Below are 57,671 nucleotides of genomic sequence, written 5' to 3' on the forward strand. Positions count from 1 at the left end.
TGGGATTGCCCTGATTTTTCGGACAGTGAATTGGGGATCAATTCTTTTGGTTTAGTTGGGATTCAAAGACAATGGGACTGCGGTAAGCAAGACTGGAGTGGAGGCGAACGCGGTTATAAAAGGTCTCGATGTAGTTGAAGATGGCAAGGCGCGCCTCGGCCAGGGTGGCGAAGCGCTGATGATAGACGACTTCGTATTTGAGGCTGCTCCAGAAGCTTTCGATGAAGGCGTTGTCGTAACAGTTGCCCTTGCGACTCATAGAAGCGACCAGACCGTGCTCGGCGAGGACCTGGCGGTAAGCGGCGCTGGCAAATTGCATTCCGCGGTCTGAGTGGACGATGAGGGCGCTGGTGGGGCGGCGCTGGAGCAGCGCCATGCGCAGGGCGGCAATAACCAGGTGGGCATCGAGGCGTTGATGCATGGCCCAGCCAACGACGCGCCGGGTGCAGACATCGAGGACGGCGACCAGATAGAGCCAGCCTTGGGCGGTCAGGATGCAAGTGGCATCGGTAACCCAGACGTGATCGGGACGGCGCACGGTAAGGTTTTGCAAACGGTTGGGAGCGATCGGACCGCCGTGCTGGCTGTCGGTTGTCCGCGGCCGATACTTGGAGCGTTGCCGGGCGAAGAGCCGTTCTGCGCGCATGAGACGGGCGATGCGATTGCGCCGACCGGGACAGCCCAGCGCCTGGGCCAGCCGAGGACTGCCATAGGTCTGGCGACTGCGCGCAAACTCGTGTCGAATGCGCGCGCGCAAAGCAATGGTTTCCACTGCGCGTGGACCCGGCTGGCGCCGGCGCTCAACCCAGTGGTAATAGCCACTGCGCGAGACCAGGAGCGCTTCACAGAGCCACGCTACCTTGTATTGGCCGCTCATCTGCTCGATCCGGGCATACCTCTGGGCGGCACTTCGGAGAGGATGCCCAGCGATTTTTTTAACACTTCACGCTGCTCTAAAAGTTTGGCGTTCTCCTCACGTAAGCGCCGGATCTCCGCCTCCAATTGCTCGACGCTGCGGAGACGCTTTTGTCCTGCCGACGAGGCGTTGGCTGGGGCGCGTTCGGTTCGGGCCCAGCGGTAGAGCAGTGGAGGGCGAATGCCCAGCTCGGCTGCCACTTTGGCCGCACTTCGGCCACTGGCACGCCATAATTCCAGTGCGTCCTGCTTATATTGCTCGGTATATCTCGCCGGCCTGCGAGTTGGCTTCGATAACTGTGTTTTCATGTGGGCTCCTTTGGGTTTTGACCCTCAGCCCACTGTCCGTCAAATTAATGCAACCCCACTCTGACCCCTCTCGCTCTACTACATCTCACGAATAGCCTCCTCTTCCCTCCGATGCCTCAGCCTCTCGAAATCGGGAGTCTCGTTGCCGGCGTGCTTCGGCGACGGAAGGCACGCCGTGTCCACCCGAAGCGCAATAATCACATCCTTCCTGCATGAAGACGTAAAGAGTCCGGTGACAAATACAACATGGCTCGTAATACATTAGCTCTGAGTGTTGTTGCGGCGTCAAATCCTGTAGCGGTAAGCGATATGCTTTGAGAACGTCCCCTGGGACGAGATCAATCGCATCGTGCGCAAGGCAAACGTTACTGCGTGAGCGCACTGCCCCTGTCTCGGGATTAGCCAGCGTGAGTTTCTTTGTCATTTAGCGTTTCGCCCGAGCCATATTCATCCCAATTCCAAATTCCAAATCGTGAATTCGCGCTTCGTTGATCGACTCTCTCATCGTTGACAGCGCCCGAAGCTCCGCGACGAGGTTGTGATCTATCGTCACTTCCACTTTTAAGCGCTCACGAAGGGGCGGAGAATTCCGATCAACGGGTAGCGTCAGGTGAGTATACGGAACTCTCTCGTCGCCGTGGGATGAGCGATCCGGCCATTTCGGGCGAGCGAACAAGAATTTCGCAAAACCATCGCTAGGATCCACACAATACATGTCGATGCGTTGCTGAATCACAGTGCCATCCACCGGTAAGCTGGTGCCCGAATCAATGATCTGCAGATACGTATTGTCGGCGTGGAGCAACTCGAGGGGCTTGGCGAGCTTCAGTGGAATGTCGTCGTGTGCGATCCAGGCGGCACCCTCGGAAATTACCGTCGCCGCATTGGAAACGAGGCGAAGTCGCGCAAGGCCGAAGATCTCGCGGAGCCCCTCTTGAATTGCAGGCATTTGCACCATTCCTCCGGTTGCGAGGCAGAATTCCACCGCACCGCGGTTAACTCCTGCAAGATCGAGCAGCGACTCGATCTTCGACAAACCGCGGACGATTAAATCGCGCACAGCGTGTTCTAGCTCATCCTTCGTAATCTCTAATCTCACATCGTTTCCGGCGCCGGTACCGGTCAAAACATCGCGAACGAGAATTGCGGAGCTCGCTCGCTCGGAGAGCGCAATTTTTGCATCCTCACAGGCCTTCAGTAAGCGCGACTCCGCACTGGGTTGAATCCGCGACCAGTCGGCGTCGGGATGTTGCTGCTGGTGTCGGTCACGGACGAGCTGCCGTAGCCGACTGTCGAATTGATCGCCGCCTATGCCGGAATCGCCGGCGTTGAAAACCTGCGTCAGAACGCCATCCTTCATCTGACAGAGCGTGAGGTCGAGCGTCCCACCTCCCCAATCAAACACGAGAACGAGCCGCCGCTCGAGATTGGCAACTTCCTCGCGAAAATTCGGGTGCGGCCGGAGATAACCGTACAGCGCGGCAAGCGGTTCGTGCACGAACTGATGAATCCTTATTCCTGCCTGTTGTGCGGCCTGCCGCAATTCGATGCGGGCCTGTCCGCGCATGGTGACTGGAATGGTAAAAACCGCAGCTTCGAACGTATTGCCGCGGAATCCCCGGTTCAGCGCATCCGCGCGAAGATATTTGAGCACGTCGCTGCTAATTTCCCCGGCTTGTCGGGTTACGCCTCCGACAAAAATGCCGGTCGGCGACCCGAGAAACATTTTTGGCGACCGCACGATGTCGCCGAAAACGCCGAGTCCGAGATTGCTCAGTTGATCCATTGCGGCACGGCCGACGACTGGCTCGCTTCCGCTATACCACACGACTGACGGATGCGGCCGATCGTCGGGGCCCAAAAGGGGTCGAGGCGCCAATTGCCCGGTTTCCGGATCGATTCCGATGACCGTAGCAACACTGTTGGTTGTCCCGAAATCTAAGCCGAACGTTGCAGCCATTCCGCCTCCCGTTGAACGAACTTTAAAGATTCTTCCAATCTCTCCTCGATTGCCTGCATGAATGGCGGATCGCTTCGACTAGCATCGAGCGCGGTCTGCAGCCATCTTGTGAGTTGCCCTTCGAGAGCGCCACGAACACGAGCTCGAAGAGCATCGAGTTTGTGCTGATACCCATCTTGGAGATCAACAATCGTCTTTCCCAGCTCTTCGATTCTGTCATCGTCTTTTTTCTTCTGACGCTGAGCGGCAACTAACTGTTGTTCGGCGCTGCTGATCCTCGCCTCGAGCTCGGAAATTTCTCGAGTGAGCTTGTCGATCTCCGCAGACTGGGTTGTGATATCCCGTTCTAGTCCCTCAAACATTTGCCGTGCCGCCTTGAATTGCGCGACAAGGGGAGCGAGCACAGGACGGGACGGAGGGACGCTCGTCAATAATCCCAGCATGTCGTCCGGCAGTAAATCGTCCCCTGCGCTCTTCTTCCTCTTGGCGGGCGTAATAGCAGCCTTCGTCCAGGCGAAAGCTGTGTCAGCATCGATAAGTTGCCGCGCTCGTCCAAGGTTAATCAGCAACCAGAACTGGGTCAGCTGAGGCGCGGTTAATGGCCTCTTCACTATCCGGGCTAACCAAGCGTCAACGGCTCCAGCGAATTCCTGGCGAGAAAGAGAATCCGTTATTGGAATCAGGTCCAGACGTCGGATGGTATGCTCTGCACACTGGATAACTATTAGCCGAATAGTTTCTCGGGCAGTCGTGCTGGCTTGAAGTAAACCGATCAAGCGCGGTAGTCGCTTCGGCTTTTGCGCTATGGCTTCCGCCACGCGCGCTAGCACTTCAGCATTGGGAATAGTGATAGCGCCCTCACCCATCTTTTTGAGGAATTTGTCAGCCGATCCCTTTCCGACGATAAATGCCTCCCAAGGTGACGCCTGCGGCGCAAACGTTGTCGGCGGTTTCGGCTCACCGTCGCTCGCGCTCGTCCTAGCAGCCTGCTGTTCAGTGTCACTGTCAGACATAATCAAGATGACGTTGCGCCCACTCAGCGAAGGGCCATGAAAACTGGACAGCGTGAAGATGCGGAACGGCTAGATCCCGTCGCGATGCGCGGATGTAGCCTTCAGCACATATGACGTGCAGTTTACCGAGGTCCTGCTCGCTTATTGTTTTTTCGCGACTCAAAAGCTGCGTGAGCTGTTGTAGTTCGGGCAGTGTTAGCTGTTCCCTTGTTCGAAGCCGTTCGCAGCTTGTCAGAAGCAGATGTGTCCCTTCGTCCACGGGACAGATTGGCCTGCAAACGGCAGCCTCCGCTTTTGATTGCGCTGTTAGCGATGTCGTCTCGTTAGCGATGATCTGGTGAAAAAACATTAAGCCCCCATCGATTTCAGCTGAACCGTATGTCGCATCGGCCGAAAAATCGTTGAGATTAAATCGGATGCAGCCGGATACGGCTGCGGCCACCGGCCGCTGAAACGCGCTAAGTACAGCAAGCGCCTCCTTCATGGATTCGGCAAACCGCTCGAAGGCAACTCCTGCGTTGGACGGGGCGTAGCCCTCCTTGATCAAAATCCCAAGCACATAATTGCCCAGTGCTGCCCCGTATTCATTAGCTGCTGGCGGAAATCGCAAGCGCGCGTGGAAGGTTGCCAGATCCGCATGCCGCAAGTCGTCCACGAGTAGCGTTTCCGTAAACAACTGATCCACCTTCGCCAAGTCGTCTTCGTCTGGAATGCGGAAACGAAGTCGGTATTCTTCCTTTGTCGCTGCGTTATCAAAGGCACGCTCATGAATTAATCGAAGCTTCCACGTGGCGTCTCGCGGCTTGGTCAGTTCTTGTGCAACCTTGGCCACCGCGAGGTTAGCCCACGCACCGCCGTTAACTTGGAGCTCGCAGCGGGAGCATTGAACAATTTCCACCTCCTGCTCACGAATCGGACTTCGCAGCACAGACTCTTGCAGCAACGGCTTACGCCAAATGTACAGAGCCGGCAGTTCGAGCGGATGGCTAACGTGGAAATGCCGACGCAATTCGTCTGCTGAATCGAATTTCTTACCGCACTGAGTGCAGGGATATTTAGGCGGTGGGCTCCGAAATCCGACCGCAGTCTGCGAATGCGCCTCCCAGTATCTGTCGCTCGCACTCTCTTGTATCCAGCCGACTGTTGGCATAACTAGAAGCGCAGTTGTCGTTGACCCTCCTGCCAGTTACGAATGGCGGCCCTGCCTTCGATGGATACTGCTCCAATTTGCCAGCAGTTTGCCGAGCGCCGGTTGTTTGTCGGTTTGCTCGTTTTTCTTTTCATACTCAATCATCCCTCCGCGCGCTCAGCCCATCGAAGCCAGCTTTCCGAAGCCGGACTTGAACGCCCCCACCAGCGTGTCGATCTCCGCTTCGGTCATCGGCGTGGAGAATGTGCACGCACCCGAGCTGATGATGCTGCAACCTTCGTTGAACAGATGATCGAGCAACGCCCTGAGTCGGCGCGACTCGTCGGGCGTTGGGTACGCCTCGCGGTAATTTCGTGGCGGCGTCTGCTTCATGTGCACCAGGAACATCGAGCCCGCCCCGGTGACGCTCGCGGGCGCGCCCGTCGCGCGGATCGCGCCTTCGATGCCGTTCCTGGCCCGATCGGTCAGCGCGTTAAGGCGCGCCACCGCGGGTTTGTCGAACTTCAGCATCGCCGCCATGCCCGCGGTCATGCTGATCGGGTTGGCCGTGAATGTTCCGGAGTGCGGAAACACGTAGCGGGGCGACTGCGGGTTGAGCACATCCATGACTTCGGCGCGGCCGGCGACGGCGCCAATGGGAAATCCACCGCCGATAATCTTGCCCAGCGCGGTCAGGTCGGGCGTGACGCCGTAGCGCGCTTGCAAGCCGGCGTGCTCGGCCCTGAACGTGATGACTTCATCGAACACCAACAGCACTCCGTGGCGCGCGGACCACTCGCGGAGCGCGGTCACGAACTCGACATCCGCCGGACACAAGCCGACGCGGTGCGGCATCAGATCGATCAATACGCACGCGAGGTCGCTGGCGTGTTCGTCCAGGATCGCCAGCGTGCGCTCGGTGTCGTTGAACGGAAAGACAACGACGTCCTTGAGCGCGGACTCGGGTGTGCCGTGCACCAGCGGAACGCTGCGCGGATGGTCGATGCCGCCCCAGGTCGCCGGCGTGGAGCCCTGGCTCACCTCGGCGTAGTCGTAGACGCCGTGGTAGGCGCCCTCGGCCTTGGCGATCTTCGGCCGCCCGGTAAATGCGCGGGCCGCCTTCAGCGCGACCATGATCGCCTCCGTGCCCGAGTTCATGAAGCGCATCTTCTCGAACGAGCGGTTGCGGCTGCACAAGTGCTCGGCATAGCGCACCTCGATCTCGGTTCCCATCATGAACGCGGTGCCGCGGGTCATCTGCTCCGTCACCGCATCGACGATCTCGGGGCAGGCGTGGCCGTGGATCAGGGACGCCATGTTATTGGAGAAGTCGATGCGCGTGACGCCATCGAGGTCGGTCACGCGGCAGCCCTTGCCGTATTCAACGTAGGTCGGGTGATTCCCCCGCAGGATGGCGTTGCGGCTGACGCCGCCGGGAAGGACTTTGAGGGCCCGCTCGTAGAGGGCGGCGCTGCGCGAGAGGTCGGTTTGCGTGGTCATGTCAGCCTGCTTCGATCGGTTCTGGGTTGCGAAGCAGAGGCGCAGCGGTGCGCTCCTGCACAAAATCGAAATCGATACCGGGGCTCAGTTCGACGAGCCGAAATCCGTTCGGCGTGACTTCGATCACGGCCAGATCGGTGTAGATGCGGTTCACGACGGCGACTCCCGTCAGCGGATAGGAGCACTTTTGCACGAGTTTCGCCTCGCCTTCCCTGGTGCAATGCTGGGTTATGACGAAGATCGATTTCACGCCCGCGACCAGGTCCATGGCGCCGCCGACTGCGGGGATGGCGTCGGGCTCACCCGTGGACCAGTTGGCCAGATCGCCGTTCTGCGCGACCTGGAGCGCGCCGAGCACGCAAAGGTCCAGGTGGCCGCCGCGGATCATGGCGAAGCTGTCCGCGTGATGAAAGTAGGCGGCGCCCGGCAGCGCCGTCACTTGTTGTTTGCCCGCATTGATCAGCTCGGGATCGCCTTCGCCGGGCTTGGGCGCGGGGCCCATGCCGAGCATGCCATTTTCTGTGTGGTAGATCAGCGTGCGGCCCGCCGGCACGAACCTGGCGACCAGCTCCGGAATGCCAATGCCCAGGTTCACATACGAGCCGTTGGGAATGTCCTGCGCCAGGCGCTCCGCCATCTCCTCGCGCGTTCGCCCGATCACTGGCGGCTTCGTCATGGGTAGGATGTGAGCACTTTCATGATCGAAGCGTGCCGCAAACACCGATGCTGTTCAAGGCCATCTGCCTCGCGCGCTGGCCAGCAATTTTCAAATCTCGGTATAGCTGCCGGGGTGCGTCGCAGCCACCGCGGCTGCGATTTCGGCCGCGTGTGGCTCCAACTTCGGCCAGCTCGCGTGCGGTAGCACCACGATGGCGATTCGCCTGCCGGTCAGCTTCTGTTGATAGCGCAGTTGCTTGTCCGTTGTCAGCAACACATCAAACTGCGCTTCCGCAGCGTTGAGCAACTCGCCATTCGAAAGCTCAGCCCAACCCGCTTCGAAGGCCGTTACGACATCATGCGCTGCCAAGTGCGTGCGCAGTGGCACCGGCGTCCCTTGATCAAAAAGAACACGCACGCGAAAATCAGACTGTCGCGAGGCTCGCTTCCGCAAACTCGAGGACCGCGAGCGCCTGCGCGCGGGTGACGCCGGGAAACCATTCCAGAAACTGGTCGACCGTCGCTCCGTCCTCCAGATTCTCGAACAACGTTTTCACCGGCACACGTGTTCCCCGAAAGAGCCACGCTCCGCTCACCTTCTCAGGGGATCGTTCGACAGCCGTGCACGCCGTCCAGTCAAGCATGCTTAAAGTGTAATCGTTTGCGCTTTCTGGGCAATAGGATAGGCCAAGGGAATCGGCACGAAACTAACGCTTGGCTATCATGGCCGGGCCTCGTCATGGGTACGACGCTCCTGCCGCGACGAGTTCCGATTCGTGGGCCGGCTTGGCGATGGCCACGACGCGATCCACGAAGATGCCGGGCGTGACGATCGACTCGGGGTCCAGCTTGCCCGGCTCGACGACCTCGGCGACCTGGACGATCGTAACCTTGCCCGCCATCGCCATGGGCGGGCCGAAGTTTCGCGCTGTCTTGCTATAGAGGATGTTGCCGTGGGTGTCGGCGACCCGCCCCTTGATGAGAGAAAAGTCCGCGCGAATGCCGTGCTCAAGCACGTACTTTCTGCCGCCGAATTCCCGGCATTCCTTGCCTTCCGCCAGCGGCGTTCCCACCGCGGACGGCGTGTAGAACGCCGGGATTCCAGCTCCGCCGGCGCGGATGCGCTCCGCGAGCGTTCCCTGAGGAACCAATTCCAATTTCGTGCGCCCGCTTCGGTAGAGCTCCGGGAAGACGGTCGAGTTGGCGGTGCGCGGAAACGAACAAACGACCTTGGAAACCCGGCCCGCCTTGAGCAGCGCCGCGAGGCCGACCTGGCCGCTGCCGCAGTTGTTGCTGATCATCGTCAGATTCGTGGCGCCCTGGTCGATCAGCGCGTGGATGAGCTCGATCGGACTGCCCGCTTCGCCGAAACCACCGAACATGATCGTGGCGCCGTCGAAAATGTCCGAGACAGCCTCGGCCGCGCTCGCCACCCGCTTGTCGATCATTCGGCGGTTGCAAGAGCGGCGTGAAGAGCGCCGAGACTCGGCGCCTGTCCGGCAGCCGTGGCGCGACCCGGCGCCTGTCGAGCAGCCTTCACCCGCGCGTAGTGATACAAGCCGGCCTCGTCGAACAGAACGCGGTCCTCGTAGTCGTCGAACCAGAGCGCCTCGGGGTTGCGGCCAACAATGCAGACCTTGCCGCGATCGGGCGCGCTGCCGGCGTTCCGGAGAATCTTGAAGATCAAGACGCCATTCTCGCTGCCCGCGAGTCCCGGTATCCCCTCGTTTGTGACCGCCGCCACTTCGGTCTTGCCTTTGTAATGGGTGATGGAAAGGCGCGCGTGGGCCTCGACGCCCGACAGCCCCTTTTGCGATTCGTTGAGAATATTCCACGCGGTCTCGATCGGAACGTTGAACGCCTTGTAGGCGATGATATCGCGCCCGCAGAAGAAGTAGTGGTTCTCGCCGCCGGCGCGCTTGAACTCGCGCTGCAGAATGCGGAGGGCGTCCGGGTCATCGTTGATGCCCTTCATGATCGGCGCCTGGTTCTGCACAGTGAGCCAACCACGCGAGGCCAGGCCCCGCATCCCCACGCCTGTCGCGGGTACCCATTGCTTGAAGCCCTGCGCGTCCTCGATGTAGTTTCCTTCCGGATCCTTGGCGAGGAACTCGTCTGGGTGCTCGAAGTGCAGCATCATGTGCAGGCCGACCTCCGGGTAGGTCTCGTGGAACCGATCGAGCATAGACAGGAAGGTGCGGTCGAAGCGCTGGGGATAGAACGCCATATCCTTGGTGCCGATGCGGATCGACTCGACGCCGGCTTCGGCCAGCGCGCCAAGCCAGGCCGCGATCTTTGCATTGTTCAGCACCATCGCGTCGCCGCCCGACATCAGGATCTCGCGCAACTTCTCGCGTCCGCTTTCGGGATGCACGCCGCCGTTCTTCGCCACCGCAGCGTTGTGCTGCTTGATGTAGGGGATGATCTCGGGGATCGTCGCGAGACCTTTCTTTGCGATGGTGCCGTCCTGTCGCTTGATCTGCTTACGGGCGATCAATTCTTCGCGGTAACAGAAGCGGCAATGTGCCGAGCAGGTCGAAATGACGTACATAAGTCCCATCTCGTACTTGTGCAGCAGGCCCTCGACGGGGCTGTAGTCCATCTGGTTGCCGGGATCCTCCGAGCCCGCAAGATCCAACGTCTCGGCGGGGTCGGCCTTGACGATGCGCTGAATCGCGGCGCTGTTCCTGGCCAGCTCGTAATAATGGCGCGTGATCTTCACCGGCATCCGGGCTTCAACGTCACGATCGGTGCCCTTGAGCGCTTGCAGGCGTGTCACCTCATCCTTGGAGTAGAAGTTGAGCATGTCTTCCGGCGCTTTCTCGTGGAAGAAGGGGGCAAGGCCACTGATGATTTCCCGCTCATAGCGGCCTTCTTCGACGCCCTCGAGGAACTTCTGCTCGCGTGCGGTGGGGACGTAGGGTTGTGGCTGTGTCATCGTTCGGGCTCCATTGCGGGAAAGAGTTAATGTCTTTCGATCAGGTCCCCATTTTTACGCCAAAATCCCCATCCTACAAAGTGCATTTTGTGGCGAAGGTCGATCGTGCGTCATTTGGAGAATTTGCAGCGCCAAGGCGGCTTGGCTTCAAAGGATTCAATCTCGAAAGGAGAATCTCACGCGCGGGAAGCGCAGCTTTATTTCTTTTTGAGCCGGTATTTCGGAGGTTTTTCCGTGTTTCTTTGGATTATCTTGCGAGCTTCCAAATCGAGCTTAACCGTCTCGCCATACCAGCTGATATTTCCCGTGAACTTCCCCTTCAATCCCTTGTTGAGCTGGGTAAACAGATCGGTGTGAGTCAGCTCTTTTTTAGCGAGGGCTGCCAGGATCGCGGCCTTCACCGCGTCATACTTCTGCTTGTCGATGTTTTTCCCGCTTTTCCCCAGCGGATGTTTGGTCAGTATTTTTTCTTCTTTCATCGTTGAGCTCCTTTTTTCTTGGGACTCGCCACGGCGGAGCCCGTCCCGGGCAAAGGCGGGTTTGGATCTTGGGATTTGGGATTTCCGTCCGAGATTCCTCTCGGCGGCGGTCCGTCGTAACCGTGCTTAAAGGGATCGATCCGGCGCATCGGTTTTTCCCGAGTTTGCTCTTGGAGTACGTGAGCCACCAGTCCCGGCGTTCGGGCGATCATAAAAATGCCGTTGAACGCGGCGGCATTCATTCCCAAGTCGGCGAGGATCGCCTTGCCTTGATATTCGTGCAGTCGCGCCATGGTCGAATGCTATTTCTATGATTCTGGCCAATCCCGCAACCGCGGAACTGTTTTCGGATCAGGACCGTGATAACACCTTCAAGTCAATCGGTCGTGCGCACAAGCAGCGCGAAGAATCAGCAGCGAAGGGTTTAACCTCCTGACCAACTTCTCGAGATAGATGGAGCGGTAAAGGCGAAGGCAGAAGATTCCGTTCAAGCTGGGAGCAGCCAGCGTGAAAACCTCGTCTGCTCAATAGGTTGTGACGCGCAGAGCCGTCCCATGACCGATCCGCTGTCAGGCAAGCGGCCGGAGTCCGTTGAAGGCAGTCACTACGCGAAGGCCACGGCCATCCACGACCTCGCATGTGGATCCGCCGTCATGCGCCTGCAATTTCACCCTGGTGCCCGCTGGAAACTTTCCTTCCGGAGGGGCTGCTTGCTGCGGGCCGATGTAATAGTACGGTTGTTCCGCGATGACCTCATGGGTGAAATGAGCCGGCGCCAGCTGGAGGTTCCGCTCGGGCACCATGGCCGAGTCTGGTAATACCGTCGCTTTTGGCCGACGCACGCGATCCATTCCGCATTATCTCACCCATTCGCGCCAACCGCCAAGCTTTCGTCCGGCAAAACTTTGGGGGCCAAAATAGGAAGTGCGTGCGCGTGTTCTTCGCCAATATGGGCCATCATCAGCCCAGCCTCGGCCAGTGCCTGTAGATTCGGCAACGAGTAGGGCTCGGCTGCGTTCATATTCACCACGTAGCCGAGATCTTTAAGGCTGGCGACCGTCACTTTGCTGAGCGGGTTGTTCGGTGCGGCGATGAATCCCGACATCAATTCGTTCTTGAACAGCGATTCCCGCCAGTGACTGTCCCGGGTGCCCGGCCCGCCCGTGTTTTCAACCGGAACCGCAGTGGGACCAGTCCCCTTCAGGATTCCATATTCTTTTTTCGCATTAGTCCCATTGAATCTAGGGTTGTTCGTGCCCGCCCCCGCCAGCAATTTCTTGTGGGACCAGATTGTGCCGATTCCGAGGACATGCCCCATTTCGTGCGTGATCACATCCAGCAGGGTCTTGTTGGCTTGCATCTGAGCCAGATCGGCAGTGTCAAAGGACATGATGCCTTTCGCGGGAAGAAAGGCGTTCACTCCGGCGGATGCCGGGCGCAAGTTTGTCGGGCCGGCCTGACCGAGGATCCCGCCCGCGCCATCAATCGCCACTCCTTGTGCCTCGATCAGGAGGTCATCGATCACCTCGCCGCCAACCAGGACACTTGGCACGTCACCGACGATCACCTTGGTCCATCGATTCGCTGCCTCCTTAAAGGCGTCTTTCTGGGTCGGGGTGAGGCCGCCAAGAAACCGCACCACAATCTTGTAGGCCGACTGAACTGCTTTTGCGGGAGCCCCGGCCTTGAGGCTCGCATGGGCTATATATGATTCGACTTTTTCAGATGTCTTTTTTTTCATGATTGTTTCCTAGGGTTCGTGAACATGGATGGCAGATTGTTGGTAAATTGGATTCAGACATTGCCGCCGGCGGCAACTTCCCGGGCGGTGAAGCGGACGGCACCGGGAGGAATGCGTGCGCCGGCGACCGCAGCGATGGCAGGGCCAGCCGGCGCTTCGGCGGTACTGCGATGTGTCCAGTCGTGTAGAAAGAGTTTCGTGTAGTACTCTGTCACGCCAGCATCGCGAATGATCAGGCTGGCGTCGCGATTCTCAGTGGTGCCCTGGCCGGTCCAGTTGTGGCTGCCGACGACGGTGATCTTGTCGTCGATGAGGATGCCCTTGTTGTGGTTGCCTTTCTGGAGTTTCACGCGGGCCATCTTGAATCCAAACTTGGCCAGGTCGGAGAGTATTTTGAATGGATCAAAATCTCCACGGATGATGATGCGCACGTCGATGTTCGAATCCTTGCTCTTCTCGCGCAATGCCATCACCATCTCGGCGTAACGGGGCGACTGCGCTATCGCCGCGCTCAGGCTTTGGTTTTGGAAATAAAGTTTGCTCTTCGCTCCTTTGATCAGCGGAAGGACGTTCTCCATGTAATTATCCGGGGTGAGCAGCGGCGTGACATTCAGTTTTTTCTCGAAGACTTGCTCGGGGAAAAACTCCACGCCGCCCGCGTCCGCCAGCGATACCACGACCGCAAACTCCTGAAGCAAAGCAACGATTCCAACAGCGGGCCCCGTTGGTTTCTGGAACGGCTTGGCCTGCTTGATGTCGTGCAGGATGAAACGCTCGAACTGGGAGGCTAGCGCGGCATTCTCCACCACAACGTGCCAGTCGCGGTTCTGTTTGCGATGAAAAGCGTCCTTCTTCGCCTGGGTCGGAAAAGGATTTGTAATCGGGTCGATGAGCGGCTGGTTTGAGTCTTTCCAGTTTCCGCTGGAAAGCCAGAACACCTTGCCGTCTCGGACCGCGACCTTGATATGGTAGGCGGTCGGGAAAAAAGCCTTGATGACCTGGGGAGTGTCGGCCACGGCGGCCCACATAAAGTCCATTCGCGTCTTGAGCGATTGCTTCAGCGCGGCGCGGGCGGTTTCGTTTTCCGCATTTCCGCCGTCCATGATGAAGCGCAGTTTCCGCGAGCTGGCGAGCGACACGATCAATTTTTTCAAGATGTGCTTGGCGGTGAATTCATACATCGTCGCCGTCATCGTTTTCTCCGTCTGGCCGAAGAACTGCGAGAGCAGCCGGAAGCCGGCATCCGGGCTGGCGTGGCAGACCATTTTCATTTTCTCGTTCACGGCTGCCAGCGGAGGCTTGGACGGGACATATGGAACGCGCGGAACCCCAGCGGCCACGGCGGCCAGGGCGGCGGAAACCGCGGGTGTAGGGCTCACCAGTCCGGCAAGGTTCGGCGCGGATTTTTCGGTCAACGCCCCGCCGTGAACTAGGGCGAAACGGACGAGCTGCGCGGCGCTCGCCGGCACGACATCGACTGGAACTCCAGCGAGCGTCTTCGGCAACAACTGGGCCTTGCTCAACTTCGATGCCGGCTCTTTCGTAAGTACGCTGACAATGACAGCGGGCTTGTCTGTCAGTCGGCCTTTCCGGAATTTGAAGCCAGCCCACACCTCCACCACTCCGGGAAGACCGGCGAGGATTGGACCGTGTTCAGCTACGACCGATTCGACGCGAGCGAATGCGCCGGCAGGTTTAGATCTGGTTTTCATGCGGATGCTGATGAAGGAGCGCGTGCGCTCATACAGTGATACGGGAAAGACGGCCCCGAGTTTCTCAAGACTCTGGATTAATCTGTTGGTGCACGAGCCGTGGGGTCCCCAAAATTATCCGGCGACGGTTTGGCAAGACCTGCTGGACTAACGGAGTCTCGTTACCAAGAAGATTTACCGTCGCCGCAGCGACGGGATGACAGCGTCAATCCGCAGGCTACATTAGAACGCTATGAACGACGTCTACATTCTCGGCGGCGGCCGGACCGATTTTAAGCGCAACCTGAAGAAGGAAGGCAAAACGATCCGCGATTTGATCACGGAATCGGGCCGGAAAGCGATCGACGACGCGAAGATCGACCCGGCTGAAATTCAGGCGGCGGCGGTGGGGAATTTCAACGCGGGTCAGTTCACGAAACAGCTGCACCTCGGCGCCTTTGTTCCGGAGATCGATCCGGCGTTGCACGGAATCCCGACCATGCATACGGAAGCGGCCTGCGCGAGTGGCGCGCTTTCCGTCGTTCTTGGGGCGCAATGGATTGCGGGGGGATTTCATGATGCCGTCCTGGTGGTCGGCGCGGAACAGCAGAAGACAATGTCGTCGCTCGATGGCGGCGATGTGCTGGGCGCGGCGGCGGATTATCACCTCGAACGACCGGAATACGGCGACTTCATGTTCCCGAAGCTGTTCGGGAAAATCGCCCAGATTTACATGGAGAAATACGGGACCTCCGCCGATGCCTTCAACTGGGTAGCTTACAAAAACTACGCGCACGCCCGCTTGAATCCGCTCGCCCAAATGCGCGACGCCGATCTGACCTACGATTATGCCTCGCAGGTTTCGGAAAAGAACCCGAGCGTCGCGCCCCCGTTGAAGATAACGGATTGCTCGCAAATCACCGACGGCGGCGCCGCGCTGGTGCTGGTCTCGGAGAAATTTTTGCAGAAGCATGGCCTCGATAAAGCGAAGCTGCCGCGCTTGCTCGGTTATGGCCTCGCGACTGATTATCTCGCGCTCGCGAAGAAAGATGCGCCGACGTTTTCCACGGCGCGCAAGGCAGCCTCGAAGGCGTTTAGCATGGCCAACCTGAAACCGCGCGACCTGAACGGCGTGGAAGTGCACGACTGTTTCTCGGTCACGGAAATCTGCGCTTACGAAATTCTCGGCCTGGCCGAAAACGGCAAAGGCGCCGAACTGGCCATGAGCGGCGCGACCGCGTTACCGCAAGTGCGGAACGAAAAGGTAAGCGGCAAATTCGACTTCGAAATTCCCGTGAATGCCGGCGGCGGCTTGATCGGGGACGGTCATCCGGTCGGTGCAACCGGTGTCCGCCAGGTCGTGGAAGCTCAACAGCAACTGACGGAACAAGCCGGCGCCCGCCAAATCCCAGGCGCGAAGAAATTCCTGACCTTCAACATGGGCGGCAGCCTCACGACCAGCGTCGCCATGATCTGGGGCCGGGATTGATTTGGCGCGGTTATTCCGTGCAGAAGTCGAGCGATACCGATAGGTCGTCGTGGACCCATTCCGCGAATGGCAGGTTTGGGATCTCCTTATATATGGCGTCGTAGATCTCCCGTGGGATCGAAAGCGATCCGGAAGTCTCAAACTTGGGTCGTGTCGAACGCGCCAGAGACGCCGAGATATGTAGGTCGAAGGCCGGTGCGTCTTTGGGAATTAACGGAGTGATGAATTGCTCGATCGAATGGACGAACGCCTGCAGTCCCTCCTCGATATCCGGAGTCAGATCGGGATGCTGCTCACAGTAGGGCGAGATTGATTTCAGGATCAGGTTCGAATCTGGTGGTAGGGAAGTGAGCTGTTTGGCCAGGTCTTTCTGTCGCTGCTCCCACGCTAGCCCGGTGGCTCTGGCGATTTGATAACTCTCTTCCCGAGCAGCTTCGATTTTGTCCCGCCCGAACCGCCGGTAAATTTCCGGCTCCGAGATCGCATTGTAGCCGGCCAGGTGTCCCAGGATCGTGTTGTCGACGAGGCAACCAGCAATCGCTCGAACATCCACGTGATATCGCTCCCAAAGAGTCGGATCCCTGCCCGCGCCGAACCCGGCTGCTTCGATGACGAAAACACCGGCCGCGATATCCTTTTTCGCCTCTGCGCGACCGGTGAGATAGGCGCGGCAATAATACGACAGGCTCACCGGGTCCATGCCGACACCCAAGGGTAATCCGAAAACCTCCGGCGCTAAAAAATTGTAAAAGCGGAGACTGGGGACGAGTAAGACGAGCCCGAGCAGAACAAACAACGTCCACCGGGCTACCGATCTTCCACGATGCAGCAGTAGAACCAGTGGCCAAACGAACCAAAGAGTGACCACAACCACCCACAGCGTTCGTCGCCACGGGGCTTCGAAGCCTTTGTCTGCTAGCACGAGAAACAGGAGCCCAAAACAGAGCGCCGCGTGAGCGAGCGCAAAGTATCCCAGCCGGCGGTGAGCGCAGGCGGGCGATGAGGACCTGTCCATTGGGGCTGTACTGAAAATACAGCCCGAAAAACTGAAACGCTAGCGGCTTGTCTCGCCGAACTTAGGCCGCGTGGGCGTGGTCGCGGGTGAGCGCGTCCAGGTGCGAACGGAGCAGGGCGAGACGCACTCTGACCGCTTTGCAGCGTTGGCGCTCGCGGCCCGCCTCACTTTGCGGCAGGTGCTGGCGTTCGTAGGGATTGCGCGAGGGTTTGAGGGCGTTCTCGACGAAGTCATTCGCAATCCGGGCGCGCTCGAGATTGAGTGGGTTCGTCTCCTTTTCGGCCTCGGCTACGGCGAGGTCGCGGATAACGCTGTACGCACGAATTTCGTCGACAATGTAGGTCGACATGGCGTGACGGGTGGATGACCAGTTTTCCGCCTGAGATTTGGCCCGTTTGAACGTCGGTCTGACGATTCGGTTTCGGCTTTGAGGTGTGTGGGTTGGTTGCATGCCGCCTGAAAAAGCATCAACCGTACCGGGCAGCCCGCTTGCCAGGGCCACCCCCTCGCGGCTAAGTTGCCACACCCCAATGAGTTTGCCTGATTCCGACGCTACCATGGCGGTTTTCCTGGACCTGGAAAACATCGCCATCGGTGCGCACGAGGCCCAGTTTCCGGCCTTCGACATCCGCAAAGTCGTCGAGCGCCTCCTGCTCAAGGGCCACATCGTGGTCAAGAAGGCCTATTGCGATTTCGACCGCTACAAGGCCTTTAAGCGCGGCCTGCATGAAGCGGCCTTCGAGCTGATCGAGATTCCCCACGTGCGCCAGTCGGGCAAGAATTCGGCCGATATCCGGATGGTCGTGGACGCCCTCGATCTTTGCTACACCAAGAGCCACGTCGACACTTTCGTCATCATCAGCGGCGATTCGGACTTCTCGCCGCTCGTCAGCAAACTGCGCGAGAATGCCAAGACCGTCATCGGCGTCGGCGTTAAGAAATCGACTTCCGATCTTTTCATCAGCAACTGTGATGAGTTCATCTACTACGACGATCTGGTCCGCGTTCAGCAGGCCAAGAAGCGTTCGAGTGCGCCCGCCGCGCCGCCTGCAAAAGCTTCAGCCGGCAAAGGGCATAGCCTCTCCGTGGATCGGGCGCTCGATCTTCTCGCGAAAACCTTGGAAGCTCTCAGGGCCGAGCGCGGCGAAGACTATCCGATCCGCGGTTCCCTTGTCAAACAGGCCATCAAGCGCCAAAACCCGGGGTTCAACGAGCGCGCGCATGGTTTTCGCGCCTTCAACGAATTGCTTCTCGAAGCGCAAAAGCAGGGGCTGTTAAAACTGGAAGACGATAAACAGGCCGGGACCTACATCGTCCACCCGGTCGATTGATTGTAGGGACGCCGCGATGCGGCGTCCGTGAGCTCGAGCGCCGTCCGCGGACATCGCAGCGCGATGTCCCTACCTTATTTGCGGCGATATTTCTCCTGGTACTTGTCTCGCAACCGGGTCTGTCGATTCGATAAGTCGATCTTGCGTCCGTCGATGAAAGCCGCCTCAACCTGGGTCGGGAAATCGAGCGGATCGCCATTAGTAACAATCAGAGTCGCTGCCTTTCCGGTCTCGAGCGAGCCGAGGCGGTCGGCCACTCCGAGGATCTGTGCCGGATAAAGCGTCACAGCCTTGAGCGCCGCTTCCTTTGGCAGCCCATATCCCGCGGCGAGCCCGGCCTCGTAGCCGACATTGCGCTCGTTCGTCTCCGCGCCGCGTCCATTCGAGGCGATGCAAAACCGGACGCCGGCCTGCTGCAATTTCGCGGCACTGCTCCAGGCGCTGTCGTAATCGTCGTCCCGCCGTGGCGGCAGACTCGTGGCCGGGCCGAGGATGACGGGCACTTCGCTCTCTTTAAGTTGCGCTGCCAGTCGCCAGGCATCGTCGCCGTCCACCAGCACGATCTTCAGCTGCATCTCTTTCGCCCAGGCCAGCGCCGTCTGGATTTGCGCGAGGGTGCTGGCATGGACGAACAACGGTAACTTGCCGTCGAATACCGGCATCAACGCTTCCCACCGCAAATCTGCTTTGAAATCCGGCCCTGGGTTTTTCCGCGCCTGCCAGTAAGCCCGCGCGATTTGGAAGGCGTCGCGGATTTGCTTCTGCGCCTTCTCCATTTCCTTCTGCTGATCCTTGACCGATTTCCGCGCCCGGGGGCGGCGATCGATCGTCAGGTTCGGCCAGCGCAAATGCATCGCGGCCGGCGAAAGCACCGTCATCTCCTCCGGCGTCCATCCATCGAGCCGGAGCACGGCCGATTGCCCGGAGATGATTCCGCCTTCAGGAACCGAAAGCGCCGTTAAAACTCCGGCGGCGCGCGCCACCGGGATCAATTCGCTGTCCGGATTCACGCTCGTAATGCTGCGAACATTCGGATTGAGCCCGCCCGATTCCTCGACGTCCACCGTCGCGCGGACCGCCCCGATCTCGACCAGGCCCAGGACGGTGTTGGCGTTGATCAGTCCGGGGTAAACATGTTTGCCATTCGCCTCGATCACGTCCGCGCCCGACGGAATGGCGACATCGGCCCCGATCGCCGTGATCTTGCCGTTCTCGAAAACGATCGTGCCGGCCGGAATGTCCGGGCCGCTTATGGGATGGATCGTCGCGCCTTTGATGGCGGCTGCTTTTGTCTGCGGGGGCGCCGGAATCGTGTCCGAGGCGTTGAGCGTCCCGGTTACGCAGAGGGCCACTAACAAGAGAATTTGGGAACGGCGGCTCATTCTCGCGCGTCCTCCTGGCAGGTGTGTTTGTCGCGGCCATCTCCGTAGATTGGCGCCAGTTCGTGGTCGCGGTGACGCTGATGCGCGGAAATCTTCGGCGGTTCTTTGTCGTCCTTCTTCTCGCCGTCGCCTTTCTCGCCCGAGCCAATTTCTTTCATCCGCTCAACGAGCGCTTTCTGGACGAGCGCTTCGCGTTGCGCGGCGAAATTCTTCCGGGCTTCCGCGTCCTCTCCGCGATCAAAGTATTTCCGGCCATCGATCCAGGTCTGCTGGACTCGCGAATAATTGGAAAGCGGATTGCCGCTCCAAATGACGAAATCGGCGTCCTTGCCGTTTTCGAGCGAGCCGGTTTTTCCATCGATGCGCAATTGTTTCGCGGAATTAATCGTCACCAGCTTCAAGGCCTCTTCCGGCGAGAGGCCGCCATACTTCATCGACTTCGCTGCCTCGGTGTTGAGCCTGCGGGCGAGATCAGCGCTGTCGGAGTTGACGGAGGTCAGCACTCCGTTGTCATGCATCATGGCGGCATTGTTCGGAATGGCGTCGTAAACCTCGAACTTGTAGCCCCACCAATCCGCGAACGTCGACCCGCCGACGCCATCCTTCGCCATGACGTCGGCGACTTTGTATCCCTCGAGAATGTGCTGCAGGGTGCCCACCTTGATCTTGAACTCGCGCGCCACGCTGAGGAACGCCAGGATCTCGTCCTGGCGATACGAGTGGCAATGAATCAGCCGCTTGCCGCTGATGATTTCCGAAATGGCTTCGAGCTGGAGATCACGGCGAACCGGGAGGCCCTGTTTCTTCTTCAGCGCGGCGTCGTATTCGAGCGCGGCCCGGAAACGATCCCGCATGATCTGTTCAACGCCCATCCGCGTCTGCGGGTAGCGTGTCCTGAATTTGTCGCCCCAGTTCGATTGCTTGACGTTTTCGCCCAGGGCGAACTTCACTCCCGGCATTGCGTCCGCGAATTTCAATTCTTCGGGAAGCGCGCCCCAGCGGAACTTGATTACCTGGTTCTGGCCGCCCATCGGATTGGCGGAGCCGTGCAAAACGTTCGCGGTGGTTACGCCGCCAGCCAGCTCGCGATAAAGGCCGATATCGGTTGGGTCGAGAACGTCACCGATGCGCACTTCGCAGGTGACTGCATGGCTCGATTCATTCACGCCGCGGCTGATCGCGGTGTGAGAGTGGCAATCGATAATCCCGGGCGTGACGTGCAATTCCTTGCCGTCGATGACCGCCGCGCCACCTGGCGCCTTCAACCCGGGGCCTACGGCCGAAATTTTTCCAGCCGTCACCAGAAGATCTGCGTTTTGCAGGGTGCCTTGAGGACCCGAGGTCCAAATCGTCGCACCCTGGACCAGGACTGTCTTGGGTTGGTCCGGCAGGGCCGCGCGGCCGAAGGCACCGGCCGGAAAGGTCTCGGGAAAATCGAGGGGTTTATCGAGCGGCGATGGTTTTTCGTCCGGCTTTTTCGTGGGGGTAAACGCCGCGGTCCGTTTCGCGTTCCACCGCACCGTCGTTAGCCCGGGCGCATCGCCGGTGCCGGCAATCGTTTCGCCAGCAATCTGCCCCGTCAATCGGATCGAACCTTCGCCTTTGTCGAATAACTTCGCCGGCGCGACAACCAGAACCGTGTCCTCTTTCACCGAGACCGTCGCCTTTTCGCCGCCGACTTTCGCGTCAAGCTTCTCGACCTTGCCTTCAATCACGAGCGGCAATGTCTTGCCTTCCGCGGTCAGCTCCCACGTTCCGCGCACGTCGCGCTCACGAGCCTGATCGGTGTCGTAATATCGCCCGTCGATCCAGGTAGTGACGATCTTCGCGTCATCTCCAAAAAGATCGCCGGTCGCCACGACGAGGTTCGCGATCCTCCCCGCAGCGATAGAACCCAGCCGGTCGGCTACGCCGAACATTTCCGCCGGCGTGCTGGTCAAGGCCGCCAAGGCCGCGTCTTTGCTCAATCCGCGTCGAACGGCGAGCCGTAACCGTGACCAAAAATCCTTCTCCGGTTTTTCCAGCTTCTCAGTGGTGAAGGCAAAAGGGATGCCTGCTTCCGCGAGCCGGGCCGGATTGCTGGGCGCGCGGTCCCAGTGCTGCAAGTCGTCGAGTTCAACCTCCAGGGCTTGCTCCGGCCGTTCGATCTCAGGCGGTTTTGGAAAATCGAGCGGCAGAATAATTGCCGGCTTTTTCTCGGCGAGCGCTTTCCGAATCCGATACTCATAGCCGTTCCCAAAAAGAATCGGCTTCAATTTGAACTCCTCCGCGATCCGCATCGCCCGCAGCAGATCAAGCTCGTCTTCGGCCTCGAAGACGGCGGGATTGCGCTGCGCCTGTTCCGCCAATGCCGCCAGGCTCGCATTCGATTCCGGCCGTTCCGTCGTTGCCGGGTTTTTCCGATAAGCTTCCTGCGCCGCCTGATACCACGACGCGTCGAGCAAACTCTGCCGGATCAGCGCGATGCTGCCCATGAGCGAGTTCGGATAACCGCGGTCGCCTTCCCGATCGAATTCGAAAGCAACGTGCTGCGCGACCAGTGGCGAAACCACCATCGTATCGACGTCCGATTCCTGGAGGTTGATCAGCGCGCTCGAGCCGCGAAAAATTCCGCGCCCGGGAACGATCAGCGCGCTGGTGAACCCGAGGTCGCGCAACGCCCGGGTGCCTTTCTTGTCGAGATTAAGATAATCGGCCGCTCTTCGCTCCGGAGTGACGTGCGAATTCCAGGAATGCATCCCTTTTGCGCTTTCGCGCGGGACTTCTTTCGGCTTCGCGTTGGGATCGTCCGGGTCGACATCGTTGCGGACCGGTTCCGGCTTGAGCGTTTCCGGCAAATCGAGGCGGCTGTAAGCATCGATGAATCCGGGATAGATCGTTTTTCCAGTGAGATCCCAAACCCGCGCTTCCGCCGGAATCTTAACGTCGGGTCCCGCCTCGGCGATCAGCCCATCGCGGATGAGGACCGTGCCTTTCTCGATCGTTTTGCCAGGTGCCGCGACGATGCGCGCATTGGTGAGGGCATGAACCCGCGGGTCGTTTTCACGAATGCCCTGCCTCGGAACCGTCGTTACCTGGGCCGAACCGGAAACCGCCAGAGAGAGCGCAGCTGCAACCCAGGAAAGTCGAGACAACCTCATGACAGGAGTTGCAGGCTAGCTGGACGGAGGCCTGAAACAAGCCGCAATTACACCGGGCCGCTGGTGCTTGGGAACGAGGGAATCAAACAACGTGTCGTCGCTAAAACAAGGAGGGGCGCTTTCCAAACCGCCCTCGTTCCCAAGCTCCGGCTTGGGGGCGCAATTGTCTTCGAAGCTGCCGCTTCGCGATTCGCGCCATGTCCCATGCCGGCATCGCCCCTCGAAGCAAAGCTTCGCAGATTGACGCATTCCATGTAGGGGCAGCGCCACCTTATCCCATGTAAAACCCGCCGTTCACGTTCAAGACGTGACCGGTGATATAGGAGGCCATGGGTGAGCAAAGAAATAACGCGGCATCGACGATGTTTTCGGCGTCGCCCAGGCGGCCGAGCGGGATTTGCTTGATGAAGTTCGCCGTCACTTCGTCCGGCATTCCTTTGCTCATGCCGACATCGATGAAGCCAGGCGCAATGGCGTTCACGGTGATGTTTTGCCGGGCGAACTCGCGCGCGGAAACCTTCGTCAGCGCGACGATCGCGGCCTTGCTCGATGAATAATTGGCCTGACCGAACAGTCCCATTTGCCCGCTGACCGACGACAGGTTCACGATCCGGCCATCTTTTCGGAGAATGCCCGTGGCTTTTTGAGTGACGTTGAAAGTGCCGGCGAGATTGACGCGAACGACGCTCTCGAACTCTTCTAACGTCAGTTTCTTAATGGTGCGGTCGCGAATGATGCCGGAATTATTGATGAGGATATCGAGACCGCCAAATTTGTCCGCGATCGTTTTGATCATGGCCTCGACCTGATTTGGCTGGGTGACATCGCAGTCAATTACGAGCGGATCCTTCAGGTCCCCGGCGACCGCATCCGCGTCGGCTTTGTTCTGACCGGCGGGATCGGTGATGTAATTCAGGACGCATTGGGCGCCGCGCCGGCCGAAGGCCTTGATCATCTCCGCGCCGAGCCCGCGGGAACTCCCGGTTACGAGGACGACTTTGCCGGTGAAATCGAGTGGATCGGTCATTGGGGAAGTTGAGAGTTGGGAGTTGAGAGTTGAGAGCCGGAGAATCTGCTCACGATTAATGCAATCGGTAGTCCGATTAGCAACATGTGCACGCACACAGCGACCAAATCTCGGGATAAGGAAGGGTGTACGACCGGATAGGCGAGGGGCATGACGATCCAATACATAAAGCCGTAGACAACTACGCCGTAAAGCATCCCGGAAACGATGGGATGTTGCGTTAGGAACACACGTTTGCGGCTCGCGGCGTAGAAAACAGTCGCCACCACAAAGGCAATGAAGAAATGGATGGCGAGCCCCAACCCGGCCGTCGCCAGGCCGCCGTTGATGGCCGCTTCCCGACCAATCAAACCGGCGGCGACTCCCTGCAAAACGCGAATTGGACCGACGCCCTTGGGGTAACCAAGAATGAAGGCCGAGCTGATATCCAGAACTCCCGCCACTAATCCCGCCCACCCGATGACCGGGATAGCCTGCGATTCTTCAGTTGCCGGTGCGGAAGCATCTGTCCTCATGCGCGGACGTTAGGCGGAAAGGGCGTTGCTCGACAAGCGATTGCCGTTAAGATTTCAAACTCCATGGCCGCTCCGATTCGAGTTCTCACTGCTGTCCCGATTTGCGACGGGCATGACAGCGCGATCAACACCATCAATCTGGAATTTATCCGGCACGGCATCGAGGTGGTCTATCTCGGTTACCACCGTTACGCGGACGACATCGTGCGCGCGGCCATCCAGGAAGATGTGCGTGCGATCGGCATATCGAGCTACAACGGGGGACACATCGAATTTTTTGCGGAGGTGGTGCGGCAACTGAAGAAGCGCGGGGCCGACGATATCAAGGTCTTTGGCGGCGGTGGCGGCACCATCACTCACGACGACCAGCGCGTGATGCAAAAGCGCGGAGTGGACCAGATTTTCTTCGCCGGAACCTCGCTCACCGAGATGGTGCAATGGGTTCACAAACGCTACGGCAAGGGACATAAACACGGGGGCCGAAAAGGCGCGCCCGCTGACATGCAATTGGCGCGAAAGCTCACCGAGATCGAAGACCGCTATGCGAACGACAAACGCGCAAAGAAGAAAATTGAAAATCGAAAATCGAAATTCGAAAATACAAAGGTGATGGGGTTTACTGGGCCGGGCGGAGCAGGCAAGACGACGCTGATCGATGAGCTGGTGTTGCGGTTGTTGAATCGGGAGCCGAAGGCGCGGATCGCGATTCTTTCTCACGATCCAAGCGTTGTCGGCGAAGGGGCGTTGCTCGGCGATCGCGCCACGATGATCAACTCGCAGCACGATCGCGTTTTCATGCGCAGTATGGCGACACGCGGCCAGGCGGGGGGCCTTTCCCCCGCGACGGAAGATTGCCTCAAACTCCTGGCTCAAAGCGGGTTTCAATATGTCATTATCGAGACCGTCGGGACGGGCCAGGAAGCGATGCCGTTTCAAAACAAACTGGTCGACCAAACGGTCCTGGTGATGAATCCGGATTACGGCGCGCGCCTCCAATTGCAAAAGATCGTCATGCTCGATTTAGCCGACATCGTGGTCGTAAACAAAAGTGACCAGGAGCGGGCGAAGACGGCCATGAGCGAGATCGAGCGCCGGCTTGAAGGCAACAAGCGGAAGCAGCAATTGGTCGCGACCGTCGCAAAACGCCATCGCGATCCGGGCGTGGATAAACTTTGTGATTTATTGACGATGGAGAGGTAGGGACGGCGCGCTGCGCCGTCCGCGGTGGCCGACGATCGGACGCCGCAGCGCGGCGTCCCTACCAAAAAGGCGGAGAAAAATATTATGAGCAAGCTAGGCCGGGTAGTCGAAGCGGTGGAGAAGTACAACGCGTTCGTTGAGAGCGAAGTGAAACGCGCGCGGACCGACAAAAAGTTCGGCGACGAGATGCTGAACCGCTGGAACGAGATCAAAGCCAAAATCCCTGTCGGCACCGCGCCCACCGGTTTGAAGTTGCCGCGGCTCGCCCTGCCGGAGATCGACGAAGCCGGAGACATCACCCGCTACCTGTTAGGCGACGGTTTGCCAGGCGAATTCCCGTTTCTGAATGGCGCCTATCGCGAAATGTATCTCGAGCCGTTGCACCAGCCCGCGATGGAAACGGGCACCTACGAGAAGAACGGGCATGGCGCGAAGTCGAAACTCAATGGCAGCAAGAACGGCGCACGCAACGGGACCGTGGCCAAACCGCAGGTGGCGGAAGAGCCGACGCGTTTGTTTTCCGGCCTGATGCTGGCGGAGGACACAAACGAGCGTTTCCATTTCCTCGGACGCCATCAACGTTCCAAACGCCTGAGCACCGCTTTTGACGGCCCGACGCTTTACGGCATCGATTCCGATGCGCCAGGAATCCTGGGTAAAATCGGCGAGGGCGGGGTCGCGGTCGATACCGTGGAGGACATGGTCCGGCTTTATGACGGGTTCGATCTCGGCTCGCCGGATTTCTCCGCCTCAATGACGATCAGCGGCCCGGCGCCGATCATCATGGCGATGTATATCGCAGCCGCGAAACGCCGGTTCGGCCCCGGCGTTGTCCCGAAACTTCGCGGCACCATCCAGGCGGACATTTTCAAGGAAGTGCAGGCGCAAAACGAAACCATCTTCCCGGTCGAAGCGTCGCTCCGGTTCCTGACCGACATGATGGAATTCACTACCCGCGAGATGCCGCGCTGGTATCCGGTTTCCATCAGCGGTTATCACATCGGCGAAGCGGGCTCGACGCCGGTCCAGCAAGCGGCTTACACGCTGTCGAACGGTTTCGCTTACGCCGAAATGATGGCGGCCCGCGGAATCTCCGTCGATGACTTCGGCCCGCGGCTCTCCTTCTTCCTCGATTGCGGGTTGGACGTCGAATACATCGCGCTCACTCGCGTGTCCCGGCGGATCTGGGCGATCGGGATGCGGGACGCGTTCGGCGCCGGTCACAAGGCGCAGATGTTCAAAGTGCACACCCAGACGAGCGGCCGCTCGCTCGTGGCGGCGGAGTTCAAGAACAACCTCACCCGCACCGCCGCTGAGCTGATGCTTTCCTACATGAACGGCACAAACTCCTGCCACTCGAACAGCGCCGACGAGCCGTTCACGACCCCGAGCGAAGAATGGATCCGCCTCGCCGCGCACGGCCAGGCCATCCTTCTGGATGAGTCCGGCATTTTCAAACACACCATGAACATGCTGAGCGGTTCTCCTGGAATGAAGGCCGTCGAACGAGCGGTCGAAGCCGCAATCCTGGAGGAATTTCGCGAAATCGAGCGGCTCGGGGGCGTGATGGGGGCGGTGGAAAATCGTTACCAGCGCAGCCAGATCCAGACCGCGGCCCATCGTTACGAGCAGCAGATTTACAATGGCGTCCGTCCGATCATCGCCCTGAATAAGTACCGCAACGACAGCGAAGAAATGCCGGAATTCGAGCTGGCCCGCACGCCGCGGGCCAGGCAGCAATTGCAAGTCGATCGGTTGAAGCAGTTCAAGAAAAAGAATGCCGCCAAGGCGGAGAAAGCGCTCGAGAAACTGGCCGCGGTCGTGGAGACCGACGAGAATTGTTTCCCGGCCCTCCTCGAAGCAGTGGAGGTTTGCTCGTTAGGCCAGATCAGCGAACGGCTCCAGGAAGTCGTCGGACGTTTTCGTCCGATGGTGTAGCGCGCTCTCGATGGCCGGATAGGGACTCATCCTACGCTATCGCCGTAACGTGCAAGATTGTCGATTTTGACCGGCCCGTCATGGGCATGACGTTAGTTCCGATGGGGCCAGGCCCGATGGTTTCAATGCCTTGGTGATTGCGTCCACCGTATCCTTCCACGATCTCGGAGGTTTTCCCGGTAGTGGGTTCTCGGTTTCCAGGTCGAGGAATTTCTTCGTGCCACAGAGAGAAACTGGCTCCAGACGGGCGTTTGGAGCTACGCCTTGCATGAGGTCCTCGTCGCCATACATCGGGCGTCCCCCGACAACGACAAGTCTGATATCGGTAGGCCGAGCGTTCAGCAACGCTCGATATGGATCCGTCTGTTGACTGCCAACGACGAGAAGATCGGCGAAGTAACCGGGCTTCAAGCTCCCGACCTTGTCGTCCAGCCTGGCCAATTTCGCGGGATTGACGGTGACCATCTCGACCAATTCGGCGTCAGTGAACACTCTGGGATTTTGCCCGGCGTTCCACACCGCGGCATAATTCAATTCCTCCAGAGTCCCGTCACTGCCAGACGGACTCCAGTCGGGCGCTAAAGCGATTTTGACCTGGCTCTGCTTTGCTGCACGCACGTCCGTGGTCTCGCCATACAGTTCGATGTTGCTGCGGGGAGACCAGATCAACCCGACTTGGGCCTTTGCCATTTCGACGAACTCAGGCTGACGGAGAGCGACGCCGTGGATGATGGAGACGCCGGCCCGGACAAAGCCGCGGGCCCTGAACATGCGGAACTCCCGCGCGGCGCTCGCGTCGTTGGATTTTCCTTCCGCGAGATGAACCACCAAGGCATAATGTTGCTGAGGATCGGCCAGGTTATCGTTTATTTTTTTTACATCATCGTTCGTGAGCTCGAGAGGAAATACTGCGTTCCTTAATTCCTCCTCTTTGCCGGCAGGATACATTCCCGAGTAGGAGTTCAAATTCCTGGCCAACCCTTTGATGCACGGGTCGACCTTGGGATCGCCCAGGCTGTCGACTACGGAAGTCGCTCCGCCGACGATAGCTTTTACTTCGCCGTATCGGTTAGCATCGCAGGCCAGCTCTTCCTGGGCCGGCGGGCGCGTGGGAGAGGGCGATGGATTTGAGACGACCTGGTCGTGGGGAGTCCTTAGGGCCAGGGAGTATTCGGGGATTTGCTGCCATTCGTATCGATTGGCAAACTTTTGGCCTGGTTTCCAGCGCGGCAGGAAATTCCAAGTGATGTGATCGTGAAGATCAATCAGGCCCGGATAGATAAGCGCTTTCGTTTCAATGACCTTGGTCCCGTTGGGAAGCGGTATGTCTTTTCCCATCGCCTGGATCTTGTCGCCGACCACAAGAATGGCTCCGTCTTCGACGATCTCGGTCGGGGTAACAAGAGTTCCTTTGAGAGCATATCCGCCGGAATTGCTGTTATTATCAGCAGCCGCGGCCTGAAGGCAGGCCGAGATCACAGTTAAGGAGCAAAAAAAGATGCGCCGGCGCAGCAGAAATATGATTTTCATAGTTCCTCCGATCCAAAGGAGCGTGGAGAAAAGTTGACGCCCCTCAACATATCAAGCAGAACCTGATCGTCTTCATGATAGCGCGTTTGATAACGCCTTCGCCTCGTAGCGAACTCCTCCACATTCAGGAATTACTTTTTCCCCGCTGATTTCAGGCGCATGCTGTCACGGTAGAAAGCCGCCGCGCGCGGGTCGGCCACGTGAGTTGCCTTCATCGAGACAATTATGTCGTTGCCGGCGCGCTTGATTGTTCCCGTGCCGGAATTTCCGAAGCTGTCTTCGAACTTGAAGGTCAGCATGTCTTTGCCGGAAGCCTTCGCCGGACCCTGGCCTTCCGGCGCGGCGCCATGGCCATCGTTGTTGGCGGCGTCGAAGGAAACCTGAATGGCGCCTCCTGATTGCTCGATCGTCAGCTGAAAGACGGCTTTGCCGCCCATGAAATTCTTGTCGGCATATTGACCGGCCCAACTGGGATCGGCGGCCCGGGCGGAGAATGTGGCCATGACCGAAAGGAAAAGAACGCTGAGCGAATATCGGAATGCGAATGAGAGCGGCGTGTTCATGCGCAGAATATCCTCCGAATAGGAGTCCGTTGCCAGCGTGAATGAACGGTCTTGCGCGGTCCCGTCCTCTTTGGGACGCCACGCGCCGCTACCTTTTCTTCTTTACGCGGCGGCTCCTATGGTCTCGATCCATTTTCTTCAACTTCTGCTCGCTTTGATCGCACCATTTGACCAGGGCCCCGCTCACTTCCTTTCCATAGTGAAGAGTCATGAGCCAATAGGGTGAGTTTGGATCTCCGGCATATTTGGATCGGATGCCTTTTTCAAGGACCTGGTATTTCTCGAGCAGTTCGAGCTGGATTTCCCGGAACTGTTCGACGTGTTTCAGATTGGTCGTGGCGGGAACCTCTTCGCCAAAAAACAGTTTCAACAGAAACTCGTTGCGCTGCACTTTGGGGACGGCGCCTTTGCTCAACCACTCCCGCAGTTCCGCGCGCCCGCGGGCGGTCAACTCGTAGACGTGGCGATCGGGCTTACCCGATTGGCGCTCGACGGTTTTGTCTACCAGCTTTTCGGAGACCAAGCGCTTCAGGATGGGATAAATTTGGCCGTAGCTCTCGCTCCAAAAATTGCTGATGCTTTCTTCGATCCCCTTCTTGATGTCGTAGCCGGACATGGGGCAGATGCTGAGCATTCCCAGGATGGCGTAGCGGCTTTTGGTTTCTTTCATGTATTGACAGGATATATATCTAACTGATATATCGGGAGTCGAGCCACCGAGAGGAGTTTTGCATCATGGATAGTCTTCCCGTATTCAGCCTCGCGCGCGCGGTCCACATCTTTTTCGGCAGTATTGCTTTGTTTGTCGCTCCAGCCGCCATGCTCACGCGCAAAGGGGGCCTCTCCCATCGGCGCTGGGGCAAGATCTATTTCTGCTCGATGGCTGGCGTCGCCGTGACCGCCGTGGTCATGTCCTTCATTCGTTCCGGGCTGTTTTTTGTTCTCCTCGCGCTCTTTAGTTTTTACCTGGCTTTCACCGGTTACCGGATCTTGTACCGGAAGACACCGCAACAAGGCGCGACCGGGATCGATTGGGCGGCGGTTTCCATGGTGCTCTTCGGCAGTGTTTCGCTGGTGGTTTACGGCGGTTGTCTGATGCTGACGTCGAACTTCGGGACTGTCGCTATCGTATTTGGGATTATCGGACTGTACTTTGGAGTCACGGACGTCCGCGCGTTTTATCACCCGCCGACTGACAAACAGGCCTGGTGGTTCACACATATGAGGAGAATGCTCGCCGCTTACATCGCCACGGTCACGGCGTTTTCCGTCGTGAACTTTCACTTTCTGCCGCCCATCGCGCGCTGGCTCTGGCCCACTGCCATTGGGACGCTGGGTATCATTCTCTGGGTGGGATATTATGAAAGGCGGTTCGCGCGCGCCCGCGCTCCAAGCGGTGCGGTCGGGCCCTGAGTCGAGCCACCGACTGGGATTCCAATTGTGAGCCTGATGGCGCGCGCGCTATGCTCCGCGCCAATGGTTTTGTTGCCGCCAACCGGCGGAGAAAGCGCGCGCTCCCAAATTGCGTGGCGGCTCCTGCCTTTTCTTTTTCTTCTCTACGTCGCGAACTTTCTTGATCGCACCAGCATTGCCTACGCGACCCTCGGGATGGAAGGAGACCTGGGCCTGAGCGACTCGGTTTTCGGCACGGCCAGTGGAATTTTCTTCCTTGGATATCTTGGTTTGCAAATCCCCGGGGCACTTCTGGTCGAACGCTGGAGCGCCAGGCTTCTCCTGGCGATAACCCTGATCACCTGGGGAGGCCTGACAGCATTGACCGGTTTTGTGCGAACTCCGGCGGAGCTTTACGGGGCGCGTTTCCTTCTTGGCGCCGCGGAGGCAGGGTTTTTCCCCGGCAGTATTGTCTATCTTTCCCACTGGTTCATTTATCGGGACAGGGCCAAGGCGGTCGCGCTGTTCATGGCCGCGGTTCCGGTAGCTTCCATTCTGGGCGGGCCTCTGGCAGGCGCGATTCTCGGCGTTCATTGGCTCGGAACTCCCGGATGGCGCTGGCTGTTCTTTCTGGAAGGGATTCCGGCCGTTTTGTTGGGAATCGCGACCCTGTTTGTTTTGCCCGACCGGCCTGAAGAAGCGCGCTGGCTGCGGGCGGATCAACGCGATTGGCTGGCGGCCCGCCTCGCGGAAGAGCGGCAGGGGAAGGCGCAGGCAGAGCGAATGACAGCCTGGCAGGCGCTCAGGCAGCCGTCCGTGGTGTTGCTCACAGTAGGCCTCTTCTTTTGTTATTCGGGGGGATACGCCTTTTGGTTTTGGATGCCCACCTTCCTCCAGCGCCTCACCGGCTGGACTGATGTGCAACGCATTGGCTGGATCGGCGCGATTCCTTTTGTCGCCGGGCTCATCGGAATGTTGTTGGTGGGCTGGAACTCGGACCGGACCCACGAGCGGCGCTGGCATTTCGCCATTCCCCAATTGACCGCGGCGCTGGCGCTGGGGGCGTGGTTTCTTGTTCCGCATTCAGACGTGTTGCTTATCGTGATATTTGCTTTGATCGGTTTCGGCACGACCGCTTATCTGCCCGCGTTTTGGTCGCTTCCCTCTTCCTTTCTGACCAGCTCGGCAGCTGCGGCGACGATCGGCTTCATCAATTGCATCGCCAGCATCGGCGGATTCGTCGGGCCGAAAGTGGTCGGGGACCTGAGTCAGGCCACCGGTTCATTCAGCACGCCGTTCTTGTTCATGATCGCGTGTTGGACGATCGCGGCGGTGTTGGTGCTCGCCTGCCCGCGCCGGCTACAGCGGATACGAGAGGGTCGCCCCGAGAATGGTGACGAGCAGCAGCACGACGGGCACGAGCACGAGAAAGACGACAAAGGTGTAGCCCATGACATCGCGCGCGCGTAGGCCAAAAAGGCCGAGGATCGGCAGCATCCAGAAAGGCTGCACCAGGTTGGCGAGCGCTTCGCCGAGGTCGTAGGAAGCGACCACCCAACCGAGGTGCACCTTCAGTTCGTGCGCGGCCGCCATGACGTACGGCGCTTCGACGACCCATTTCGAGCCGCCTGACGGCACGAACACGCCCAGCACAGCGGAGTAAATCGCGACAATCGCGGGGAAGGTCTTCGCGTTCGAGATGCCGACGAATGCATGGGCGATCTGCTGGCTGAGATGGGTAGAAGTAATGATGCCCGCGATGCCGGCGTAAAACGGGAATTGAAGAATCACGCCCCACACCGCAGGCGTGGCGCTTTGCACGGCGTGCATGAGACGCGCCGGCGTTTTGTGGAGAAGAAAGCCGAGGAGCAGGAACGCGAGATTGACGGTGTTGAGATTGATCGCGTTCAGCGGCTCGCTGGCCTGCATGAAATAACGCACCAGATAGGTGCCGCCGATCAGGACGATCAGCCAGTTGAGGATCGGCGATTGTTCGAGCCACTGGCCTGGCGTTCGGCGGGTTGGGGCCGGCGCTGCCATGACCTCGGACTCACCGAGAGCGATGCCGAGCAATTGCGCCGTTTTCGCGCGCCCAGCGGGCGGTGTCACCAGCCACATGACCGCCGTTACGAGCGCGATTTCGATCACGACTGACACGATGCTTTGCCAAAGAAAAATCGTGTGCTGGAAAGAGATGATTCCTCCGGGGACGAGCCCGCCGGCCGCCACGATGTCGCGGATTTGTGGCTGGAGCGCCCCGGGGGTGGCCATCTGGAGCGCAGCCGATCCACTCAATCCCTGGGCCCAGACGCTCCCGATTCCGAGAAAACTGGCGGCGGCCAGAGCTCGGTAATCCACGCCGGCAACGCGGCGCGCGATCTCCTTTGCGAGAACGGCGCTGAAGATCAGGCTGAAACCCCAGTTCAACCACGAGCTCGCCATGGCGAAGAGCGCCACCAGCGCGACCGCGTTGCGCGGAGTCGTCGGCCAGGCGGCGAGCGCCCGGATGACCCGCCCGACCGGCGGCGAAGTCGCGAGAACGTGCCCCGTGATAATGATGAGCGCCATCTGGAGCGTGAACGGGATCAATTCCCAAAAGCCTTTGCCCCAGGCGTCGATCACCTGCGGCACCGTCGACGGCGTGCAGGCAACCCCCGCAACCACCACGATCACCGTCGCGATGAGCGCAAAGATAAACGCGTCCGGCACCCAGCGCTCCGTCCAATCCGTCATCGCCAGCGCGATCCGGGCAAGCAACCCCGGCTGCTCCTCGATATCCTTCGAGCTTCTTCTGGATATCGCTTCGTCCCGCATCAGACCGCAAGATTGCCCCCGCGCAGTGGCTCGCTCAACTTTTATGTCGGGAAGCGTTGATCGAACGCTTTGTGTGTTCCGATCCAGAACCAAAGCCAGTCGTCCCCGCGGCGTAACGCGACCGCCCGAACGTCCCGTGTTACCCGGACTGACCACGCGCGCGGATCAGCGCGCAGTCGCTCGAGACGAAGACTCGGATGGGCCGGGCTCGTGGTGAACAGCAGAAATGCTATGCGTGCCGCGGATTGGATATCCGGCCGGAGTTCACGATAAAGCTGCCAAAATTCCGGCGCGACCCGCGAGATCACGCGTGCAAGTCGAAATCCCCTTCAGCGACCTTCGGAAACGGGCGCGAATCGTGAGTAAGCTCCGCGTCATAGAGGTTGAGAAGTTCAGTCAGGGCTGGCCGCGGCTTATCGTCTTGCGTAATGCGTTCCCATTCGGAGTCGCCGGCAAATTCCGGAAATAACTGGGGGATGTGTTGAACTAGTTTGTCGCGCTCGGAGGGCGACAACGAGCGGATCGCATTCTCAATTTCTTGAGCGGTGCTCACGTCGTAAGTTTAGAACTCTAGCGCGTCAACGCAACGTCGAACGGAGCGCCGGTCTTGGCGCGAATGTCGTCGACGGTCGAGCCGGGCTGAAGCTCGATGAGAACGAGGCCGCCGCCCTGTTTTACCTCGAAGACAGCCAGCTCGGTGATGATCAGATTGACGACCCCTTTGCCGGTGATGGGCAGAGTGCATTCCTTCAGGATCTTCGGGCTGCCGTCTTTCGACGTGTGCTCCATTACCGCGACGACGCGCTTCACTCCCGCGACGAGGTCCATCGCGCCGCCCGGGCCCTTCACCATTTTTCCGGGGATCATCCAGTTCGCGATGTCGCCGCGGTCGGTGACTTCGAACGCGCCGAGAATGGCCAAATCGATGTGACCGCCGCGGATCTGGCCGAAAGAATCGGCGCTGGAGAAGAAGGCGGAGCCCGGCATCGTCGTGATCGTCTGCTTCCCGGCATTGATGAGATCCGGATCTTCTTTCCCCGGTTCGGGGAATGGCCCGATGCCGAGCAGTCCATTCTCCGATTGCAGGATCACATTCATTCCTGCCGGGATGTAATTTGCGACCAGGGTCGGGATGCCGATGCCGAGATTGACGTAGTAACCATCGCGCAGCTCCTGCGCGGCACGTTTCGCCAGCAGGTCGCGCACGGTTGAGCCTGCCTTCGCGACGGCGGCGCCCTGGACGGTTCGGAATTCGATCCGTTTCTCGTAGTTCGTCCCCTGGATGATTCGGTCGACGAAAATGCCGGGCGTGTGAATCTGGTCCGGCTCCAGCTCGCCGGGTTCCACCAGTTCCTCAACTTCCGCCACGCAAATCTTCCCGCAGGTCGCGATCATCGGATTGAAATTCCGCGACGTCATTCGGTAAACGAGGTTGCCGGACTTGTCGCCCTTCCAGGCCTTCACCAGCGAAACTTCCGCGGTAATGCCCGGCTCGAGGACGTATTCGAGGTCGCCGAATATTTTCGTTTCCTTGCCCTCGGTCAGTTTCGTTCCGAGACCGGTCCGGGTGTAAAATCCGGGAATGCCCGCGCCGCCCGCGCGGAGCCGCTCCGCCAGCGTCCCCTGCGGGATCAATTCCAGGTCGAGCTCACCCGAGAGCACCTGGCGCTCGAACTCCTTGTTCTCGCCGACATACGACGCCATGACCTTCTTCACCTGCCGGGCGGGGAGCAAAACCCCCATGCCGAACCCGTCCACGCCGGCGTTATTGCCCACGATGGTCAGGCCTTTCACCCCGCTCTCGTGCAACGCCGCGATCAGGTTTTCCGGAATTCCGCAGAGCCCGAAACCGCCAGCGGCAATGGTCATGTTATCGTGCAGCAGCCCCTCAAGCGCCGCCTTGGCGTCGGAATAAACTTTGTTCATGCGGAGGGAAATCTAACCACGGATTCCGCGGATGAGCACGGATGAATTCGATGGCGGCGTCGGCTGGACCTTTCGCCTGAGAGGTGGCAACATAATAATTCGTTCTACCGGGGGAGGACTTTCGACGGTATGGTAGCTGACTCCGGTCGATAAACGGAGCACCGAAACGCTTCATACTTGGTTATCAATCCACGTGCGCGAAACAACAAAAAAGCTTCAAGAAAAGTGGATGGCTGCCCAGCCATTGAAAGCTGAAGACGATCGTCGCCTATGGGAGAAGTTTCGGTTGGAGTGGAACTACAATTCCAACCACATCGAAGGTAACACCCTGACATACGGAGAAACTGAATTACTTCTGTTTCAGGGGCAAACGACCGGCACGCACGCAATCCGGGAATACGAAGAGATGAAGGCGCACGACGTCGCTATCGCCCACGTCCGTGAACTGGCTGAGTCCTCCAAACTGATAACAGAAGCGGACGTCCGAAACTTGAACAAGATCATCTTGAAAGAGCCATTCTGGAAAGTCGCAACAACAGAATCGGGCGAACCAACGCGGAAGCAGATCATCCCAGGAACCTATAAGGAGACTCCTAATAACGTTAGAACTGCAACCAACGAACTCTTTCAGTTTGCCACCCCCTTAGAGACTCCAGGCAAGATGAAGGAATTGGTGGAATGGTTGAAAAAGGAACTCATTAAGACCCGTCTGGGGCCGCTCTCCCTCGCTGCACACCTCCATCACCGTTTCGTTTTGATCCACCCGTTTGATGACGGCAACGGCCGAGTTGCCAGACTCCTTTCTAATTATGTCTTCCTGAGAAACGATTTGCCGCCGATAATTGTAAAATCAACCGACAAGGCAAATTATCTCGGTGCTTTGCGTCTTGCCGACGTAGGTCAACTTGATCCGCTAATCAATTATTTTGAGGAGCAGCTCGAGTGGTCCTTGGAAATTGGTCTGAACGCCGCAGCCGGAAATAGCGTTGAGGAACTCAGTGACATTGAAAAGGAAGTTGCACTGTTCGTTCGCGGGCAGGATGTCAATCGACCGCCAGTATTGCGACGATCACCGCAGGTGGTAATGGAGTTTTACAAGAGCGGTCTAGAAAACCTCATCTCCAAGTTTGAGGCAAAAGTGAGTCAGCTTGGTCCTCTTTTTGCGGAGCTGCATCTCGAACTATCGCCGCGCGTTTCCGCGGATCACTTACCTTGGCGGGTGGCGCTGATGGAAGGGTTCAACCACCCCAATCTCGTGAACCAGGATTCCTACAATTTTTTCTTCCGCTTGAGAGGCTACAAAGGCCAGGCGCCTCAACCGTTTGACATAAACGTGCCGCTTGTTGTTCGACTCCAAGATTTCCAGTGTTTGATACAAAGCCAGGGAGTGGTAGACCTGCGCAAGTTGTATTCGGAACCTATCTTAACTGACGAAGCGGACGCCTTTGCGACGGAGGCGCTCAAGCATGCATTCTCGCAAGTGAAGCAGCAGTCGGGGGCGACGGCGTAGGTCTATGCGAGCAACGCTTCCGAAGGGAAGCCGGGAGGGTCAAAGCTACCTATCGACACAGATCATCGCTCTGCAAGCGTGAGAATAATATGCGATTCGCCGGAGGCCTCGGGTTCCTGATCGGACGAGTTTTCGGATACGCGGAAGCCGCATTTTTGCAGAACGCGTATCGACGCGAGGTTGTGTCTGGCCACACCGGCGGAGAGTGGCCGCCTCTGTTCCAGACAAAGAAACGCCGAGAGCGCTTCGCTGGCAATGCCTCGTCCCCACAGGGCGCGGTCGATCCAATAACCGATCTCGCGTTTCCCTTCGAGCAGGAAGCTGGCGATGTGTCCCGCTACCTGCCCATCAGCGACGATAGTCTTTTCAGATTGTTCTCATCCGCCTGGATCTTGGCCCAATGCTGGTCGAACTCACCCCGTTCGCGCGAACGGAATACAACCAGCGCCACGGCGACCGGATCGCGCTGGTGTTCAAAAAAGAGGGGCAGGTCTCCCGGTTCGACGTCGCGTAAAAGGACCTCTGGTTTCACAATTCCAAAGCTAGTGCGGTAATGACGCGGCGGGAACCTACACCGCGGCGGGTGCGGGACCGGCGGGGGTGGCCGCTTCGACGGGAGTTGTCTCGGCTCTGTCGGTGATTAGCTTGCGCAGGAAGGGAATGAGCGCGAGGAGCGCGATACCGACCACGAGGCTGCCGGCGCCGAGCTCGGCGAAAAGTTTTGCGTAATCAGGATTGGTGGCGATCGCCGTGGTGCCAGCGGGCTCGGGGATCATGCCCGAAAAATCGCCAGCGAAAAGTGAGGCGAGGCCGGTCACCAACATCCAGCTGCCCATCATGATCCCCTGGTATTGTTTCGGTGCGAGCTTGCCGATCATGGCGTAGCCTATCGGCATGATGAGCAGCTCACCAATGCTCTGGAGGACGTAGCTCCAGAACAGCCAGCCGAATGCGCTCTTGCCGTCGACGCCGGCCAGCTTGATGCCGAGCGGGAGAATGAGAAAGGCGAGCGCCATCAAGAGCAACGAGGCCGCGAACTGGTTCGGGACGTCGATTTTCAACCCGCGCGCGCGCATCCGGGTAAAGAGCGACGCCAGCAACGGCCCGCCGAGCACGATGCAGACGGTGTTGATGTTCTGAATCCACTGCGGCTGAATCTGCACGGGACCCACCATCAGATCGACGTTGTTGACCGCGAACAGCATCAGGCCGCTCGGCGCCATCTGGTAGAGCGACCAGAACATCAGCGAGCCGACGGTCAGAATCAGGTAGGCCGTCATGTTGCGCCGCTCGCGGCGATCCGGGTGGCGGAGCGTGAGGTAGATCAGGGTGAGCGCGACCAAGCCGCAGATCGACTTGAGGATTATCCCGGTGCTGCCCGGTCGCTGGAGCATGAACCACACGACGGGGACGATGCCGAAGACAATGGCGAGACCGGCGAGCAGACGCAGTTGGAACTGCTTTGGCGTGGTTTCGAGCAGAGGGGTGTTGCGATCGGCGAGCGTTTTCCACATGAGCACGGCGAGGATGATGGCGGCGAAGTTGCCGAGCGTGGCGAAGATGAAGAGGCTCGAGTAACTTTCGGTGGCCTGGAAGTAGCCGGCTACGGTGAACCCGACGAAGAAGCCGACGTTCATACCGGCATAATTCCAGAGAAAGGCCCCTTCGCGGCGCGGGTCCTCCGGGGTGAAGCGCTGGGTCAGCATCATGTTGATGCAGGTGACGTTGAGGCCGCTGCCGGTAAGGAAAAGGGCGAGGCCGATGTAGAAGAGCGGGAGGGTGCCCCGCGAGATGCAGGCGCAGCCGGCGACCTGCAGCGCCATGCCCCAGACGAACAGATTGCGGTTCGAGAGGAAGCGGCCGCCAAGATAGCCGCCGAAAAGGTGGAGGCCGTAGTTAAAGGCGCCGAACACGCCCATCAACATGGTGGCCGATTTCACGGAGAGCTGGAGATGCTTCGTGGCATAGAGGACCAGCGTCGAGTAGAGGACGGCGAAGCCGAGCGTCGAGAAGATTTGAATGAAGAAGAGCGCGGCGGTTCCCTCCGGGGCCCCGGCGAAACGGCGTTTGAGAGCTTGCATCCGGTGCTCCTTGTGCTCGCCGCGCCCGGCTATGTCAAGCGGTTCGCCCTACGATGTTCAATCTACAAGGCAGGAGACCAGGAGGTAATGAGCGGGCTGAGAGCTACCAGCTCAGCCGTCGGTAGAAAATCTTGATGGGGCAGGCGGAGGCTGTAAACTTCGCCGCCATGAAGGCGTCAATAGAGGAACTCCGGCAGCTGCCCATCCCCGAACGCATTCAACTGGTAAAGGAACTCTGGGACAGCATAGCCGATGAGTCGCCAGCGATCGATCTCTCCGCAGAACAAATTGCAGAGCTCGACCGGCGATTGGATGCGCTCGCCGCCCAGCCGGAAGACGGCACCCCCTGGCACATCGCGCGAGAGCGCATTCTGGCGAGTTTGTGAGTCTGCGGGTGATCGTCCGCGACGAGGCGGAGGCTGACATATGGCACCGTCCTCTCTGACACTGGATGATTTGAGGAGGTTTGCGGTGGCGCGATCTCTCTTCGGGCCGACGACGCTTCGGCAGGCGCTGGCCAAAATGGGGTTCGTGCAGGCCGATCCGATTCGAGCCCCGGCGAGGGCGCAGGATCTGATTTTGCGGCCGCGGGTCAAAGGTTATCGGGTGGGCGATTTGGAGAAGCGGTACGCGGCGCTCGAGGTCGAGGAGGATGTATTCGTTAACTATGGGTTCGTCACCAGAGCGCTGCAGACACTGATGCATCCGCGAACGGCGTCCGCGGCGCGACCGAAAAAGGAAACGTCACTGCTGGATTTCGTGGAGGCGCGCGGCACGGTGCATCCGCGGGAGGTGGAGCAATATTTTTCGCACGGCACGGTGCGGAATTACTGGGGTGGCTCCTCGCACGCGACCACCCACATGCTCGATGCGCTCCACTATTGGGGAAAACTCCGGGTGGCGCGGCGCGAAAAAGGGATTCGGCTTTATCACAGCCATCGGCATGAACCGGTGGTCCTGGACAAAGCGGAACGCCAGGCGCGGATCGATTCGCTGGTGGACGTGGTGGTGAATATTTATGCGCCGTTGCCGGCAGCGAGCCTTTCGTATTACGTGCGCCGGTTGCGCTACGCGGCGCCGCAGTGGGAGAAGGAAATTACCGCCGCATTGCGGCGGGCTCGGGAACGCCTGGCGCAGGCGCGAGTCGAGGGAATTGATTGGTATTGGCCCGCCGATGACCGGCCCTCGGCAGGGCTTCGGCGCGGCAGGGAGGATGAAGTGCTGCTCCTGGCGCCGTTCGATCCGGTGGTGCACGATCGAACGCGGTTCGAGCTTTTCTGGGGCTGGACGTATCGTTTCGAGGCTTACACGCCGGTCGCGAAACGGAAGCTCGGTTACTATGCGCTCCCGCTCCTCTGGCGCGATCGAGTGATTGGGTGGGGGAATCTCGCGATCAAGGATGGAAAGCTGACGGCCGAACTCGGCTATGTTTCTGGACGGCCGCCGCGAGACCCGGCATTCAAACACGAGCTCGACGCTGAGCTGGAGCGGATGCGGGTTTTTCTCAGGGTGTAGCAACGGCGCTCTGTGCGTTAAGAGCGTAGTCTCGAATTTTCCGTTTTCATACGGCGATAGAGCGCCGTTACGACAACAAGAGAATGTTCGCCCGAAAATTGGGTTCGGCTTTGAATCCGAATCGCTCTCTCGCCGCATCCTATTCGATATGGTTCAGGACTTCAGATTTGCGTTTCGACAGCTCATTAAGGCACGGGCGTTCACGGCGGCGGCAGTTATTGTGCTCGCGCTCGGGATCGGAGCGAACACGGGCATCTTCAGCCTGGTCAACGCGATGTTGTTCCAGCCGCCCCACTACCCGAATCCGGCCGAAGTGGTGCAGGTCTTTTCGCAGGACAAAAAGAACCCGAAGATCTTTCGCGGATTTTCGTATCCGACCTACCTGGATATCCGCGAGCAGACCACGGTTTTCTCCGGGGTGATGGCGCACAACCTGGCCATGGTCGGCGTGGGCGAGAAGGGGAGCACGCGGCGCGCGTTCACCGACGTGGTGAGCTCGAATTATTTCTCGGTCATGGGAGTGATGCCGGCCCAGGGACGCGCGTTCACGGCGGAAGAGGAAACGCCCGACCGCAATGCGCAGGTCGCGATCGTGAGTTACAACTACTGGAAGAAGGAAGGGCTCTATCCCGGCCTGCTCGGCTCGACCATCACGATCGACAGCCGGCCGTTCACGGTGATCGGAATTCTCCCGCAGGGATTCACCGGCACGACCCAGATTTTCGCGCCCGAAATCTTTCTGCCCCTCGGGGTTTACAGCCAGGTCGCGAATGATTTCGAGACAGGGAACAAGGACAAGCTGGAGAATCGCGCCGGCCGGCAGTTCATGATCGTCGGCCGGTTGAAGCCCGGGATGACCGCGACCGCGGCGACTCCGGCGCTGAAGGCGCTGGCGTCGAATCTCGAGCAGGCCTACCCGGTCGAACAAAAGGACCAGACGTTCATGATGGAAACGTTGTCGCGTTTCAGTATGAGCATGAGCCCCACCGGGAACAACAACATCAAACGCCTGGCGCCGCTGCTCTTTGGAATGTCCGGCGTGGTGCTGCTGGTCGCTTGCCTGAATCTCGCCAACATGCTGCTCGCTCGCGGGACCGCGCGACGAAAGGAAATCGCGATCCGGCTCGCGCTCGGCGCCAGTCGCGGTCGCATCGTGCGCCAGTTGCTCATCGAAGGTCTCGTCCTGGCGCTGACGGGCGGAATCCTCGGGATGATGCTGGGGCTTTGGTCGTCCGATTTGCTGGTGGCCTCGTTGGGCAAGGCTTTGCCGATCGATATGGTCTGGTCGACTGGTCTCAGCGCGTCGATCCTCGCGGCGACGTTTGCATTTTGCCTGGTGGGAACGCTCGCCTTTGCGCTTGGCCCGGCGCTGAAATTGTCGAAGTCCGCGGTGATCGGCGATTTGAAAGAGCAGGCTGGCGAAGACGTCACGGTCCGGCGCTGGAAATTCTTACCGCGCAATCCGCTGGTCGTGATCCAGATCGCGTTTTCACTCGCGCTCCTTACGGCGGCAGCACTCTTCATTCGCGGCGCGGCCAAAGCGGGTTCCGTCGATACCGGCCTGAAGACCGCGTCGAATTTTCTTCTCGAAACAGACGCGAGTCTTGCGACCTACGACGAGACCCGTTCGCTGAATGTGTATCGCAACCTGGAGGAACGTCTCTCGGCCCTGCCGGGGGTCACGTACGCCAGTATCTCAACCACGGTGCCGTTTGGCATGGTTGAATTGGATAAACAGGTGCAGCGCGCCGGAGCCAACCCCGCCCCGGACGCGAAGCCGGCGACCGTCGCCGACGGTCTCGCGTTCAATGCGAACTCAAACAGTGTCGGCGTAGATTATTTCAAGGCGGTCGGCCTGCCCCTGCTGCGCGGCCGCTTCTTCATAGCGGCGGAGGCGATGCATCAGACCTCGCCGACGGTCGCCATTATCGATGAAGTCCTGGCCAAAAAACTGTGGCCGGATGGCGACGCCCTCGGCCAGCGGATCCAATTTGCGGGCCGGGACTTGCCCGATGTGAAAGCGACTGACGAATCCAAAACGCAACTCGAGATCGTTGGGATCGTGCCGTACGCGCGCAATGGCCTGTTCGAAAAGGAGCCGGCCGGCGCGCTTTACCTGCCTTTCGCCGGCGGCTTCCATAGCAACGTTTTCTTCCATCTGAAGTTCGATCCGAACGCCGGCCGAGATGCTTCGGCCACTACGGACCTGATTCGTCGGACCGTGCGGGAAGTTGATCCGGCCCTGCCGATCCTCGGTTTGAAAACATTCGCCCAACATCTGGACGGAAGTATCGAGCTCTGGATCGTGCGCACCGGCGCCGGCCTGTTCAGCATTTTCGGCGGCGTGGCTCTGGCCCTTGCGACCGTCGGTGTATATGGCGTCAAAGCTTACTCGGTCGCGCGGCGAACCCGGGAAATCGGCATTCGGATGGCGCTCGGTGCGCAACGCAGCGCGGTTCTCGGAATGTTCATGCGCGAGGGCGCGGTGATGCTGGTAAGCGGAGTGTTGCTCGGTCTGCTGCTGGCGGCGGGGACGGGCAAGCTCATCAGCGGAATGCTTTATGACGTTGGCGCGCTCGATCCATTGGCGTTTACCCTCGCGCCGATGGTTCTCGCCGGCGCAGCCCTGCTGGCCACCTGGTTGCCCGCGCGCCGTTCCACGCGGATCAGCCCGATGGCTGCGCTCCGCACGGAGTAATAATGTGGGAGGGGCCTTTGCGTCCCGACTGCCTTCAATCAGAAAACAGAACAGACGGGTCGCGGCACCAAGGCCCCTCCCACATTGGCGCTGCCCTTGCCGTGCCGCATTTCATAGCCACATTGCAGCTTCGCTTTTCTATGACCAACCCGACTCTTGCGCATCAACTCGCCGCTTTCGCCTGTTCCCTGAATTATGAGGACCTTTCCCAGAACGTGGTCCACGAGGTAAAGCGACGCCTGATCGATTCCCTCGGCTGTGCGCTGGGGGCGTGGCACGAAGAGCCTTGCACGATCGCGCGGACCGTCGTTTCGGATTTCTCGGCAAAGAATGGAGCGACGGTGTTCGGAACGTCGCAAAAGGCGCCACCGGATTGGGCGGCGTTCGCGAACGGCTGCCAGATTCGGTATTTCGATTACAACGATACCTATCTTTCAAAGGAGCCGGCGCACCCGAGCGACAATTTCGCCGCCGTTCTCGCAGTGGCCGAAAGTGTTGGAGCAACGGGCAAGGAAATCATCACCGCGACGGCAATTGCCTACGAAGTGCAATGCCGCTTGTGCGACGCCGCCAGCATTCGGGCGCGGGGCTGGGACCATCCGACCTACGGGTCCTTCTCGACCGCGCTGGCCTGCGCGAAATTGATGAAGCTGGATCCGGAGCGGACCCGGCACGCGATCAATATCGCGGGTGTGCATTGCGCGGCGTTCCGCCAGGCGCGGGTAGGGGAGTTGTCGCATTGGAAAGGCGTGGCGTTCGCGAATGCATCGAGGCTCGGCGTTTATGCGGCGCTGCTGGCTCGCGCCGGGATGACCGGTCCGGCCCCGATTTTCGAAGGAGCGATGGGATTCGAGAAGGAGCTCGGCGTTTCGCTGGGCAACGTGAAAGAGAATTTCGACAAGACGAAGGAAGCGATGCCGGGCGAAGGACCGGCGTCGATGATTTTGAAGACGAGCATCAAATATTGGCCGGCGGAATATCACAGCCAGAGTGCGATCGAAGCGGCGCTTTTCCTGCGGAATCAGATCGAAGATTTGTCGCAGGTGAAAACCATGGTGATTGAGAGCCATGACGCCTCGGTGGACATCATCGGGAGCGAGCCGGAGAAATGGCGCCCGCAAAGCCGCGAAACCGCGGACCACAGTCTGCCCTACATTACCGCGGTGGCGTTGATCGATGGGGAGGTGACGGACAAGCAATTCGCGCCCGAACGTTTCACCGAGACGAAGATCGTGTCTTTCCTGCAGGGAGTGAAAGTGGAACGGAACGACGAGCTGAGCGCGCTTTATGCCGAGGCGGTTGCCAACATTGTTCACGTGAACCTCGCGGATGGACGGACCCTCACCAAGAGGGTCGATTATCCACTGGGCAACGCAAAGAACCGGCTCAAGGATGCGGAGCTGGAAGGGAAGTTTACGAACCTCGCCGCGCCGAAGATCGGCAAGGACGCCGCGGATCGCGTGCTCAAACATTGCTGGAGCTTTGATGAGGCGAGCGATGTGAGCGCGTTGATGAAGTCGCTCGAGATGCCCAAAACATGAGCGCCGCGGCACATCTCCGCCAACTGATCGCGAACGGCTGCGTCGCGATGCCGGGGGTCTTCAACGCGTCGCTGGGACGGATGGTGGAGCGGGCTGGATTTGAGGCCGTCTACATCAGCGGCGCTGGCTTATGCAACGCGACGGCCGGTGTGCCGGACGTTGGGTTACTGACCCTGACGGAAGTGGCTCAACTGGCGGGCTACGTAGCGCGCGCCGTCAAAATTCCAGCAATCGTCGATGCGGACACGGGATTTGGCGGAGCGGAGAACGCGGCCCGGACCATCGAGGAATTTGAGCGGGCGGGACTCGCGGGGTGCCATATCGAAGACCAGGAATTTCCAAAGCGGTGCGGCCATCTGGCTGGCAAATCCCTCGTCGCGATTGAAGATATGAACGCGAAGATCGCGGCGGCGGCAGCAGCGAAACGCGATAAGGATTTTCTCCTCATCGCCCGAACCGACGCGCGGGCAGTCGAGAGTTTTGCGAAAGCGGTCGAGCGCGCCCAGAGTTACCTGGCGGCGGGCGCCGACGCGATTTTCCCCGAGGCGCTCCAAAACGAACAGGAGTTCCGCGATTTCGCCAAAGAAGTGAAAGCCCCGCTCCTCGCTAATATGACGGAATTCGGCAAGAGCCCGCTCCTTTCGTTAGGTCAGCTCGCGGAGATGGGGTATCGGATGGTGATTTATCCGCAGACCGCTTTTCGCGTTTCGATGTTTGCCGTAAAGGAAATGTTGCGCGATCTAAAAACGACCGGGACTCAGCAAGGCTGGGTCGAGCGTATGCAAACGCGCCAGGACCTCTACGATCTGCTGGATTACGACCCGGGAAAGTAAAACGAAACACCTATGAGCACTGAGACGAAACCTCCTTACAGCCCAGGCCTCGCCGGCGTCGTGGCGGGGGAAACCGAAATCTGCTGGGTCGATCCGAACGCCGGCCTCATGTACCGGGGCTACGACATCCACGAGATGGCGCAAAAGGCGAATTTCGAGGAAGTCGCCTATTTGCTCCTGAACGGCCAGTTGCCATCGGCGGAGCAGCTGGCGACGTTTTCGAAAGCGCTCGCCGCGGAGCGAGAATTGCCCGAGCCGGTTTTGCAAATGCTCCGGCTCATGCCCAAGAACACGCATCCGATGGATATGCTGCGCACCGGCGTTTCCATGCTGGCGCCCTTCGATCCCGACCTGAACGACCATTCGCATGCGGCCAATGTCCGCAAGGCGATGCGCCTGCTCGCGCGGGTCTCCACGCTCGTGACCGATGGATGGCGGATTTCGCAGGGACAGCAGCCGATTGAAGACAAACCGGATCTCACGCACGCCGGGAATTTCTTTTACAAGCTAACGGGAGGTGTGCCGCAGGATTGGCAGATCCGGATGCTGGACACGATTTATATTCTTTACGCGGACCATGAGTTCAACGCCTCCACCTTCGCGGCGCGGGTGACCGCATCCACACTCGCGGATATGTACGCGGCGGTGACCTCGGCGTGCGGAACGTTGAAGGGGCCGTTACACGGCGGGGCCAATGAAGAGTCGATGAAGATGCTCGACGACATCGGGACGGCTGATCGCGCCGAGGGCTGGCTGAAGGAACAGCTTGCGAAGAAAGCCAAGATCATGGGCTTCGGCCATCGGGTTTATAAGAAGGGTGATTCGCGCGTGCCGATCATGAGGGAAATTGCGCGCGATCTCGGCAAGCGCCTGGGCAAGGAACATTGGGTGCCAATCTGCGAAAATCTCGAGGCCACGATGGAGCGCGAGAAGCAACTGTGCGCCAACGTCGATCTCTACGCCGCGCCCGTCTTCACGATGCTGAAATTCCCGCCGGAGTTGAACACGCCGATCTTCGCCGTCTCGCGGGTGGCGGGTTGGTGCGCCCACGTTATCGAACAGCACGATCACAATCGGTTGATTCGGCCGCGATCGCTCTACACCGGTCCGGAATTGCGTCCGTATCCGGGGTCGGCGGGAAACGGAGCGAAGTAATCGTGGGAAGCGGCGAAGCGCAATCGCTCCAGGAGTTTTACGCGCCGGAGAACGCCTGCTTCGGTTGCGGGCCGGCGAATCCGGATGGGCTCCACATTCGCAGTTTTGTGCGCGGGGATGAAGTGGTCGCGGAATGGAAACCGGAGACGAAATACGAGGCGTTTCCGGGCGTGTTGAACGGCGGCATTATCGGGGCATTGCTCGATTGCCACTGCAACTGGACCGCGGCCTGGCATTTGATGAAAGCGAGCGGCGAAGATCGGCCGCCCTGCACGGTTACCGCGGATTACGCGATCAAGCTCTTGCGGCCGACGCCGACTGACGGACCGGTTTTTCTTTCCGCGAAGATTGTCGAATCGGAAGGGAGCAAAGCGACTGTCGAAGGAACCCTGACTGGCGGAGGGAAAGTGTGCGCGACCTGTCGAGGGACATTTGTCGCGGTCAAGGAAGGTCATCCGGCATTCCATCGCTGGTAAGCGTCGAACGTCTTTCGACTTCAAGGAGCGGCGGTTTGAAACCGCCGACCCGCGAAAACGGCGGTTTTAAACCGCCGCTCCTTGAAGCTTTCTCTGATGCGACGCTGATGAGATAATCCAGCGTGGGCGAAGACAAGACGACCGCACAGAAACCAGACACGCCTGGCGACGGCGCACCTCCGAGCCCGCCAGTTCCCGCCCCGGATCGGGACCAACAGAATCCGACGCCCGGCGCGCAACCTCCGTCAGATCGCCGCGCGGAAATCGGCGAACCGTCCCAAACCGCTGCCGGCTTGCCGGCGATGTATGAAACCGCCCGTTTCTCTTTGCGCGAAATGGGTGTCGCCCGCGGATTCAAAACCCTCCTGAACGTTAACAAGAAAGACGGGTTCGATTGCCAGAGCTGCGCCTGGCCGAGCCCGGACGATCATCGTCAGGTCGCGGAGTTTTGCGAGAACGGCGCGAAAGCGATTGCCGACGAAGCAACGACGAAGCGGCTCACGCGCGAGTTCTTTCGCCAGCATTCACTCGACGATCTCCGGGCCCAGACCGATCTCTGGCTCGGGCAGCAGGGGCGCCTGACCGAGCCAATGGTGAAACGTGCCGGCGCCACGCATTACGAGCCGATTTCCTGGGATGATGCCTTCGAACTCATCGCCACCGAGCTGAACGCGCTGCCGACGCCGGACGCCGCTGCGTTTTACACCAGCGGACGGACCAGCAACGAAGCGGCGTTTTTGTATCAGCTGTTCGTCCGGCAATTCGGCACGAACAATCTGCCTGATTGCTCGAACATGTGTCACGAATCCAGCGGCGCGGCGATGAACGAGACTCTCGGCATCGGCAAGGGATGCGTGAAGCTGGAGGACTTCGAGCAGGCCGACGCGATTTTCATCATCGGGCAGAATCCGGGAACCAATCATCCGCGCATGCTCTCCAGCCTGAAACGGGCAAAAGAGAATGGCGCGAAGATCGTCTCGATCAATCCGCTGCCGGAAGTCGGCAATTTGCGATTCAAGAACCCGCAGGATTTGAAAAGCCCGCTGAGAGCTGCCGGCGTCTTCTTCGGCAAGGGCGCGAAGCTGAGCGATCTCTGGTTGCCGTTGCGGATCAACGGCGACGTCGCGGTGCTCAAGGGGATGATGAAGGAAATGCTGGCGGAAGAAGAGAAGCAGCCCGGCTCAGTCTTCGATCTCGTGTTCATCCGCGATTACACGGCCGGGTTCGATGCTTTTGTCGCCGATCTGCGGGCAACGAATTGGGACGATATCCTCGTGAGCAGCGGACTGACGCGCGATCAAATCCGGGCCGCGGCGGAGATCGCGATGCAATCGAAACGCATTATTTGTTGCTGGGCAATGGGATTGACCCAGCACCGGAACGCGGTCGCGACCATCCAGGAGATCGTCAACTTTTTGCTGCTGCGCGGGAACATCGGACGCCAGGGCTGTGGCCCTTGTCCGGTGCGCGGACATTCCAATGTCCAGGGCGATCGCACCGTGGGGATTTGGGAGCGGATGAACGACAAGTTTCTCGATAAACTCGGCGCTGAATTTGGCTTCGCGCCGCCACGAGCGCACGGCACCGACACCGTCGAGACGATCAAGCAGATGCACGACGGACGGATCCGCGCCTTCATCGGAATGGGGGGCAATTTTCTGGCCGCCACGCCTGACACGGAATTCACCGCGAAAGCGCTCCAACGCTGCCGGCTAACGGCGCATGTTTCGATCAAGCTCAACCGGTCGCACCTGATCACCGGCGAAATCGCGCTGATTCTTCCCTGCCTCGGGCGGAGCGAGATCGACCGGCAGGCGAGCGGCGAACAGTTCGTCACCGTCGAAGATTCGATGGGAATCATCAATCCCTCGCGTGGCGTCCTAGAGCCGGCGAGCGAACATTTGCGAAGTGAACCGGCGATCGTTGCCGGACTGGCACGGGCCACGTTAGGAGATCGCACGCGGGTGGATTGGGAAGACCTGGTCGCGGACTACAGCCGGATTCGCGATCACATTGAACACGTGATCCCCGGCTTTGAGCGCTTCAACGAGCGGATCGCGAAGGACATTTTCTATTTGCCGAACGCGGCGCGGGACGAGCGGAAATTCAATACGGATATCGGCAAAGCGAAGTTTATGGTGCACCCGGTTCCGCGGAATGAGCTGGAGCCGGGTCGCTACATCATGATGACGATTCGTTCCCACGATCAGTTCAACACGCATCTGTATGGGCTCGATGATCGTTATCGGGGCGTGTTCAACGGGCGGCGCGTCGTTTTCATGAACGGGGAGGACGTTGCGGCCGCTGGCTTGCAACGCGGTCAACTCGTCGACCTGACAAGTCATCACGAGGGCGAAAAGCGGACGGCGCGGGGATTTCAGGTCGTCCCTTACAATATTCCGCGCGGCTGTACGGCCACCTATTTTCCGGAGGGTAACGCGCTCGTTTCGATCAATAGCGTGGCAGAGCGATCGAACACGCCGGTGAGCAAGTTCGTCATCATTTCGATTGCACGCTGTAGCGACGCCGCTCAGTCGGCGTAAACACGCGCCGAGTGAAATCATAGCGTCTTTACGGCGACAGAGCGCCGTCGCTACAACGCCACGCGCTCGATGTGGGAATAGACGTTGAACGTCGGCGGACGCAAGAATCCGATCAGCGTCTGGCCGCATTCGCGGGCGAAATTGATCGCGAGCGACGACGGCGCAGAAACGGCAGCCACGATCGGGACGCCCGCAGCCAGCGCTTTCTGGACGATCTCGAACGAAGATCGCCCGCTCACGCCAAGAACATGCCGGTTCAATGGAAGAAGACCGTCGAGAAAAGCGCGACCGATCGCCTTGTCGACGGCGTTATGGCGCCCAATGTCCTCGCGCACCACGATCAGTTCTCCGCTGGTATCAAAGATCCCCGCCGCGTGAATCCCGCCGGTCCGCGCGAAATTTCCCTGTCCGCTCCGGAGGCGGTCGGGCAGCTCCAGTAAAAGCGTCTCCGTGATTCGCGTTGGGTCGGTGGCGAAATCGATAAGCGGAAATCGTTGCCGGATAAACTCGATGCCGGCTTTGCCGCAAAGGCCGCAACTGCTGGTGATCGTGCCGAAGCGCTCGGCCGGGGCCGGCGAGAATTTCACATCCGGGGCCAGCTCGACGTCGATGATATTGTCACTCACGGCCGAGACTTTCTTCAGGTCTGCCCGGGTTCGGATGATGGCTTCGGAGAAGAGAAAGCCGGCGGCCAGTTCTTCGTCATTCCCGGGCGTCCGCATGGTGGTGGCGACGGCGCGGCCCTGGATTCGAATTTCCAAGGGCTCTTCGATTGCGACTTCATCGGTCACGCATTCGTGGCCGCCATCTTTTTTTCGGCGGATGATGCTTCCGGCGCCGATTCCCTTCATGCAAGATCATCGCACGAAAATGACGGGAGGAAGAGAATGACCTTTTCCGCGCTTCTGCTGGCCGGAGGCGAATCGCGGCGGATGGGGCGGGATAAGGCGACGATGGAATTCGAAGGCCGACCGTTCTGGGAACGACAAACGCAGCTCTTGCGCGCCTTGGGTCCGGAAAAAATAATGGTCTCCGCGCGAACCGCGCCGAGCTGGCTTCCTCACGACGTCGAGTTGTTATTGGACGATCCGCCATCGCGGGGTCCGCTGAGCGGATTGGCCAAAGCGCTCGCTACGATTGAGACGACACACTTGGTCGTGCTCGCCGTCGATATGCCGTTTATGACCCCAGGCGAGTTGGGCGGCTTGCTGGAGCTGGCCACCGAAGGTCGCGGTGTCGTCCCCGCTATCGGAGATCGCGCCGAACCACTGGCCGCGGTTTATCCCGCGGAGGCTGCGGAAGATTTGCAAGCCGCCCTCGCGGGATCAGATTTTTCGCTGCAGTTGACCGTGAGAACGCTGGTGGAGACGGGGAAGGTGAGGCTTTGCCGCTTGCCGGACGGGCGCACGGATCTCTATCGCAGCGTGAATGAGCCGGGCGACTTCAAGGAAGGGCGGTTTGAAACCGCCCCCTGAATACTTCGGCGGTTTCAAACCGCCGCTCCTTGAAGCTTCCCTGGAATTGACTGCCTGAATTCCGTCGATGCGCGGCGGCTACTCGAGGGCTTACCGTTCGTCATGAAAACATCGAGCTTTGCCATCGAACGGCCGTCACTGATAATCGAGCAACCGACTCCAATGAAGATGCCCGAACTGCTTCCGCCCGCCGACACGATGTATCGCGCGCTCGTCAATCGTGACTCAAGCTTCGAAGGGATTTTCTTTGTCGGGGTTCGCACTACCGGCATTTTTTGCCGTCCCACCTGTTCGGCGAAAAAGCCGGCCCGCGAGAATGTCGATTTCTTCTCGACGCCGAGCGAGGCGTTGCACGGCGGTTACCGGCCTTGTCTGCGTTGCCATCCGATGGACCCGGAAAAGCGAGCGCCGGAATTGATCGAGCGATTGCGGGCCGAAGTTGAACGCTCGCCCGGTGGTCGCCTGACTGACAAGGAACTGGCCGCGCTTTCGATCGATCCCTCCACAGCACGCCGACAATTCAAACGCCATTACGGAATGACATTCCAGGCGTATCACCGGGCCCGGCGGATGGGGCTGGCACTGCGCGAAGTTCGAAAAGGCGGCCGCGTGGACGAAGTTCAAAGCGAAACCGGCTTCGGCTCGGCCAGCGGATTTCGAGATGCGTTCGCCCGCATATTTGGCGATGTCCCCACGTCCGCGGCAAAGAAGCAGGGCGGCTTGTTCGCCCAGCGAATCGAGACGCCACTTGGAGCCATGCTCGCGATCGCGGACGACGAGGGATTGCGGCTGCTCGAGTTCGTCGATCGACGCGCGATGGAACGTGAGATGACGATCCTGCGGAATCGGCTTCAGACGAATATCGTTCCGGGCGAACATCCGCACCTCGCCGCGGTGCGCGCCCAGCTGTCGGATTATTTTTCCGGAAAGAACCTCGAGTTCGACGTTCCGCTGGCCCCAGTCGGTTCGCCCTTTCAGATGCGCACCTGGAAACTGCTCCAGACAATTCCGATCGGCGAAACGCGTTCCTATTCCTGGATGGCGACCAAACTGGGCGACGCCGAGATGCGCCGCGCCGTCGGCCGGGCCAACGGCGACAACATGCTTTGCCTCATCATTCCCTGCCACCGCGTCATCCGTGCGGACGGCACGCTTTGCGGTTACGGCGGCGGCCTCTGGCGGAAGAAATGGCTGCTCGATCACGAGCGGCGCTTCGCGAAGAAGTGAATGGTGAATGGTGATCAGTGATTGGTTGTGCTGACCATTCACGAGTCACCGATCACTATTCACCCGGGAATGGGGACACGCGCCCAGGAGGACTCGAACCTCCGACCGTCGGATTAGAAATCCGATGCTCTATCCGGCTGAGCTATGAGCGCAGGAAGAGAATTATTCCCCCGCGCCAGCGCAGAAATCCAGTCTTATTGGCCCGCGGCCAATCGGGATGTAAGAGCGCGGAGGCGGTTTGCGCCTATTGAAGCGTGTAAGCTTCGACGACGGCGACGCCGGTCGTGTTGTTCGATCCCCGCACAATCACGGTGTAGCTGCCGGGCGCCAGGGTTTGGACGAGGGCCGATTCGAAATCGTTCACGGGCGGGATGCCGGTCGCCTCGATTTCTCCCTGCTGGCTGCCACCGGTCAAGCGAATCTTCCAGTTGTCGTTGGAGGCAATCGTGGCACCGAAGGCGTCGTGCAGTTCCAGGTTCGGATCCTGCAAGGCATTCGCGATACCGACCGTGCTCAACGTGGGACCGATGGCGCGCACAATGACTCTCGCGCTTCCGCCGCCGCCGCCGCCACTCACAATCAATCCACCGATCATGACGTTGTTGCCCGTGTCGACAAATCCGCGCGTGCTGATATTGGCGAGTTTGGAATTAACGGCTTGATCGAGGTCGTAGACTTCCACCACGCCGACGCCAGTGCCGTTGTTTCTGCCCGAAAGAATGGCGGTGTATGCCCCGGGCGCGAGGGTAGTAACGATCGCGGATTCCGAATCGTTCGACGGCTGAAGCCCTGTCGCTTCCACCGCCGCCTGATTTTGTTTCCAGTTATCGTTGGTCGCGACGGTCAGATTCCCCTGATGCAGTTCCAGAACCGGATCCTGAAGAGTGGCTCCGACCCCGCTGAGCGATGGCCCGATTCCGCGAATGATGACTTTCTTTGGGTCGGTGCCATTGATGATAAATCCGCCGATCAACACGTTGTCGTCCGTGAGAACTTGAAGGCGGGTCGAGATGTTGAGCACGTCCCGGGGAGGGGCTTGGTTCAAGCGAAAGACAGTGCCATGAAAATAGCGGCCGCCGGATTCCGTCGCCCCGTAGAGACTATGCTCCGCGCCCTCAAAAGGACGGCTGGGATGGGTGCCGGTGGCGTCCCCGTCGAAAGCGTAAACGTTCACCTGCCCGGTGGGAGTGATTCTAAAGATGTTTCCAGCCTGGGGAATTCCGCCGTCCTTTGTCGTTCCATAAACGCTGCCGTCGGTGCTGGCGACAAGTCCGACGGTGTCGGTGCCATTCGTGCCATCGAGAACGTACATCGTGCTTCGCTGACCGGCCGGAGTGATCTTGAAAACCGAGTTTGGGGTTCCAGCGCTTGTCATTCCGTAAAGGTTGCCGTCCTGGCCCTGGATAACGCCCCAGGGGTTGCCGTTATTGGCGCCGCCCGTAAACGAATAAAGCGTCGTTAATGTCCCGGAAGGCGTGATCTTGAAAACGCTGCCGTAGCCGTTGAAAATATTTGCCGGGGATTCGGGGCCATATTGGGCGCTGCCATAGAAATTGCCGTCCGCTCCCTGGACCACGGCATTGGGGAAACTTCCGTCCGCTCCGCCGGTAAAGGTGTAAAGGGTGGTGAACACGCCGGCCGGGGTCAGCCTGAAGAATATCCCGGGGTTATGCATGGTTGGTGGGTGATTGAAAAAGCCGCCGCTCGAATCGCCCGCCGCAGTCCCATAAAAGTTGCCGTCCGCTGCCTGGATGAGGCTGGTGGCGTGCGTGCCTTTTCCATCCTGAAACAGGTACAAGGGAGTGAAGACGCCTGCAGGCGTGAGCTTGTAAATCATTCCATTCAGATCGCCGACTGCCTTGGGTGCGGTCGCGCCGTAGAGGTTTCCGTCGGCGCCTCCGATAAGCACCGTCGGATTAGCCTCCTCCTGGGTAAGGGCGTGAAAATCGTAAACAACGCCAACGGTGCCGTCCGTAGCTACTTTCCAGACGGCTCCATGGCTGGAACCGCCGTTGAAAGTGCCGTAGGCAGTTCCATATAACGTCCCGTCCGGAAGCCGGACCTGGGGCGAGACGGGAAGTGAAATGGTCAGAGAGGACATGGTCTCGATCGTGGCAGCCTGGGATGACATGCCCAACACCGCCATTCCGAGGATTGCTCCCTTCAGCAGGCGCTTCTTGAGCTCGGCCAGCAACGGATGCGAAGAGTCTTTTTCGTCGATGATCATATGATTATTTCAGCAGGTTCGCGGTCACTTTGAAGAACGGTCATGCGCCGGGCAATCCGTAACTCTTTAAGGGTTCAGATTGCAACGATTCCCAAGCGCACCACTAATCGGTTATCCGGTGTTTCAGCTCCCAAACACGGAGGGCCGCGAGGAGCAGACTCTTGGTGCGGGTGAGCGTCCCGACGGCGGGCAACTCTCTCACATTATTTTCCCGGTTGGCGGCCTTCCTCGGACGCCCCCGGCGCGCTTTCGTTTTGCCGACGCGGCGTGCGGTCTCGCTAATCGGGAGGTGACCACCATTATTCATAACTACTAGAAAAGCAGCTTCTGAGCCAGCAGGCGGAAGAGGCGGATGGAGTGGTGGAGTATTGGAGTGGTGCCAGATGAGAGGCAGCAATTGCTTCCCATTACTCCAGCACCCCAATACTCCATTCTCCCCCTTGAATTCCCCTTGTGTGTACTTCAGTTCTCCACCAGCTTGCCCCCTCTCATGGAGGCCAATCGAAAACTCGGCTGTTTGAGCATTTTTCTCTTCGTGGCCCTTTGCGCGAGCTTATTCCTGAACCTGGTCTTGGCGGCTACCTCTCTGCGCCGCTTCGGCGGCAATACCCGCGAAGAAGAGCCGACGCCATCGTTTCGCGAAATCATCGTCCAACGCGGCCCTCGCGGCAGCAACGATAAGATCGCGGTTATCGCGATGCGCGGGCTGATCAGTTCGTCGCTTTCGGGGAATGTGGGCGACACCATGGTGGAAGACATGCGCCTGGCTCTTCAACAGGCGCGCGATGATTCGAATGTGCGCGCGATCGTGCTCGAAATCGATTCGCCGGGAGGAGAAGTGACGGCCTCCGACATTATCTACAACTGGGTGGTTAAAGCGCGGGCGCGAAAGCCGGTGGTCGTTTACATGGACTCCGTGGCGGCCTCGGGTGGGTACTACGTCGCGTGCGGTGGAAAATACCTGATGGCGAACGAGACCACCATCACCGGCAGTATCGGCGTGATCATTCAAACGCTTAACTACGAGCAACTCTTTAACAAAATTGGGCTGGCTTCGGTCACCTTCAAAAGCGGGAAGTTCAAGGACATCCTCAATGGCGGCCGCCAGATGACTCCGGAAGAGCGGGAGTTTGTCCAAAATTTCGTCATGAAAACCTACGACAAATTTCTCGGCGTCGTGGCGCAGGAACGCCATTTCCCGGCCGACCAGCTGCGCAACACGATAGCGGACGGACGCATTCTTTCCGGTAAGGACGCGCTCGAGAACAAGTTGATCGATGGCGTGGGCCAAATTGAAGACGCCTTTGCCAAAGCGAAAGAGCTCGGCAAGTCGCCTAATGCGACGGTCGTTAAATATGGGCCGCCCTACAGCTTCAGCCGTTTCCTGCGGGCCTTCGGGAGTACAAACGGTTCGAAACTCGAGCTGACGCTGCCAAAGCAATTAATGCCGCAGCTGGAAACCGGGCATGCTTATTTTTTGCCGAGCTTCTACGCTCCGTAGAGCGCGGGTCGCCGCATGACCGTCGACGGCTTGTTTCCGGCGCTCAACATTGTATTCAGCGCGTTTTTTATTGTCGTCGGCGTCTACATTTACGCTTCACTGCTTTGGCAAATCGGCGCCCGCGTTCCAAATTCCGAGCCACCTCCGTTTCGGACGTTCGGCGTCCCGGAAGCGATTGTTGGCCTCGTGATCATCAGCTTTTTCCTGGTCACGCTGGCCGCAGCCCCCGCCCATGACGTTTCGCGAATGCGAAGCCGCGACCTCATTGCCAGCGGCAGTTTCACGGTTGGCCTCTTGCTGGCGCTGGCAGGGTTTCTTCGTCTGCGCCGGCTTGATCTCGGTTCGTTAGGCGGATTTTCCAGGATCGGTTTTTTTCGGACCGTGGTGACCGGCGCGATTCTTATGCTCGCCGCCTATCCGCTTGTCATCCTTGCGGATTTCTTCACCCAGCGTCTCCTCCGCGGCCCACCGCAACGACAGGCGATTGTGGAGATGTTCAGTGAATCAAGCACGATCGAGCAGCGGATCCTCATCATTATCCTCGCGATCTCCCTGGCGCCGTTGGCAGAAGAATTCATTTTTCGATTTTTTCTCTACGGCGTCGCGAAGCGTTATTTCGGGCGGGTGATCGCTCTGGTTGTGACTTCGCTCCTGTTTGCTGCAGTCCACGGGCATTTGCCCTCGTTTGCGCCACTCCTGGTCCTCGGAAGCTGTCTCGCGGTCGCCTACGAATGGAGCGGGTCCATCCTCGTTCCGATGACGATGCATGCGATGTTCAATGCAGTCACTTTGACGGCGCTTGCGTTCCCCGAGCGCTTTCCATCATGAAGCTGCGAGAGGTCGGGGAGGACGGCCTGCTCGACCAACTCCTGCCGTTGCTCCCGCGTAATCGCGAAGTAATTCTGGGCGCCGGTGACGACTGCGCGGTCGTCAAATCAGGAACCGCCTCCAAGCTCCACCTTCTGAAGACCGATTGCCTGGTCGAGGGGATTCATTTTGCGAAGGACACGCGGCCGGAGCAGGTAGGATGGAAAGCGATGGCGCGACCGTTGAGTGATTTCGCGGCAATGTCGGGCGTGCCCCAATTTGCGCTTGTTACCCTGATCGTTCCGTCGAGGACGTCTCTGACCTGGGTCAAAAAGCTGTATCAAGGGATTCGGAAAGCAGCTCGCGCTTTCGGCGTGGCCGTCATCGGCGGAGAGACCAGCCGAACGAAAGGGCCCGCGGTTATTTCGGTCGCGGTCACCGGATTTGTTGAAAAAGGGAGATGGGTCAGCCGGGCCGGCGGAAAAGTG

General features: G+C 59.3%; 51 protein-coding genes and 1 tRNA gene (1 of these 52 running past the window's edge). 20 read left to right on the forward strand and 32 right to left on the reverse strand.

Annotated elements, in window-relative coordinates; genetic code table 11:
* Window positions 1–37: 37 nt before the first annotated feature.
* The 16 genes from VJU77_02030 to VJU77_02105 all read right to left on the reverse strand — a co-directional run bounded on the left by VJU77_02030 (window position 38) and on the right by VJU77_02105 (window position 14,353).
* The gene (locus VJU77_02030; GenBank protein HKP02114.1) at window positions 38–877 is read right to left on the reverse strand and encodes an IS3 family transposase; all 840 of its coding nucleotides are present in this window, start codon (window positions 875–877) and stop codon (window positions 38–40) included.
* Window positions 874–1,224 (reverse strand): transposase, encoded by a 351-nt coding sequence (locus VJU77_02035; protein ID HKP02115.1) that lies wholly within the window; start codon window positions 1,222–1,224, stop codon window positions 874–876. Before VJU77_02035 ends, VJU77_02030 begins: the two co-directional genes overlap by 4 nt.
* Window positions 1,225–1,648: 424 nt before the next feature.
* Window positions 1,649–3,184, reverse strand: a complete 1,536-nt coding sequence (locus VJU77_02040; protein HKP02116.1) for an Hsp70 family protein — start codon at window positions 3,182–3,184, stop codon at window positions 1,649–1,651.
* Window positions 3,163–4,197, reverse strand: coding sequence for a hypothetical protein (locus VJU77_02045; protein ID HKP02117.1), 1,035 nt, complete (start codon window positions 4,195–4,197; stop codon window positions 3,163–3,165). The genes VJU77_02040 and VJU77_02045 overlap by 22 nt, the downstream gene beginning before the upstream one ends.
* Entirely contained in the window at window positions 4,190–5,347 is a 1,158-nt protein-coding gene (locus VJU77_02050) for a C2H2-type zinc finger protein (GenBank protein ID HKP02118.1), read from the reverse strand. Before VJU77_02050 ends, VJU77_02045 begins: the two co-directional genes overlap by 8 nt.
* A gap of 156 nt (window positions 5,348–5,503) precedes the next feature.
* Entirely contained in the window at window positions 5,504–6,826 is a 1,323-nt protein-coding gene (locus VJU77_02055; GenBank protein HKP02119.1) for an aspartate aminotransferase family protein, read from the reverse strand.
* 1 nt (window position 6,827) lies between these two features.
* Entirely contained in the window at window positions 6,828–7,502 is a 675-nt protein-coding gene (locus VJU77_02060) for a 3-oxoacid CoA-transferase subunit B (protein HKP02120.1), read from the reverse strand.
* Window positions 7,503–7,592: 90 nt separating this feature from the next.
* A complete protein-coding gene (locus VJU77_02065) occupies window positions 7,593–7,901 on the reverse strand; it encodes a DUF5615 family PIN-like protein (protein HKP02121.1) in 309 nt (102 codons plus the stop codon).
* Window positions 7,902–7,908: 7 nt separating this feature from the next.
* Window positions 7,909–8,127: a DUF433 domain-containing protein gene (locus tag VJU77_02070; protein ID HKP02122.1), complete on the reverse strand. Its 219-nt coding sequence runs from the start codon at window positions 8,125–8,127 to the stop codon at window positions 7,909–7,911.
* 93 nt (window positions 8,128–8,220) lie between these two features.
* Window positions 8,221–8,931 carry a 3-oxoacid CoA-transferase subunit A gene (locus tag VJU77_02075; GenBank protein HKP02123.1) on the reverse strand — a complete coding sequence of 237 codons (711 nt, stop codon included), beginning with the start codon at window positions 8,929–8,931 and terminating at the stop codon, window positions 8,221–8,223.
* Entirely contained in the window at window positions 8,928–10,421 is a 1,494-nt protein-coding gene (locus VJU77_02080) for a hypothetical protein (protein HKP02124.1), read from the reverse strand. Before VJU77_02080 ends, VJU77_02075 begins: the two co-directional genes overlap by 4 nt.
* A gap of 197 nt (window positions 10,422–10,618) precedes the next feature.
* Window positions 10,619–10,900: a hypothetical protein gene (locus tag VJU77_02085; protein HKP02125.1), complete on the reverse strand. Its 282-nt coding sequence runs from the start codon at window positions 10,898–10,900 to the stop codon at window positions 10,619–10,621.
* A complete protein-coding gene (locus tag VJU77_02090) occupies window positions 10,897–11,193 on the reverse strand; it encodes a hypothetical protein (GenBank protein ID HKP02126.1) in 297 nt (98 codons plus the stop codon). The genes VJU77_02085 and VJU77_02090 overlap by 4 nt, the downstream gene beginning before the upstream one ends.
* A 276-nt stretch (window positions 11,194–11,469) precedes the next feature.
* Window positions 11,470–11,751, reverse strand: a complete 282-nt coding sequence (locus VJU77_02095) for a hypothetical protein (GenBank protein ID HKP02127.1) — start codon at window positions 11,749–11,751, stop codon at window positions 11,470–11,472.
* An 11-nt stretch (window positions 11,752–11,762) separates the two neighbouring features.
* The gene (locus tag VJU77_02100) at window positions 11,763–12,641 is read right to left on the reverse strand and encodes a leishmanolysin-related zinc metalloendopeptidase (protein ID HKP02128.1); all 879 of its coding nucleotides are present in this window, start codon (window positions 12,639–12,641) and stop codon (window positions 11,763–11,765) included.
* Window positions 12,642–12,694: 53 nt separating this feature from the next.
* Window positions 12,695–14,353, reverse strand: a complete 1,659-nt coding sequence (locus VJU77_02105; protein HKP02129.1) for a phospholipase D-like domain-containing protein — start codon at window positions 14,351–14,353, stop codon at window positions 12,695–12,697.
* A 232-nt stretch (window positions 14,354–14,585) separates the two neighbouring features.
* Here VJU77_02105 and VJU77_02110 point away from each other — a divergent pair, with 232 nt between their 5' ends.
* The gene (locus VJU77_02110; protein ID HKP02130.1) at window positions 14,586–15,821 is read left to right on the forward strand and encodes a hypothetical protein; all 1,236 of its coding nucleotides are present in this window, start codon (window positions 14,586–14,588) and stop codon (window positions 15,819–15,821) included.
* 10 nt (window positions 15,822–15,831) lie between these two features.
* Here the strand turns inward: VJU77_02110 and VJU77_02115 are convergent, their stop codons facing one another.
* Both VJU77_02115 and VJU77_02120 read right to left on the reverse strand, forming a co-directional pair.
* Window positions 15,832–16,743, reverse strand: a complete 912-nt coding sequence (locus tag VJU77_02115) for a hypothetical protein (GenBank protein ID HKP02131.1) — start codon at window positions 16,741–16,743, stop codon at window positions 15,832–15,834.
* Between the two features lie 154 nt (window positions 16,744–16,897).
* Window positions 16,898–17,185 carry a hypothetical protein gene (locus tag VJU77_02120; GenBank protein ID HKP02132.1) on the reverse strand — a complete coding sequence of 96 codons (288 nt, stop codon included), beginning with the start codon at window positions 17,183–17,185 and terminating at the stop codon, window positions 16,898–16,900.
* 181 nt (window positions 17,186–17,366) lie between these two features.
* Here VJU77_02120 and VJU77_02125 point away from each other — a divergent pair, with 181 nt between their 5' ends.
* Window positions 17,367–18,167 (forward strand): NYN domain-containing protein, encoded by an 801-nt coding sequence (locus VJU77_02125; protein ID HKP02133.1) that lies wholly within the window; start codon window positions 17,367–17,369, stop codon window positions 18,165–18,167.
* A gap of 74 nt (window positions 18,168–18,241) precedes the next feature.
* On the opposite strand, the gene VJU77_02130 is transcribed toward VJU77_02125, so the two are convergent.
* From VJU77_02130 to VJU77_02145, 4 genes are all read right to left on the reverse strand, one after another.
* Entirely contained in the window at window positions 18,242–19,549 is a 1,308-nt protein-coding gene (locus VJU77_02130) for an amidohydrolase family protein (protein ID HKP02134.1), read from the reverse strand.
* On the reverse strand, window positions 19,546–22,689 hold the full coding sequence (locus tag VJU77_02135; GenBank protein ID HKP02135.1) for an amidohydrolase family protein: 3,144 nt from the start codon (window positions 22,687–22,689) through the stop codon (window positions 19,546–19,548). The genes VJU77_02130 and VJU77_02135 overlap by 4 nt, the downstream gene beginning before the upstream one ends.
* A gap of 271 nt (window positions 22,690–22,960) precedes the next feature.
* Window positions 22,961–23,716: a 3-oxoacyl-ACP reductase family protein gene (locus VJU77_02140; GenBank protein HKP02136.1), complete on the reverse strand. Its 756-nt coding sequence runs from the start codon at window positions 23,714–23,716 to the stop codon at window positions 22,961–22,963.
* Entirely contained in the window at window positions 23,713–24,231 is a 519-nt protein-coding gene (locus VJU77_02145; protein HKP02137.1) for a hypothetical protein, read from the reverse strand. The genes VJU77_02140 and VJU77_02145 overlap by 4 nt, the downstream gene beginning before the upstream one ends.
* 63 nt (window positions 24,232–24,294) lie before the next feature.
* Here VJU77_02145 and VJU77_02150 point away from each other — a divergent pair, with 63 nt between their 5' ends.
* A complete protein-coding gene (locus tag VJU77_02150; protein HKP02138.1) occupies window positions 24,295–25,431 on the forward strand; it encodes a cobalamin-dependent protein in 1,137 nt (378 codons plus the stop codon).
* Window positions 25,432–25,515: 84 nt separating this feature from the next.
* A complete protein-coding gene (locus tag VJU77_02155; GenBank protein HKP02139.1) occupies window positions 25,516–27,369 on the forward strand; it encodes a methylmalonyl-CoA mutase family protein in 1,854 nt (617 codons plus the stop codon).
* 78 nt (window positions 27,370–27,447) lie between these two features.
* On the opposite strand, the gene VJU77_02160 is transcribed toward VJU77_02155, so the two are convergent.
* The 3 genes from VJU77_02160 to VJU77_02170 all read right to left on the reverse strand — a co-directional run bounded on the left by VJU77_02160 (window position 27,448) and on the right by VJU77_02170 (window position 30,132).
* Entirely contained in the window at window positions 27,448–28,899 is a 1,452-nt protein-coding gene (locus tag VJU77_02160; protein HKP02140.1) for an amidohydrolase family protein, read from the reverse strand.
* 131 nt (window positions 28,900–29,030) lie between these two features.
* Complete coding sequence (locus VJU77_02165) at window positions 29,031–29,462, reverse strand: hypothetical protein (protein HKP02141.1); 432 nt, start codon at window positions 29,460–29,462, stop codon at window positions 29,031–29,033.
* 88 nt (window positions 29,463–29,550) lie between these two features.
* Window positions 29,551–30,132, reverse strand: coding sequence for a PadR family transcriptional regulator (locus VJU77_02170; protein HKP02142.1), 582 nt, complete (start codon window positions 30,130–30,132; stop codon window positions 29,551–29,553).
* A 65-nt stretch (window positions 30,133–30,197) separates the two neighbouring features.
* Between VJU77_02170 and VJU77_02175 the strand changes: the two genes are divergently transcribed.
* Both VJU77_02175 and VJU77_02180 read left to right on the forward strand, forming a co-directional pair.
* Window positions 30,198–30,875 carry a DUF2306 domain-containing protein gene (locus tag VJU77_02175; protein HKP02143.1) on the forward strand — a complete coding sequence of 226 codons (678 nt, stop codon included), beginning with the start codon at window positions 30,198–30,200 and terminating at the stop codon, window positions 30,873–30,875.
* 63 nt (window positions 30,876–30,938) lie between these two features.
* Window positions 30,939–32,324, forward strand: a complete 1,386-nt coding sequence (locus tag VJU77_02180; protein ID HKP02144.1) for an MFS transporter — start codon at window positions 30,939–30,941, stop codon at window positions 32,322–32,324.
* Here VJU77_02180 and VJU77_02185 read toward each other — a convergent pair.
* The 3 genes from VJU77_02185 to VJU77_02195 all read right to left on the reverse strand — a co-directional run bounded on the left by VJU77_02185 (window position 32,214) and on the right by VJU77_02195 (window position 35,594).
* Complete coding sequence (locus VJU77_02185) at window positions 32,214–33,668, reverse strand: TIGR00366 family protein (protein HKP02145.1); 1,455 nt, start codon at window positions 33,666–33,668, stop codon at window positions 32,214–32,216. The genes VJU77_02180 and VJU77_02185 overlap by 111 nt on opposite strands.
* 304 nt (window positions 33,669–33,972) lie before the next feature.
* The gene (locus tag VJU77_02190) at window positions 33,973–34,221 is read right to left on the reverse strand and encodes a hypothetical protein (GenBank protein HKP02146.1); all 249 of its coding nucleotides are present in this window, start codon (window positions 34,219–34,221) and stop codon (window positions 33,973–33,975) included.
* A gap of 17 nt (window positions 34,222–34,238) precedes the next feature.
* Window positions 34,239–35,594, reverse strand: coding sequence for a 3-oxoacid CoA-transferase subunit B (locus tag VJU77_02195; GenBank protein HKP02147.1), 1,356 nt, complete (start codon window positions 35,592–35,594; stop codon window positions 34,239–34,241).
* Window positions 35,595–35,787: 193 nt separating this feature from the next.
* On the opposite strand from VJU77_02195, the gene VJU77_02200 reads away from it, so the two are divergent.
* Window positions 35,788–37,104 (forward strand): Fic family protein, encoded by a 1,317-nt coding sequence (locus VJU77_02200; protein HKP02148.1) that lies wholly within the window; start codon window positions 35,788–35,790, stop codon window positions 37,102–37,104.
* Between the two features lie 569 nt (window positions 37,105–37,673).
* On the opposite strand, the gene VJU77_02205 is transcribed toward VJU77_02200, so the two are convergent.
* On the reverse strand, window positions 37,674–39,185 hold the full coding sequence (locus tag VJU77_02205; GenBank protein HKP02149.1) for an oligopeptide:H+ symporter: 1,512 nt from the start codon (window positions 39,183–39,185) through the stop codon (window positions 37,674–37,676).
* 167 nt (window positions 39,186–39,352) lie between these two features.
* On the opposite strand from VJU77_02205, the gene VJU77_02210 reads away from it, so the two are divergent.
* From VJU77_02210 to VJU77_02245, 8 genes are all read left to right on the forward strand, one after another.
* Complete coding sequence (locus tag VJU77_02210; GenBank protein ID HKP02150.1) at window positions 39,353–39,571, forward strand: addiction module protein; 219 nt, start codon at window positions 39,353–39,355, stop codon at window positions 39,569–39,571.
* A gap of 85 nt (window positions 39,572–39,656) precedes the next feature.
* Window positions 39,657–40,700, forward strand: coding sequence for a crosslink repair DNA glycosylase YcaQ family protein (locus VJU77_02215; GenBank protein HKP02151.1), 1,044 nt, complete (start codon window positions 39,657–39,659; stop codon window positions 40,698–40,700).
* A gap of 148 nt (window positions 40,701–40,848) precedes the next feature.
* Window positions 40,849–43,398, forward strand: a complete 2,550-nt coding sequence (locus tag VJU77_02220) for an ABC transporter permease (protein HKP02152.1) — start codon at window positions 40,849–40,851, stop codon at window positions 43,396–43,398.
* Window positions 43,399–43,538: 140 nt separating this feature from the next.
* Window positions 43,539–44,939 (forward strand): MmgE/PrpD family protein, encoded by a 1,401-nt coding sequence (locus tag VJU77_02225; protein HKP02153.1) that lies wholly within the window; start codon window positions 43,539–43,541, stop codon window positions 44,937–44,939.
* Window positions 44,936–45,772, forward strand: coding sequence for a methylisocitrate lyase (gene prpB / locus VJU77_02230; protein HKP02154.1), 837 nt, complete (start codon window positions 44,936–44,938; stop codon window positions 45,770–45,772). Before VJU77_02225 ends, prpB begins: the two co-directional genes overlap by 4 nt.
* Before the next feature lie 12 nt (window positions 45,773–45,784).
* Window positions 45,785–46,927, forward strand: a complete 1,143-nt coding sequence (locus VJU77_02235) for a citrate/2-methylcitrate synthase (protein HKP02155.1) — start codon at window positions 45,785–45,787, stop codon at window positions 46,925–46,927.
* Window positions 46,928–46,929: 2 nt separating this feature from the next.
* Entirely contained in the window at window positions 46,930–47,403 is a 474-nt protein-coding gene (locus VJU77_02240; GenBank protein ID HKP02156.1) for a PaaI family thioesterase, read from the forward strand.
* Between the two features lie 122 nt (window positions 47,404–47,525).
* Window positions 47,526–49,946 (forward strand): FdhF/YdeP family oxidoreductase, encoded by a 2,421-nt coding sequence (locus tag VJU77_02245; GenBank protein HKP02157.1) that lies wholly within the window; start codon window positions 47,526–47,528, stop codon window positions 49,944–49,946.
* 50 nt (window positions 49,947–49,996) lie between these two features.
* On the opposite strand, the gene fdhD is transcribed toward VJU77_02245, so the two are convergent.
* Window positions 49,997–50,797, reverse strand: coding sequence for a formate dehydrogenase accessory sulfurtransferase FdhD (gene fdhD / locus VJU77_02250; GenBank protein ID HKP02158.1), 801 nt, complete (start codon window positions 50,795–50,797; stop codon window positions 49,997–49,999).
* Between the two features lie 36 nt (window positions 50,798–50,833).
* Here fdhD and VJU77_02255 point away from each other — a divergent pair, with 36 nt between their 5' ends.
* Window positions 50,834–51,421: a molybdenum cofactor guanylyltransferase gene (locus VJU77_02255; GenBank protein ID HKP02159.1), complete on the forward strand. Its 588-nt coding sequence runs from the start codon at window positions 50,834–50,836 to the stop codon at window positions 51,419–51,421.
* Window positions 51,422–51,523: 102 nt separating this feature from the next.
* The gene (locus tag VJU77_02260; GenBank protein ID HKP02160.1) at window positions 51,524–52,648 is read left to right on the forward strand and encodes a trifunctional transcriptional activator/DNA repair protein Ada/methylated-DNA--[protein]-cysteine S-methyltransferase; all 1,125 of its coding nucleotides are present in this window, start codon (window positions 51,524–51,526) and stop codon (window positions 52,646–52,648) included.
* A gap of 78 nt (window positions 52,649–52,726) precedes the next feature.
* On the opposite strand, the gene VJU77_02265 is transcribed toward VJU77_02260, so the two are convergent.
* A tRNA-Arg gene (locus VJU77_02265) sits at window positions 52,727–52,800 on the reverse strand.
* A 92-nt stretch (window positions 52,801–52,892) separates the two neighbouring features.
* Window positions 52,893–54,875 carry a choice-of-anchor tandem repeat GloVer-containing protein gene (locus VJU77_02270; GenBank protein HKP02161.1) on the reverse strand — a complete coding sequence of 661 codons (1,983 nt, stop codon included), beginning with the start codon at window positions 54,873–54,875 and terminating at the stop codon, window positions 52,893–52,895.
* Window positions 54,876–55,365: 490 nt separating this feature from the next.
* Between VJU77_02270 and sppA the strand changes: the two genes are divergently transcribed.
* The 3 genes in view from sppA to VJU77_02285 are tightly spaced (at most 15 nt apart) and all read left to right on the forward strand, a layout consistent with a single transcriptional unit that may run on beyond the window.
* Window positions 55,366–56,376: a signal peptide peptidase SppA gene (gene sppA / locus VJU77_02275; protein HKP02162.1), complete on the forward strand. Its 1,011-nt coding sequence runs from the start codon at window positions 55,366–55,368 to the stop codon at window positions 56,374–56,376.
* Between the two features lie 15 nt (window positions 56,377–56,391).
* Window positions 56,392–57,204 (forward strand): CPBP family intramembrane glutamic endopeptidase, encoded by an 813-nt coding sequence (locus tag VJU77_02280; protein HKP02163.1) that lies wholly within the window; start codon window positions 56,392–56,394, stop codon window positions 57,202–57,204.
* Window positions 57,201–57,671 carry the 5' portion of a thiamine-phosphate kinase gene (locus VJU77_02285; GenBank protein ID HKP02164.1) on the forward strand. The gene runs 420 nt beyond the window's last position, so 471 of the gene's 891 nt are visible here — the first part of the coding sequence; the start codon lies at window positions 57,201–57,203; its stop codon lies beyond the right edge, outside the window. The genes VJU77_02280 and VJU77_02285 overlap by 4 nt, the downstream gene beginning before the upstream one ends.

Source organism: Chthoniobacterales bacterium (genome assembly GCA_035274845.1).
Lineage (GTDB): Bacteria > Verrucomicrobiota > Verrucomicrobiia > Chthoniobacterales > UBA10450 > AV80.

Excerpts from the sequence above, each read along its gene's own strand:
- VJU77_02030 (HKP02114.1), bottom strand. The coding sequence starts at position 877 with ATGAGCGGCCAATACAAGGTAGCGTGGCTCTGTGAAGCGCTCCTGGTC.
- VJU77_02035 (HKP02115.1), bottom strand. The coding sequence starts at position 1,224 with ATGAAAACACAGTTATCGAAGCCAACTCGCAGGCCGGCGAGATATACC.
- VJU77_02040 (HKP02116.1), bottom strand. The coding sequence starts at position 3,184 with ATGGCTGCAACGTTCGGCTTAGATTTCGGGACAACCAACAGTGTTGCT.
- VJU77_02045 (HKP02117.1), bottom strand. The coding sequence starts at position 4,197 with ATGTCTGACAGTGACACTGAACAGCAGGCTGCTAGGACGAGCGCGAGC.
- VJU77_02050 (HKP02118.1), bottom strand. The coding sequence starts at position 5,347 with ATGCCAACAGTCGGCTGGATACAAGAGAGTGCGAGCGACAGATACTGG.
- VJU77_02055 (HKP02119.1), bottom strand. The coding sequence starts at position 6,826 with ATGACCACGCAAACCGACCTCTCGCGCAGCGCCGCCCTCTACGAGCGG.
- VJU77_02060 (HKP02120.1), bottom strand. The coding sequence starts at position 7,502 with ATGACGAAGCCGCCAGTGATCGGGCGAACGCGCGAGGAGATGGCGGAG.
- VJU77_02070 (HKP02122.1), bottom strand. The coding sequence starts at position 8,127 with ATGCTTGACTGGACGGCGTGCACGGCTGTCGAACGATCCCCTGAGAAG.
- VJU77_02075 (HKP02123.1), bottom strand. The coding sequence starts at position 8,931 with ATGATCGACAAGCGGGTGGCGAGCGCGGCCGAGGCTGTCTCGGACATT.
- VJU77_02080 (HKP02124.1), bottom strand. The coding sequence starts at position 10,421 with ATGACACAGCCACAACCCTACGTCCCCACCGCACGCGAGCAGAAGTTC.
- VJU77_02085 (HKP02125.1), bottom strand. The coding sequence starts at position 10,900 with ATGAAAGAAGAAAAAATACTGACCAAACATCCGCTGGGGAAAAGCGGG.
- VJU77_02090 (HKP02126.1), bottom strand. The coding sequence starts at position 11,193 with ATGGCGCGACTGCACGAATATCAAGGCAAGGCGATCCTCGCCGACTTG.
- VJU77_02095 (HKP02127.1), bottom strand. The coding sequence starts at position 11,751 with ATGGATCGCGTGCGTCGGCCAAAAGCGACGGTATTACCAGACTCGGCC.
- VJU77_02100 (HKP02128.1), bottom strand. The coding sequence starts at position 12,641 with ATGAAAAAAAAGACATCTGAAAAAGTCGAATCATATATAGCCCATGCG.
- VJU77_02105 (HKP02129.1), bottom strand. The coding sequence starts at position 14,353 with ATGAAAACCAGATCTAAACCTGCCGGCGCATTCGCTCGCGTCGAATCG.
- VJU77_02110 (HKP02130.1), top strand. The coding sequence starts at position 14,586 with ATGAACGACGTCTACATTCTCGGCGGCGGCCGGACCGATTTTAAGCGC.
- VJU77_02120 (HKP02132.1), bottom strand. The coding sequence starts at position 17,185 with ATGTCGACCTACATTGTCGACGAAATTCGTGCGTACAGCGTTATCCGC.
- VJU77_02125 (HKP02133.1), top strand. The coding sequence starts at position 17,367 with ATGAGTTTGCCTGATTCCGACGCTACCATGGCGGTTTTCCTGGACCTG.
- VJU77_02130 (HKP02134.1), bottom strand. The coding sequence starts at position 19,549 with ATGAGCCGCCGTTCCCAAATTCTCTTGTTAGTGGCCCTCTGCGTAACC.
- VJU77_02135 (HKP02135.1), bottom strand. The coding sequence starts at position 22,689 with ATGAGGTTGTCTCGACTTTCCTGGGTTGCAGCTGCGCTCTCTCTGGCG.
- VJU77_02140 (HKP02136.1), bottom strand. The coding sequence starts at position 23,716 with ATGACCGATCCACTCGATTTCACCGGCAAAGTCGTCCTCGTAACCGGG.
- VJU77_02145 (HKP02137.1), bottom strand. The coding sequence starts at position 24,231 with ATGAGGACAGATGCTTCCGCACCGGCAACTGAAGAATCGCAGGCTATC.
- VJU77_02150 (HKP02138.1), top strand. The coding sequence starts at position 24,295 with ATGGCCGCTCCGATTCGAGTTCTCACTGCTGTCCCGATTTGCGACGGG.
- VJU77_02155 (HKP02139.1), top strand. The coding sequence starts at position 25,516 with ATGAGCAAGCTAGGCCGGGTAGTCGAAGCGGTGGAGAAGTACAACGCG.
- VJU77_02160 (HKP02140.1), bottom strand. The coding sequence starts at position 28,899 with ATGAAAATCATATTTCTGCTGCGCCGGCGCATCTTTTTTTGCTCCTTA.
- VJU77_02165 (HKP02141.1), bottom strand. The coding sequence starts at position 29,462 with ATGAACACGCCGCTCTCATTCGCATTCCGATATTCGCTCAGCGTTCTT.
- VJU77_02170 (HKP02142.1), bottom strand. The coding sequence starts at position 30,132 with ATGAAAGAAACCAAAAGCCGCTACGCCATCCTGGGAATGCTCAGCATC.
- VJU77_02175 (HKP02143.1), top strand. The coding sequence starts at position 30,198 with ATGGATAGTCTTCCCGTATTCAGCCTCGCGCGCGCGGTCCACATCTTT.
- VJU77_02180 (HKP02144.1), top strand. The coding sequence starts at position 30,939 with ATGGTTTTGTTGCCGCCAACCGGCGGAGAAAGCGCGCGCTCCCAAATT.
- VJU77_02185 (HKP02145.1), bottom strand. The coding sequence starts at position 33,668 with ATGCGGGACGAAGCGATATCCAGAAGAAGCTCGAAGGATATCGAGGAG.
- VJU77_02195 (HKP02147.1), bottom strand. The coding sequence starts at position 35,594 with ATGAACAAAGTTTATTCCGACGCCAAGGCGGCGCTTGAGGGGCTGCTG.
- VJU77_02205 (HKP02149.1), bottom strand. The coding sequence starts at position 39,185 with ATGCAAGCTCTCAAACGCCGTTTCGCCGGGGCCCCGGAGGGAACCGCC.
- VJU77_02210 (HKP02150.1), top strand. The coding sequence starts at position 39,353 with ATGAAGGCGTCAATAGAGGAACTCCGGCAGCTGCCCATCCCCGAACGC.
- VJU77_02220 (HKP02152.1), top strand. The coding sequence starts at position 40,849 with ATGGTTCAGGACTTCAGATTTGCGTTTCGACAGCTCATTAAGGCACGG.
- VJU77_02225 (HKP02153.1), top strand. The coding sequence starts at position 43,539 with ATGACCAACCCGACTCTTGCGCATCAACTCGCCGCTTTCGCCTGTTCC.
- prpB (HKP02154.1), top strand. The coding sequence starts at position 44,936 with ATGAGCGCCGCGGCACATCTCCGCCAACTGATCGCGAACGGCTGCGTC.
- VJU77_02235 (HKP02155.1), top strand. The coding sequence starts at position 45,785 with ATGAGCACTGAGACGAAACCTCCTTACAGCCCAGGCCTCGCCGGCGTC.
- fdhD (HKP02158.1), bottom strand. The coding sequence starts at position 50,797 with ATGAAGGGAATCGGCGCCGGAAGCATCATCCGCCGAAAAAAAGATGGC.
- VJU77_02255 (HKP02159.1), top strand. The coding sequence starts at position 50,834 with ATGACCTTTTCCGCGCTTCTGCTGGCCGGAGGCGAATCGCGGCGGATG.
- VJU77_02260 (HKP02160.1), top strand. The coding sequence starts at position 51,524 with ATGAAAACATCGAGCTTTGCCATCGAACGGCCGTCACTGATAATCGAG.
- VJU77_02270 (HKP02161.1), bottom strand. The coding sequence starts at position 54,875 with ATGATCATCGACGAAAAAGACTCTTCGCATCCGTTGCTGGCCGAGCTC.
- sppA (HKP02162.1), top strand. The coding sequence starts at position 55,366 with ATGGAGGCCAATCGAAAACTCGGCTGTTTGAGCATTTTTCTCTTCGTG.
- VJU77_02280 (HKP02163.1), top strand. The coding sequence starts at position 56,392 with ATGACCGTCGACGGCTTGTTTCCGGCGCTCAACATTGTATTCAGCGCG.